Origin of the sequence: Streptomyces sp. NPDC005266 (assembly GCF_040607655.1) — a bacterium.
Classification (GTDB): domain Bacteria; phylum Actinomycetota; class Actinomycetes; order Streptomycetales; family Streptomycetaceae; genus Streptomyces.
On the sequence record NZ_JBEXHC010000005.1, the window covers coordinates 43,242 to 100,478 of the forward strand.

General features: G+C 71.8%; 47 protein-coding genes, 2 pseudogenes and 1 riboswitch. Of the genes and pseudogenes, 25 read left to right on the plus strand and 24 right to left on the minus strand.

Annotated features, from left to right (window positions below; translation table 11 throughout):
• Nucleotides 1-131 precede the first annotated feature (131 nt).
• Both ABZU99_RS11430 and ABZU99_RS11435 read right to left on the minus strand, forming a co-directional pair.
• Nucleotides 132-740, minus strand: coding sequence for a response regulator (locus ABZU99_RS11430; protein WP_355952308.1), 609 nt, complete (start codon nt 738-740; stop codon nt 132-134).
• Nucleotides 737-4,993, minus strand: coding sequence for a HAMP domain-containing protein (locus ABZU99_RS11435; RefSeq protein ID WP_356047437.1), 4,257 nt, complete (start codon nt 4,991-4,993; stop codon nt 737-739). The genes ABZU99_RS11430 and ABZU99_RS11435 overlap by 4 nt, the downstream gene beginning before the upstream one ends.
• 94 nt (nt 4,994-5,087) lie before the next feature.
• Here ABZU99_RS11435 and ABZU99_RS11440 point away from each other — a divergent pair, with 94 nt between their 5' ends.
• The gene (locus ABZU99_RS11440; RefSeq protein ID WP_356047436.1) at nt 5,088-6,965 is read left to right on the plus strand and encodes a SpoIIE family protein phosphatase; all 1,878 of its coding nucleotides are present in this window, start codon (nt 5,088-5,090) and stop codon (nt 6,963-6,965) included.
• Between the two features lie 53 nt (nt 6,966-7,018).
• Here the strand turns inward: ABZU99_RS11440 and ABZU99_RS11445 are convergent, their stop codons facing one another.
• The 6 genes from ABZU99_RS11445 to ABZU99_RS11470 form a co-directional block, all read right to left on the minus strand.
• Nucleotides 7,019-7,798 carry an enoyl-CoA hydratase/isomerase family protein gene (locus ABZU99_RS11445; protein ID WP_355952300.1) on the minus strand — a complete coding sequence of 260 codons (780 nt, stop codon included), beginning with the start codon at nt 7,796-7,798 and terminating at the stop codon, nt 7,019-7,021.
• 119 nt (nt 7,799-7,917) lie between these two features.
• Entirely contained in the window at nt 7,918-8,139 is a 222-nt protein-coding gene (locus tag ABZU99_RS11450) for a helix-turn-helix domain-containing protein (protein ID WP_009718933.1), read from the minus strand.
• Between the two features lie 418 nt (nt 8,140-8,557).
• Nucleotides 8,558-10,156 carry an ABC-F family ATP-binding cassette domain-containing protein gene (locus ABZU99_RS11455; RefSeq protein WP_356047435.1) on the minus strand — a complete coding sequence of 533 codons (1,599 nt, stop codon included), beginning with the start codon at nt 10,154-10,156 and terminating at the stop codon, nt 8,558-8,560.
• 150 nt (nt 10,157-10,306) lie between these two features.
• Nucleotides 10,307-11,743, minus strand: coding sequence for a hypothetical protein (locus ABZU99_RS11460; RefSeq protein WP_356047434.1), 1,437 nt, complete (start codon nt 11,741-11,743; stop codon nt 10,307-10,309).
• A gap of 224 nt (nt 11,744-11,967) precedes the next feature.
• The gene (locus ABZU99_RS11465) at nt 11,968-13,092 is read right to left on the minus strand and encodes an alpha/beta fold hydrolase (RefSeq protein WP_356047432.1); all 1,125 of its coding nucleotides are present in this window, start codon (nt 13,090-13,092) and stop codon (nt 11,968-11,970) included.
• 79 nt (nt 13,093-13,171) lie between these two features.
• The gene (locus ABZU99_RS11470; protein WP_356047431.1) at nt 13,172-13,855 is read right to left on the minus strand and encodes a class II aldolase/adducin family protein; all 684 of its coding nucleotides are present in this window, start codon (nt 13,853-13,855) and stop codon (nt 13,172-13,174) included.
• A 317-nt stretch (nt 13,856-14,172) separates the two neighbouring features.
• Here ABZU99_RS11470 and ABZU99_RS11475 point away from each other — a divergent pair, with 317 nt between their 5' ends.
• From ABZU99_RS11475 to cobC, 10 genes are all read left to right on the plus strand, one after another.
• Entirely contained in the window at nt 14,173-15,462 is a 1,290-nt protein-coding gene (locus tag ABZU99_RS11475; protein WP_356047430.1) for an inorganic phosphate transporter, read from the plus strand.
• A 13-nt stretch (nt 15,463-15,475) separates the two neighbouring features.
• Nucleotides 15,476-15,727, plus strand: a complete 252-nt coding sequence (locus ABZU99_RS11480; RefSeq protein WP_355952285.1) for a hypothetical protein — start codon at nt 15,476-15,478, stop codon at nt 15,725-15,727.
• Between the two features lie 172 nt (nt 15,728-15,899).
• A riboswitch (cobalamin riboswitch) is annotated at nt 15,900-16,051 on the plus strand.
• Between the two features lie 129 nt (nt 16,052-16,180).
• Nucleotides 16,181-17,197 (plus strand): cobalamin biosynthesis protein, encoded by a 1,017-nt coding sequence (locus ABZU99_RS11485; protein ID WP_356047427.1) that lies wholly within the window; start codon nt 16,181-16,183, stop codon nt 17,195-17,197.
• On the plus strand, nt 17,194-18,885 hold the full coding sequence (locus ABZU99_RS11490; protein ID WP_356047425.1) for a cobyric acid synthase: 1,692 nt from the start codon (nt 17,194-17,196) through the stop codon (nt 18,883-18,885). Before ABZU99_RS11485 ends, ABZU99_RS11490 begins: the two co-directional genes overlap by 4 nt.
• Nucleotides 18,885-21,059, plus strand: a complete 2,175-nt coding sequence (locus ABZU99_RS11495) for a putative cobaltochelatase (protein WP_356047423.1) — start codon at nt 18,885-18,887, stop codon at nt 21,057-21,059. Before ABZU99_RS11490 ends, ABZU99_RS11495 begins: the two co-directional genes overlap by 1 nt.
• Nucleotides 21,059-21,655, plus strand: coding sequence for a cob(I)yrinic acid a,c-diamide adenosyltransferase (gene cobO, locus ABZU99_RS11500; protein ID WP_355847316.1), 597 nt, complete (start codon nt 21,059-21,061; stop codon nt 21,653-21,655). Before ABZU99_RS11495 ends, cobO begins: the two co-directional genes overlap by 1 nt.
• Nucleotides 21,649-23,115, plus strand: a complete 1,467-nt coding sequence (locus tag ABZU99_RS11505; protein WP_356047421.1) for a cobyrinate a,c-diamide synthase — start codon at nt 21,649-21,651, stop codon at nt 23,113-23,115. The genes cobO and ABZU99_RS11505 overlap by 7 nt, the downstream gene beginning before the upstream one ends.
• 19 nt (nt 23,116-23,134) lie before the next feature.
• A complete protein-coding gene (locus ABZU99_RS11510; protein WP_356047419.1) occupies nt 23,135-23,674 on the plus strand; it encodes a cobalamin biosynthesis protein in 540 nt (179 codons plus the stop codon).
• A 69-nt stretch (nt 23,675-23,743) separates the two neighbouring features.
• Nucleotides 23,744-24,580: a sirohydrochlorin chelatase gene (locus ABZU99_RS11515; protein ID WP_355952274.1), complete on the plus strand. Its 837-nt coding sequence runs from the start codon at nt 23,744-23,746 to the stop codon at nt 24,578-24,580.
• A 70-nt stretch (nt 24,581-24,650) separates the two neighbouring features.
• On the plus strand, nt 24,651-25,685 hold the full coding sequence (gene cobC, locus ABZU99_RS11520; RefSeq protein ID WP_355952419.1) for an Rv2231c family pyridoxal phosphate-dependent protein CobC: 1,035 nt from the start codon (nt 24,651-24,653) through the stop codon (nt 25,683-25,685).
• A gap of 190 nt (nt 25,686-25,875) precedes the next feature.
• On the opposite strand, the gene ABZU99_RS11525 is transcribed toward cobC, so the two are convergent.
• Nucleotides 25,876-26,772, minus strand: a complete 897-nt coding sequence (locus ABZU99_RS11525; RefSeq protein ID WP_356047491.1) for an SCO1860 family LAETG-anchored protein — start codon at nt 26,770-26,772, stop codon at nt 25,876-25,878.
• Between the two features lie 303 nt (nt 26,773-27,075).
• Complete coding sequence (locus ABZU99_RS11530; RefSeq protein WP_355952271.1) at nt 27,076-28,185, minus strand: amidohydrolase family protein; 1,110 nt, start codon at nt 28,183-28,185, stop codon at nt 27,076-27,078.
• Nucleotides 28,186-28,753: 568 nt separating this feature from the next.
• On the opposite strand from ABZU99_RS11530, the gene ectA reads away from it, so the two are divergent.
• The 4 genes from ectA to thpD all read left to right on the plus strand — a co-directional run bounded on the left by ectA (nt 28,754) and on the right by thpD (nt 31,982).
• Nucleotides 28,754-29,299 carry a diaminobutyrate acetyltransferase gene (gene ectA / locus ABZU99_RS11535; protein WP_355952269.1) on the plus strand — a complete coding sequence of 182 codons (546 nt, stop codon included), beginning with the start codon at nt 28,754-28,756 and terminating at the stop codon, nt 29,297-29,299.
• Nucleotides 29,300-29,379: 80 nt separating this feature from the next.
• On the plus strand, nt 29,380-30,645 hold the full coding sequence (gene ectB, locus ABZU99_RS11540) for a diaminobutyrate--2-oxoglutarate transaminase (RefSeq protein ID WP_355952267.1): 1,266 nt from the start codon (nt 29,380-29,382) through the stop codon (nt 30,643-30,645).
• Nucleotides 30,646-30,685: 40 nt separating this feature from the next.
• Nucleotides 30,686-31,090: an ectoine synthase gene (locus ABZU99_RS11545; RefSeq protein ID WP_355952264.1), complete on the plus strand. Its 405-nt coding sequence runs from the start codon at nt 30,686-30,688 to the stop codon at nt 31,088-31,090.
• A gap of 4 nt (nt 31,091-31,094) precedes the next feature.
• The gene (gene thpD, locus ABZU99_RS11550; protein ID WP_356047416.1) at nt 31,095-31,982 is read left to right on the plus strand and encodes an ectoine hydroxylase; all 888 of its coding nucleotides are present in this window, start codon (nt 31,095-31,097) and stop codon (nt 31,980-31,982) included.
• Between the two features lie 128 nt (nt 31,983-32,110).
• On the opposite strand, the gene ABZU99_RS11555 is transcribed toward thpD, so the two are convergent.
• On the minus strand, nt 32,111-33,157 hold the full coding sequence (locus ABZU99_RS11555) for an aminotransferase class V-fold PLP-dependent enzyme (protein ID WP_356047414.1): 1,047 nt from the start codon (nt 33,155-33,157) through the stop codon (nt 32,111-32,113).
• 275 nt (nt 33,158-33,432) lie between these two features.
• Here ABZU99_RS11555 and ABZU99_RS11560 point away from each other — a divergent pair, with 275 nt between their 5' ends.
• From ABZU99_RS11560 to ABZU99_RS11570, 3 genes and pseudogenes are all read left to right on the plus strand, one after another.
• Nucleotides 33,433-34,203 carry an IclR family transcriptional regulator gene (locus ABZU99_RS11560; protein ID WP_356047412.1) on the plus strand — a complete coding sequence of 257 codons (771 nt, stop codon included), beginning with the start codon at nt 33,433-33,435 and terminating at the stop codon, nt 34,201-34,203.
• A 308-nt stretch (nt 34,204-34,511) separates the two neighbouring features.
• Nucleotides 34,512-34,718 (plus strand): annotated as a pseudogene (locus ABZU99_RS11565) (LuxR C-terminal-related transcriptional regulator); the annotation flags it as partial.
• A gap of 71 nt (nt 34,719-34,789) precedes the next feature.
• Nucleotides 34,790-35,770 carry an aldo/keto reductase gene (locus ABZU99_RS11570; protein ID WP_356047410.1) on the plus strand — a complete coding sequence of 327 codons (981 nt, stop codon included), beginning with the start codon at nt 34,790-34,792 and terminating at the stop codon, nt 35,768-35,770.
• A 75-nt stretch (nt 35,771-35,845) separates the two neighbouring features.
• On the opposite strand, the gene ABZU99_RS11575 is transcribed toward ABZU99_RS11570, so the two are convergent.
• Together ABZU99_RS11575 and ABZU99_RS11580 are read right to left on the minus strand one after the other, a co-directional pair.
• Nucleotides 35,846-37,066 carry a right-handed parallel beta-helix repeat-containing protein gene (locus ABZU99_RS11575; RefSeq protein WP_355939792.1) on the minus strand — a complete coding sequence of 407 codons (1,221 nt, stop codon included), beginning with the start codon at nt 37,064-37,066 and terminating at the stop codon, nt 35,846-35,848.
• Between the two features lie 207 nt (nt 37,067-37,273).
• On the minus strand, nt 37,274-37,849 hold the full coding sequence (locus tag ABZU99_RS11580; RefSeq protein WP_355939789.1) for a dihydrofolate reductase family protein: 576 nt from the start codon (nt 37,847-37,849) through the stop codon (nt 37,274-37,276).
• A gap of 110 nt (nt 37,850-37,959) precedes the next feature.
• Between ABZU99_RS11580 and ABZU99_RS11585 the strand changes: the two genes are divergently transcribed.
• Entirely contained in the window at nt 37,960-38,535 is a 576-nt protein-coding gene (locus tag ABZU99_RS11585; RefSeq protein ID WP_356047407.1) for a TetR family transcriptional regulator, read from the plus strand.
• Between the two features lie 43 nt (nt 38,536-38,578).
• Here ABZU99_RS11585 and ABZU99_RS11590 read toward each other — a convergent pair whose 3' ends face one another.
• Nucleotides 38,579-39,367, minus strand: coding sequence for a polysaccharide deacetylase family protein (locus tag ABZU99_RS11590; RefSeq protein WP_355939783.1), 789 nt, complete (start codon nt 39,365-39,367; stop codon nt 38,579-38,581).
• Nucleotides 39,368-39,829: 462 nt separating this feature from the next.
• On the opposite strand from ABZU99_RS11590, the gene ABZU99_RS11595 reads away from it, so the two are divergent.
• Both ABZU99_RS11595 and ABZU99_RS11600 read left to right on the plus strand, forming a co-directional pair.
• Nucleotides 39,830-40,639: an NAD(P)-dependent oxidoreductase gene (locus tag ABZU99_RS11595; RefSeq protein ID WP_356047405.1), complete on the plus strand. Its 810-nt coding sequence runs from the start codon at nt 39,830-39,832 to the stop codon at nt 40,637-40,639.
• Between the two features lie 510 nt (nt 40,640-41,149).
• Nucleotides 41,150-42,385 carry a glycosyltransferase gene (locus tag ABZU99_RS11600; protein WP_355939777.1) on the plus strand — a complete coding sequence of 412 codons (1,236 nt, stop codon included), beginning with the start codon at nt 41,150-41,152 and terminating at the stop codon, nt 42,383-42,385.
• A gap of 204 nt (nt 42,386-42,589) precedes the next feature.
• Here the strand turns inward: ABZU99_RS11600 and ABZU99_RS11605 are convergent, their stop codons facing one another.
• The 4 genes from ABZU99_RS11605 to ABZU99_RS11620 all read right to left on the minus strand — a co-directional run bounded on the left by ABZU99_RS11605 (nt 42,590) and on the right by ABZU99_RS11620 (nt 45,078).
• Nucleotides 42,590-42,901, minus strand: coding sequence for a DUF397 domain-containing protein (locus ABZU99_RS11605; RefSeq protein WP_355939774.1), 312 nt, complete (start codon nt 42,899-42,901; stop codon nt 42,590-42,592).
• A 107-nt stretch (nt 42,902-43,008) separates the two neighbouring features.
• Nucleotides 43,009-43,404 carry a hypothetical protein gene (locus tag ABZU99_RS11610; protein ID WP_355939771.1) on the minus strand — a complete coding sequence of 132 codons (396 nt, stop codon included), beginning with the start codon at nt 43,402-43,404 and terminating at the stop codon, nt 43,009-43,011.
• A gap of 61 nt (nt 43,405-43,465) precedes the next feature.
• Complete coding sequence (locus ABZU99_RS11615) at nt 43,466-44,290, minus strand: ABC transporter permease (RefSeq protein WP_355939768.1); 825 nt, start codon at nt 44,288-44,290, stop codon at nt 43,466-43,468.
• Nucleotides 44,287-45,078: an ATP-binding cassette domain-containing protein gene (locus ABZU99_RS11620; protein ID WP_356047489.1), complete on the minus strand. Its 792-nt coding sequence runs from the start codon at nt 45,076-45,078 to the stop codon at nt 44,287-44,289. Before ABZU99_RS11620 ends, ABZU99_RS11615 begins: the two co-directional genes overlap by 4 nt.
• A 47-nt stretch (nt 45,079-45,125) precedes the next feature.
• Here ABZU99_RS11620 and ABZU99_RS11625 point away from each other — a divergent pair.
• Nucleotides 45,126-45,245 (plus strand): annotated as a pseudogene (locus ABZU99_RS11625) (DNA-binding response regulator); the annotation flags it as partial.
• Between the two features lie 173 nt (nt 45,246-45,418).
• Here ABZU99_RS11625 and ABZU99_RS11630 read toward each other — a convergent pair.
• Entirely contained in the window at nt 45,419-46,006 is a 588-nt protein-coding gene (locus ABZU99_RS11630) for a TetR/AcrR family transcriptional regulator (RefSeq protein WP_355939755.1), read from the minus strand.
• Between the two features lie 107 nt (nt 46,007-46,113).
• On the opposite strand from ABZU99_RS11630, the gene ABZU99_RS11635 reads away from it, so the two are divergent.
• Nucleotides 46,114-47,124: a DMT family transporter gene (locus ABZU99_RS11635; RefSeq protein WP_355939752.1), complete on the plus strand. Its 1,011-nt coding sequence runs from the start codon at nt 46,114-46,116 to the stop codon at nt 47,122-47,124.
• Here the strand turns inward: ABZU99_RS11635 and ABZU99_RS11640 are convergent.
• Entirely contained in the window at nt 47,042-47,881 is an 840-nt protein-coding gene (locus tag ABZU99_RS11640; protein WP_356047402.1) for an alpha/beta hydrolase, read from the minus strand. The two genes, ABZU99_RS11635 and ABZU99_RS11640, sit on opposite strands and share 83 nt — an antisense overlap.
• Before the next feature lie 63 nt (nt 47,882-47,944).
• Nucleotides 47,945-48,787 carry a YwqG family protein gene (locus tag ABZU99_RS11645; protein WP_356047401.1) on the minus strand — a complete coding sequence of 281 codons (843 nt, stop codon included), beginning with the start codon at nt 48,785-48,787 and terminating at the stop codon, nt 47,945-47,947.
• 129 nt (nt 48,788-48,916) lie between these two features.
• On the opposite strand from ABZU99_RS11645, the gene ABZU99_RS11650 reads away from it, so the two are divergent.
• Nucleotides 48,917-50,122 (plus strand): TerD family protein, encoded by a 1,206-nt coding sequence (locus ABZU99_RS11650; protein WP_355939871.1) that lies wholly within the window; start codon nt 48,917-48,919, stop codon nt 50,120-50,122.
• A 436-nt stretch (nt 50,123-50,558) separates the two neighbouring features.
• Here ABZU99_RS11650 and ABZU99_RS11655 read toward each other — a convergent pair whose 3' ends face one another.
• The 3 genes from ABZU99_RS11655 to ABZU99_RS11665 all read right to left on the minus strand — a co-directional run bounded on the left by ABZU99_RS11655 (nt 50,559) and on the right by ABZU99_RS11665 (nt 54,931).
• A complete protein-coding gene (locus tag ABZU99_RS11655) occupies nt 50,559-51,584 on the minus strand; it encodes an MsnO8 family LLM class oxidoreductase (protein WP_356047400.1) in 1,026 nt (341 codons plus the stop codon).
• A gap of 47 nt (nt 51,585-51,631) precedes the next feature.
• Nucleotides 51,632-53,083, minus strand: a complete 1,452-nt coding sequence (locus ABZU99_RS11660) for an alkaline phosphatase PhoX (protein WP_355939740.1) — start codon at nt 53,081-53,083, stop codon at nt 51,632-51,634.
• 336 nt (nt 53,084-53,419) lie between these two features.
• The gene (locus ABZU99_RS11665; RefSeq protein WP_356047398.1) at nt 53,420-54,931 is read right to left on the minus strand and encodes a hypothetical protein; all 1,512 of its coding nucleotides are present in this window, start codon (nt 54,929-54,931) and stop codon (nt 53,420-53,422) included.
• A 369-nt stretch (nt 54,932-55,300) separates the two neighbouring features.
• Here ABZU99_RS11665 and ABZU99_RS11670 point away from each other — a divergent pair, with 369 nt between their 5' ends.
• The gene (locus tag ABZU99_RS11670; protein ID WP_356047396.1) at nt 55,301-57,130 is read left to right on the plus strand and encodes an endonuclease/exonuclease/phosphatase family protein; all 1,830 of its coding nucleotides are present in this window, start codon (nt 55,301-55,303) and stop codon (nt 57,128-57,130) included.
• Nucleotides 57,131-57,237: the final 107 nt, after the last annotated feature.

Here is a 57,237-nt window from a genome sequence, read left to right on the forward strand (position 1 = left end):
GCAACGCGGTCGGCCAGCTCCCCGGCCTCCTCGTCCTCGGCGTCGCGCAGCAGTACCTCGGTCCGGGCCAGTTGCTCGGCGACCGTCACCAGCCGGCCCGCCGCGGAAACGCCATGGCCCCGCACCCCCGCTCAGCCGGCGTCCTTCCGCATCCCCTCAACGGTGCGCTCCAGCTCGGCAACGCGGTCGGCCAGCTCCCCGGCCTCCTCGTCCTCGGCGTCGCGCAGCAGTACCTCGGTCCGGGCCAGTTGCTCGGCGACCGTCACCAGCCGGTCCGCCGCGGGGGCGCGGTCGCCGGCGAGCCGCTGCCGTAGCTGCTCGGCCTGGGCCTCCAGCTGGCGGTTCTTGCGGTGCAGCTCCAGGAAGACATTGACCTTCGTCCGCAGCAGCCAGGGGTCGAAGGGTTTGGTGAGGAAGTCGGCGGCGCCGATCGCATAGCCCCGGTAGGCGTAGTCGGAGTCGGCGTCGGTGCCGGTGAGCAGGATGATCGGGACGTCCTTGGTCTGGTCGAGCCGCTTGATGTTGGCGGCGGTCTCGAAGCCGTCCATGCCCGGCATCAGCACATCGAGCAGCACGACGGCGAAGTCCTGGCGCAGCATCGCCTTCAGCGCCTCCTCGCCGGAGCGGGCGCGGACGAGCTGCTGATCGAGCGGGCCGAGGACGGCTTCCAGCGCGATCAGGTTCTCCTCCATGTCGTCGACGATCAGGATTCCGGCCTTGTCGGTCGTGCTGACGCTCATGTCTCCCCCTGTCCGGTCTTCGGCGGCCCCGTCTCCGCGCCCTCCGGATCGAGCAGATCGACGATGGCGGACATCAGCCGGTCCACCTCCACCGGTTTGGGGACATAGCCGTCGGCACCGCTGTCGATCGCCTTTTCGCGGTCGCCGGGCATGGCCTTGGCAGTGAGGGCGATGATCGGCAGATCGGCGAGCCGGGGGGTGCCGCGGATGGCCCGGATCGTCTCGTAGCCGTCCATCTCGGGCATCATCACGTCCATCAGGACCAGGGACACATCCGGATTGCGGTGCAGCACCTCCAGGCCCTCGCGGCCGTTCTCGGCGTATTTCACGGACACGCCGACCCGGCCCAGCACATGGGTGAGCGCGAAGACGTTCCGGATGTCGTCGTCCACGATGAGGATGCGACGGCCCCCCATCACCCGGGCGGGGCGTCCGTGCTGCCACTCCTGGAGCCGGGCGCTCTCCGACCAGGCCTCGTCACCGCCGCCGTGGCCGCCGTCGGCGTCACCGCGACCACCCCCGGGGCCTTCCGGCGCCTTCTCCTTGGTGCCGAGGCCGATCACGCCGCCCGTATCGCCGAACACCCCACTGGGCGCGTGGTCGGCGGTGTCCGGCAGCGGCTCCTCCGGCGCGTGGAGCACCGCCGGGACGGTGGAGCCGGAGGCCCGGGGGTCGGCGGGGTCGGGCACCTGGACGACGCCTCGGAAGTGCGAGGGGATGTAGAGGGTGAAGCGGGAGCCGACGCCCAGTTCGCTCTCGGCGACGATCCGGCCGCCCAGCATTCCGGCGATCTCCCGGCTGATGGACAGCCCGAGACCGGTGCCGCCGTACTTGCGGCTGGTGGTGCCGTCGGACTGCTGGAACGCCTCGAAGATCACCGGCAGCTTCTCCGGGGGGATGCCGATGCCGGTGTCCGAGACGGAGAAGGCGACGACGGCCTCCGCGCCCCGCAGCGTCTCTTCCTCGAACCGCACTCCGGACGGCCGCTCGACGCGCAGGGTGACGCCGCCGGACGAGGTGAATTTCACCGCGTTGGAGAGCAGATTGCGCAGGATCTGCTGGAGCCGCTGCTCATCGGAGAACAGCTCGCGGGGGACGTCCTCGCCGACGGTGATCTCGAAGGACAGCCCCTGGTCGATGGCGAGCGGCCGGAAGGTGGCGTTCACATAGTCGAGCACCTTGACCAGCGGCAGCTTCTTCGGACGGACGTCCATCCGGCCGGCCTCGATCTTCGACAGATCCAGGATGTCGTTGATCAGCTGGAGCAGATCGGCGCCGGAGCGGTGGATGGTGTCGGCGAACTGCACCTCCTGGGAGGAGAGCCGGCCTTCGGCGTTGTCGGCGAGCAGCCGGGCCAGGATGAGCAGGGAGTTGAGCGGGGTGCGCAGCTCATGCGACATATTGGCCAGGAACTCGGACTTGTACTGCGAGGCGGTGGCCAGCAGCGCGGCCTTCTCCTCCAGCTCCGCGTTGGAGCGCTGCAGCTCGTTGGAGCGCTGGCGCAGCTCGGCGGTCAGCCGCTGGGACTCGGAGAGCAGCGACTCGGTGCGGGCGTTGGCGATGATCGTGTTGATCGAGACGCCGATGGTGTTGACGAACTGGTCGAGGAAGGCCAGGTGGACCTCGCTGAACCGGCTGAAGGAGGCCAGTTCGATCACTCCGAGCACCTGGTCCTCGAAGAGGATCGGCAGGATGACGACGCTGGCCGGGAGCGCGGAGCCGAGTCCGGAGTTGATGGTGATGTAGTCGGGCGGGACATCGGTGATCAGGATGCGCTTCTTCTCCAGGGCCGCCTGGGCGACCAGCCCGCGGCCGGCGGTGCCGGTCCGCGGCAGCGGTGCGTTGTCCTGGTCGGTGCCGTAGCCGGCGATCAGCTGGAGGCCCTCACCGGGCTGGGCGCCGGCCGCGCTGAGGAAGAACGCCCCGAACTGCGCGTTCACCAGCGGGGTCAGCTCGCGCAGGATCAGGTCGGCGACCTCGACGAGATCCCGGTGGCCCTGCATCAGGGAGGCGATGCGGGCCAGGTTGGACTCCAGCCAGTCCTTGGCCCGGGTGGTCTCGCGGAGGTTGGTGACCATCAGATTGACGTTGTTCTTCAGCTCGGCGACCTCGCCCTGGGCCTCGACCGAGATGGACCCCGACATATCGCCCTGGGCGACGGCGGAGGCGACCTCGGCGATGGCCCGCACCTGGGTGGTCAGATTGAGGGCGAGCTCATTGACGCCGGTGGTCAGCCGCTTCCAGGTGCCGTAGACCGCCTCGACCCGGGCCTGGCCGCCCAGCCGGCCCTCGCTGCCGACCTCCCGGGCGACGCGGGTCACCTCGGAGGAGAACGCGGAGAGCGTGTCGACCATCGTGTTGATGGTGGTCTTCAGCTCCAGGATCTCGCCGCGCGCGTCCACGTCGATCTTCTTGGACAGATCGCCCCGGGCGACGGCGGTGGCGACCTGCGCGATGTTGCGGACCTGGGAGGTCAGGTTGGACGCCATGAAGTTGACGTTGTCCGTCAGGTCCCTCCAGACCCCCGAGGCTCCCGGGACCTGGGCCCGGCCGCCGAGCATGCCCTCGGTGCCGACCTCGCGGGCCACCCGGGTCACCTCGTCCGCGAAGGCCCGCAGCTGCTCGACCATGGTATTGACGGTGTCCTTCAGCTCCAGGATCTCCCCGCGGGCGTCCACCGTGATCTTCTTGGACAGATCGCCGTCGGCGACCGCCGTGGTCACCTGGGCGATATTGCGCACCTGGGAGGTCAGGTTCAGGGCCATGGAGTTGACGTTCTGGGTAAGGTCCTTCCAGACCCCGGAGACCCCGCGCACCTGAGCCTGGCCGCCCAGGTTGCCCTCGGTGCCGACCTCGCGGGCCACCCGGGTCACCTCGTCGGCGAACGACGACAGCCGGTCGACCATGGTGTTGATCGTCGACTTCAGCTCCAGGATCTCGCCCTTCGCCTCCACCGTGATCGTCTTGCCCAGATCACCCTCCGCCACGGCCGTGGCGACCTGCGCGATGTTGCGGACCTGGGAGGTCAGGTTGTCCGCCATCAAGTTGACGTTCTCGGTGAGGTCCTTCCAGACCCCGGAGACCCCGCGCACCTGCGCCCGGCCGCCGAGCCGGCCCTCGGTGCCGACCTCGCGGGCCACCCGGGTCACCTCGTCCGCGAAGGCGGAGAGCTGGTCGACCATCGTGTTGATCGTCGACTTCAGCTGCAGGATCTCGCCGCGGGCGTCCACGGTGATCTTCTGCGAGAGATCGCCGTTGGCGACCGCCGTGGTGACCTGCGCGAGGTTGCGGACCTGGGACGTCAGGTTGGACGCCATGAAGTTGACGCTGTCCGTCAGGTCCTCCCAGACCCCGGAGACGCCGCGCACCTGCGCCCGGCCGCCCAGCTCGCCCTCGGTGCCCACCTCGCGGGCCACCCGGGTCACCTCGTCGGCGAAGGCGCAGAGCTGATCGACCATCGTGTTCACGGTCAGCTTCAGCTCCAGCAGTTCGCCGGTGGCCTCGACCGTGACCTGCTGGGTGAGGTCGCCGCGCGCGACCGCGGTGGTCACCCCGGCGATGTCCCGGACCTGCGCGGTCAGCCGCGCGGCCATGGTGTTGACGGCCTCGGTCACCACGCGCCAGTCGCCGGTCAGCCCCCGCACGGAGGCCCGGCCGCCCAGCCGGCCCTCGATGCCGACCTCACGGGCCACCCGGGTCAGCTCGCCGGTGAACAGGGACAGCTGGTCCACCGTACGGTTCACGCCCAGGCCCAGCCGGCGCAGATCGCCGCGGACCTGACGGTTGCCGTCGTGCAGATCCACCCGCCGGGTCAGATCGCCCGCCGCGACCGCGTCCAGCACCCGGGTGGCGTTGGAGACCGGCCCGACCAGGGCGTCCACCAGCTGATTGGCCGCGTCCACGCTGGTCGTCCACTCCCCCTGGCCCGGACTGGCCGTGAGCCGCTCGTCCAGTCTGCCGTGACGCGCGACCTCGCGGCGCACGCGCTGCAGCTCTCCGGCCAGATGCGCGTTGCGCGCGGCCAACTGGTTGAACACCCCGGCCATCTCGCCGGCCAGGCCCTCGCCCCCGCCGTCCATGCGGACCGTGAAGTCCCCGTCGCACAAGGCGTGCATCGCCGCCAGCAGGGAGCGCGACTCGGCCGGGTGACCGGCCTCCTCACCGCGCGCCGGGCCCGACGCCGGGGCGGGCTCCGGGGATTCCCCGGGCCGTGGGGCGCGGGCGGTGTCGGTGGGGATCGGGTCGAGTGCCATGGCGTCGCCCCTTGAAGATCACTTCATATGCCCCCGTCTGTCATAATATGGCACCTATATGGACTAATCCGCCCTTCATGCCCAGGAGCTGCACGTGGGAGTCCTGCTTCCCCTCTCGCGTGAGTCCGTCTCGCGGACGACGCTGCCCGGAAGCGTGCGCGCTCCCGGCGCCGCGCGTGCCTTCGTCCGTACGGCGCTGACGGCGCAGGGCGCGAGCGAGACGCTGGGGCTCGGCACGGTCAGCGACCGGCTGATCGATGACGCGACGCTGCTGGTGAGCGAGCTGGCCACCAACGCGGTGCTGCATGCGGGCACCCGGGTCGAGATCATCTGCCGGCTTCAGGGCGGGGAGGCCGATGACGCCACCGCCACGGAACGGCCGGCCGCCCTGGAAGGGCCGGCCGTCGTCAAGGAGCCGCCGCGCCGCCCGGGGATCGTCGTCGAGGTGACGGACCTCCATCCCGCCAGCGCGGTCCACGGCGGCCCCGAGGGCAAGGGCCAGGGCCGCGGCCGCGGCCTCCAGCTGATCGGCGCGCTCGCCGAGTCCTGGGGCGTGACGTACCACCGCACCCGTAAGACCGTCTGGTTCCGGCTGGCCGCCGAGGAGGAACCGGAGCTGCGTACCATCCCCGCCGGGGCGCTCGGCCATGAGCTGCGCTTCGCCGAGACCCTCGCCCCCGCCCCGCCGCGCGGCTCCCGCGACCCGACCGCCGAATGGGTCGACCGCGGCGGGCCGTCATTCCTCGCCGAGGCCAGCGAACTGCTCACCGGGCAGCTCGACGAGAACATGGTCGCCGCCCTCGCGGGACAGCTGCTGGTCCCCCGGCTGGCCGACTGGTGCGCGGTGTGGCTGAGCACCGACAGCGGCGGGCTGGAGCTCGCCCGCGTCTGGCACAACGACGAGCGCCGCATCGACGCGCTGCGCATGGTGCTGGAGGAGGGGCCGCCGCCGACCGGGCTCGAGATCGGGGGCACCCCGTGGCCCTGGCCCGAGATCGCGGACCCCCGGGGCACGGGCGGGTCCGCGGTCTGCTTCCCGCTCGTCGCCCACAGCCGCAGCCACGGTGTGCTCCTGCTCGGGCGGGCCGGTGCGACCCGGATGTCCGGGGGTGTGATGCGGCTCTCGGAGGATGTGGCGCGGCGGATGGCCCAGGCGGTGGCCACGGCCCGGCAGTACACCCGGCAGGCGACCATCAGCCGGGCGCTCCAGCGCCGCCAGCTGCCCATGTCGCTCGCCCGGATCCCGGGGGTCGACTCGGCGATCGTCTACGAGCCGCACGGCGAGGGCCAGACCGTCGGCGGCGACTTCTACGACCTGTTCCCGATGACCGCCCGGCGCTGGTGCTTCCTGCTCGGGGACGTCTGCGGCAGCGATCCGGAGGCCATGTCGGTCACCGGGCTCGCCCGGCATCTGGTGCGGCTGCTGGCCCGGGAGGGCCACGGCGTCGAGTCGGTCCTCAACCGGCTGAACCAGGCGCTGGTGGAGGAGGACGCGGAGGCGGCGGCGCTCGGCGGCGAGCAGGCCCGGCCCCGGTTTCTGAGCCTGCTCTACGGAGAGCTGGAGCCGGACCTGGCCAGGGGCGGGGCCGGGTGCACGCTGGCCAGCGCCGGCCATCCGCTGCCGCTCCTGCTGGCCGTCGACGGCTCGGTCTCGGCCGCGGCCACCCCCCAGCTCCTGCTCGGCATCGTGGACAGCCCCGGCTTCCACGCCGACACCTGTCACCTCGCGCCCGGCGAGACGCTGCTGTGCGTCACCGACGGGGTCACCGAGCGGCGGAACGGCAAGCGGGAGCTGGACGACGACGACGGCCTCGCCGACATCCTGCGCGGCTGCGTCGGGCTCGGCGCCCAGGCCGTCGCGGAGCGGGTGCGGCGCACCGCGCACGACTTCGGCACCGAGCCGATCGACGACGATCTCGCGGTGCTGGTGCTGGAGGCGGAGATGCGAGAGCCAACCCGTCCGGCGATGTGAGAAGACGTCCGAAGGGCGTCCGGGGACCCGGGGCACATCCCCCGGGACACCATTCAGTCGGCCAGGCCCGCGAGGTCGCGCAGGCGCCGGGCCTGGGCGGCGCGCTCGGCGGTCCGCTGCTCCTCGTACGTACGGTCCACGGCGCCTCGCAGCAGCGCCTTCGTCTCGATCACCGCGTCCCGGGGCGCGGCGAGAAGGGCCGCGGCCAGGTCCCGGGCCGCGGCGTCCAGCTCGGCGGCGGGGACGACGAGGTTGGCCAGGCCCGTCCGCTCGGCCTCATCGGCGTGGACGAGGCGCCCGGTCGCGCAGATCTCCAGCGCCCGGGCGTACCCCACCAGCCCGACCAGCGGATGCGTACCCGTGAGGTCGGGCACCAGACCGAGGCTGGTCTCGCGCATCGCGAACTGCACGTCGTCCGCGCACACCCGCAGATCGCAGGCGAGGGCGAGCTGGAAGCCGGCGCCGATGGCATGGCCCTGGACGGCGGCGATGGACACGATGTCGTTCCGCCGCCACCAGGTGAACGCCTCCTGGTACTCGGCTATGGCGGCGTCCAGCTCGCTGTCGGAGCCGCGCGCCAGATCGATGAAGGACGGCTCGCCGTCGAACCCCTCGGGCGCGAACGCCTGCCGGTCAAGGCCTGCCGAGAAGGACTTGCCCTCGGCGCGCAGCACGACGACGCGCACGCCGCCGGTCACCAGCCGTCCGGCCTCGGCCAGCGCCCGCCACAGCGCGGGCGACTGGGCGTTGCGCTTGGCCGGGTTGGTCAGGGTCACCGTGGCGACCGCGTCATCGATGGTGAGCTGAACGCCGTCCTTGTCGAGCAGGGTCACAGGAGCCTCCGCTGGGCTGCAGTCAGTACAAGTGACTGCACAGTAACCACCCGGCCGAACCGACGATCAGCCGGGTGGCACCGTCCCTGCCCGCCGATGACGACGGAGCGAGCGGGCGATCAGGCCGATGCGGCCTTCTTGCCTCGCGTCGCGCCACCGCGACCACGCAGGGAAACTCCCGATTCGCTGAGCATCCGGTGAACGAATCCATAGGAGCGGCCGGTCTCCTCGGCCAGCGCCCTGATGCTCGCACCGGAGTCGTACTTCTTCTTCAGGTCTGCCGCGAGCTTTTCGCGCGCGGCGCCGGTCACCCGGCTGCCCTTCTTCAGAGTCTCGGCCACCCGTGCCTCCTCATGGGAAGTGCGCTCTGGACTCTCATGATCACCCCTACACGCCGTCCTGGCCACCCATTCGGCAAGGTCTGTGGATGAAGGATTCCCTGAAATCGCGGCGCGACGGCCTTCGGAACCCAGGATTCCGGTGCGGTTCGCCCTGACAGTCTTTCGTATTCAGCGACGAAGAGGCAGGTCAGGGCATACGCGACAAGGACCGGCTCATCCTGGACCGGCGCACGGTACGCTCCGCGCGCCGGTCGCCCGCGACGCGCCGCGATACCAGCCGTTCTCACTCAGATGATGGATCACGCCTAGGCCGAATGATCTACAGGAAGTGGATCAGACGGGAAGAATCGGACGTCAGGCGCCTCGACGGGCGCTCCCAGGGGCGCTCCGACGGGGCGAGCCGGGGCCCGCCCGGGCGTCAGGCGAGCGCGACCAGATCCGCGTAGTCCTCGCCCCACAGGTCCTCGACCCCGTCCGGCAGCAAAATAATGCGCTCCGGCTGCAGGGCGTCGACCGCGCCCTCGTCGTGGGTCACCAGCACCACCGCACCGGTGAAGGTGCGCAGCGCGCCGAGGATCTCCTCACGGCTGGCCGGGTCGAGGTTGTTGGTCGGCTCGTCGAGGAGCAGCACATTGGCCGAGGAGACGACCAGGGTGGCCAGCGCGAGCCGGGTCTTCTCACCGCCGGAGAGCACTCCGGCGGGCTTGTCCACGTCGTCGCCGGAGAACAGGAAGGACCCGAGCGTCTTACGGATGTCGACGAGGTCGAGGTCCGGGGCGGCGGAGCGCATGTTCTCCAGGACGGTGCGGTCCGGGTCCAGCGTCTCGTGCTCCTGCGCGTAGTAGCCGAGCTTCAGCCCGTGGCCGGGGATCACCTGGCCGGTGTCCGGCTTCTCGACCCCCGCCAGCAGCCGCAGCAGGGTCGTCTTGCCGGCGCCGTTCAGGCCGAGGATGACGACGCGGGAGCCCTTGTCGACGGCCAGATTCACATCGGTGAAGATCTCCAGCGAACCGTAGGACTTCGACAGGCCCTCGGCAGTCAGCGGGGTCTTGCCGCACGGGGCCGGGTCCGGGAAGCGCAGCTTGGCCACCTTGTCGGACTGCCGTACGTCCTCAAGGCCCGCGAGCAGCTTCTCGGCGCGGCGGGCCATGTTCTGCGCGGCCACGGTCTTGGTGGCCTTGGCGCGCATCTTGTCGGCCTGGGAGTTGAGGGCCGCGGCCTTCTTCTCGGCGTTGGCGCGCTCGCGCTTGCGGCGCTTCTCATCGGCCTCGCGCTGGGCCTGGTAGAGCTTCCAGCCCATGTTGTAGACGTCGATCACCGAGCGGTTGGCGTCCAGGTAGAAGACCTTGTTGACAACCGTCTCGACGAGATCGACATCATGTGAGATCACGATGAAGCCGCCGCTGTAGGTCTTCAGGTAGTCGCGCAGCCAGATGATCGAGTCGGCGTCGAGGTGGTTCGTCGGCTCGTCCAGCAGCAGGACGTCGGAGTCCGAGAAGAGGATCCGGGCCAGCTCGACCCGGCGCCGCTGACCGCCGGAGAGCGTATGGAGCGGCTGGCCCAGCACCCGGTCGGGCAGGCCGAGGCTGGCGGCGATGGTCGCGGCCTCCGCCTCGGCGGCGTAACCGCCCTTGGTGAGGAACTCGGTCTCCAGGCGCTCGTACTTCTTCATCGCGCGCTCGCGGGTGGCGCCCTTGCCGTTGGCCATACGCTCCTCGTTCTCCCGCATCTTGCGGAGCACGGAATCGAGGTCGCGGGCGGACAGGACGCGGTCGCGGGCGAGGACATCGAGATCGCCGGTGCGCGGGTCCTGCGGAAGGTAGCCGACCTGGCCCGAGCGGGTGATCGTGCCGCCGGCCGGGATGCCCTCACCGGCCAGGCACTTGGTGAGGGTGGTCTTGCCCGCGCCATTGCGGCCGACCAGGCCGACGCGGTCGCCCTTGGCGATACGGAAGGAAGCGGACTCGATGAGGACACGGGCGCCGGCACGCAACTCGACGCCAGAGGCGGTGATCAAGGGGAATACTCCAGGGCAGGAAGGACGGCGGACGGGACGGGCGAGGTCGGGCCGACGCCGTCTAATGCACGAGGAGAATTGCCATGCGGCTAGTTTACCGGGGGCGGGCAAGTCGTTTTTCCCCGGTGCCTGGCCCGGTCCTCCCCGCTGTCAGACCCCGCCGGTGTGCACCTGGAAGGCCGCGCGGCGGACCGCCTTGGCGAGGGCCGGATCGGGGTGGGCGGCGGCCAGCGCCACCAGGACCTGCACGGTGCGGGGGTGGCCCACGCCCCGTACCTCCACCAGCAGCGCGGGCACGGTGCCCTGGACGGCGGACTCCAGGTGGCGGACGAGCAGCGCGCTCTCCCCGTGGTCGGAGATGGCGGCGGCGGTGTCCACCCACAGCCAGGTGGCCTCCTCGCGGGTGAGCGCGTCCAGCGCCTCCTCCGGGTCGGCGCCCTCGTGCTCGGCCAGCCAGATGAGGGCGTACGGGCGCAGGCACGATTCGTCCACGGCGGCCCGTACGGAGGGCTCGGCGGGCGCCCCGACCACGCGCAGCGCCTCGAAGGCCAGACCCCGCAGCAGCGCGTCGTCGCCGCGCGCCGCGTCGATGAGCTCGGTGACGGCGCTTCCCACGGGGCGGGCGGCCAGCCAGGCCCGGTACTCGGCACGGGCGGGGCCCGGGGTCAGGCCAGCGCAGCCGCGCAGCATGTCGGCGGCGGGCTGCTCGATGTTCCCGGCGGGGCTCTGGGCGGCGACGCAGATCTGCTCCAGCTTGACCCACACCGCCCAGTTGCCGAGCGCGGTGAGCACGGCCTCACGCCGGCCGCCCGCCGCGCCCCCGGGGCCGTCCTCGGTGCTGTCCCGCACGGTGAGCGCCCCCACGGAGGCGAGCGCGTCCAGGGCCCAGTCCAGGAGCCTCTCCAGGACCTCCTCGTCGTCCTCGGCGGTCCCGGGGGTGGCCGGGGCGCCGCCGACCGGCTCCAGGGCCTCCCCGGCGCCCTGGGGGACCTCACAGCGCTCGGTGCGCAGCTCCGCCACGCGCTGCCGCAACATGTCCAGCAGCACGGGGATCTGGACCGGGCCCGCCGACAGCTGGAGCAGCGAGAGCAGCTGCGGTACGGCCTCCACGACCTCGGCGACCGCCGAGGGCTCCGCCGTCTCCGGGGCGGGGCAGGCCAGGGACCACGCGTCGAGCAGCGCGACCCAGCCGCGCAGCACCGCGCTGTCGTCGCGGTCCCACGCGTGGAGCCGCCAGCCGGGGCGGGAGGTGCCGGCGTGGTACTCGACGAGGCCGACGAGGCGGGCCCGGTCCCAGTCGGCCCGTACCTCGCGCCGGCTCCGGCCCAGCGCGGCGGCGGCCCGCGCGGCGGCCTCGTCGGAGAGCGCGCCGGGCGCGCCGTGCTCGGTCGCCGCCCAGTGGGCGATCTCCACGGCACCGGCGAGTCCCGATCTGGCCTGCCGTGCCAGCTCCGCGGGGGGCGGGGTGCCCTCGGGCGGGCGGGGCGCCGGTCTGGAGCCGCGATTCGGCGCGGGCCGGCGGGCGGTGGCCAGCGGCCGGTTGCTGACGAGTCGGAGCCGGGAGTCGCGCGGAGTACGGGACGTCACGGGAGCAGTCTCGCCGTTGACGGCCCGAAAGCCCAATCGGCACCCGTCCGGCGGTCGCCGCCGGCGGATGCCGGTCGCTAGGCGGGCATCCGCGCGGAGCTGCCCGAGTCGCCGCGGCAGGCGCTGAGCGGATGCGGTGAAGTTCGCCGCTGATCCCTCGCCGTTCGGCCTGGCCGAGGGCTTGGACGCCGAGAAGGATCAGCACGTGACTTCGCCGTAACCGCTTAGAGGAGCGGCGTCAGAAAGCGCCGCAGAACCTCTTCGTACCCGTGCGGATCCGCGTTCCACATGGCGGCGTGCGGGGCCTGCCGGACGGTGTGAAGGGTGACCAGTTCGGACCTGCGTGCGGCGAGTTCGCGCGAGACGCTCCAGGGGGCGAGGGTGTCGTCGGGGCCGTGGAAGAGGAGCGTCGGCACGGCCAGCCGCTCGGGGTCGCAGGCCTCCGCGAGCGCGCTCTCGCCGAGCCCGCGCCCCTCGGCGGCCCGCATCACCAGCGGCAGCAGCGCGGCGGGGGTGCCGTGGGCCAGGGCGAGGGCGCGCAGGGTGGCCCGCCAGTCGAGCACCGGGGAGTCCAGCACGATGCCGCGGACGCGGTGCCGCAGCGCGGAGTTGGCGGCGGCGTGCAGGGCCATCGTGGCGCCGGTGGACCAGCCGTGCAGCACGATGTCCTGGGCTCCGTACCGCACCGCGTAGCGGATGGCCGCGTCCAGGTCGCGCCACTCGATGTCGCCGAGGTGGCCTATGCGGTCCTCGGGGCGGGGGGCGCCGGGGTCACCGCGGTAGGCGAGGTCGAGCACCGGGACCCGCAGCCGCCTCAGGAAGGGCATGACGACCATAGGGTGTTCACGGGTGGTGCCCAGGCCATGGGTGGTGATCACCCAGGTGGTGCGTTCCCCGGGGATGAACCACGCGGGCAGCGGGCCGAGTTCGCCGGGCACGTCGACGTCGGCGTGGTCGATGCCGAGGGTGTCCCGCGGATTGCCGTTGTGCACCTGCGGGGTGAGCCGGACCCGCGCGCCGGGTTCGAGGGCGCCGTGGGTGATCGCCTCCAGGCGGCGTACGACGCAGTCGGCGGGGTGCGGGACGTCCTCGATGACGGGGCCGACGACGGCGTGGCAGTCGCGGCCCGCGAGGCCGTAGGTGCCGGGGCGCAGCGAGGCGAGCGAGCGGGTCAGGGTGATCCGGCCGTCATCGGTCCCGTGCACGGTGAGCGGGGGTTCGTTCGGCAGCGGACGGTCGGGGGCCGGTTTGAGCGCAGCACCAATGGCGTACCGTCCGGCCGCCACTGCGGCCGCGCCGACACTCAGGAGGCTGGCGGCGGCCGCAGCCGCCGTTGTCCGCAGACGCATCCCTCCCAGTGTGAGCGGGAAGCCGCCCATCGGCCAGACGGGCGCATCCGGTCGGGCGGTCCGGCCCCGGCGGGGCGGCTCAGCGGGGTTGGCCGTAGCCGTGCAGCTTCTCGGCGGCGCGGGCCAGCTCGTCCGGCGGGATCAGGGCGGGGGCGCGGCCGGGGACGGCGGCGGCGGCGGTGAGCCAGACCCGGCACATCCATTCGAGCTGGGCGGTGCGGTCGTACGCCTGGTCCAGGGTCGCTCCGTGAACGACGGTGCCGTGGTTGCGCAGCAGACAGCCGCTGCGGTCGCGCAGCGCCTCGAGCATGGCGTCGGCCAGCTCGTCGGTGCCGTAGAGCGCGTATCCCGCGACCCGGACCGGCCCGCCGAGCGCGCCGGTCATGTAGTGGATCGCGGGGACCTCGTCGACCAGGGTGGAGACGGCCGTGGCGTGGACGGCGTGGGTGTGGACGACGGCCGCGGCGTCCGTGGTGCGGTAGACGGCCAGATGCATGGGAAGCTCACTGGTGGGCGCGAGCGTTCCGAGAACCTGCCGGCCGTCGAGGTCGACACCCACCGCGTCGCGCGGGCCGAGCCGGTCGTAGGGGACGCCGCTCGGGGTCACCAGGACGGTGTCGCCGACCCGGGCCGAGACATTGCCCGAGGTGCCCACGACGAGGCCGTCGGCGGTGGTTCTGCGGGCCGTGCGGACCACCTGGGCCCAGGCCTGCCGCAGGGGCCGGGTCAGCCGCGGCCGTCGCGGGGATGGCGACTGGGTCACACGCCCTCACCTCCGGGGCCGATCCTGCCAGGTGCCCGGGGCGAGGGGCAGGGCGGGGCCGGACCCTTTCACCCCTTGCGGAGCGCCTCTTGGGCCCGCCTTTCACCCTTGCGGAGCGCCTCTTGGGCCCGGGGGAAACGCCGTCGGGGAACGCCGCTCAAACCCCGTATGACGTACGAAAGTACGGCGGGAGTCGGGCCGACGCCGCACTCTCTCCGCCGCGTCACCGTCACGCCGGACTCAGTTCACCTTCCGTTCATCCAGTTTCCTTACGTTCACCGTGCTGATACCGACCTTCGAACTGATTGACCGGGTGTATGGAACACATCACGCTTCTCATCGGGATCGTGATCATCACGGCCTTGGTGTTCGACTTCACGAACGGCTTCCACGACACCGCCAACGCCATGGCCACCACCATCTCCACAGGAGCACTCGGTCCCCGGGTGGCAGTGGCGATGTCGGCGGTCCTCAACCTCATCGGCGCGTTCCTGTCCGTGGAGGTCGCCAAGACCATCTCCGGAGGGATCCTCGACGAGGATTCCGGCATCCGACCCGAAGTGATCTTCGCGGGTCTGGTCGGCGCCATCCTCTGGAACCTGGTGACCTGGCTCGCCGGGCTCCCCTCCAGCTCCTCGCACGCTCTCTTCGGCGGCCTCATCGGCGCCACCGTGGTATCCGTCGGCCTGGACGGGGTCAACGGCGACGCGATCGTCATGAAGGTGCTCATCCCGGCCGTCGCGGCGCCGATCGTGGCCGGACTCGCCACGATGGCCGCCACCCGGCTCACCTACCGGCTGGGCCGCGGCCGCTCCTCCGAGGACACCGCGAAGGGCTACCGGGCCGGCCAGATCGCCTCGGCCGCCCTGGTCTCCCTCGCCCACGGCACCAACGACGCCCAGAAGACGATGGGTGTGATCACCCTGGCGCTGGTCACCGGCGGCGTCGTCGCGCCGGACTCCGACCCGCCGCTGTGGGTCATCGTCTCCGCGGGCCTGGCCATCGCGCTCGGCACCTACCTGGGTGGCTGGCGCATCATCCGCACCATGGGCAAGGGCATCACCGACATCCAGCCGCCGCAGGGCTTCGCCGCCCAGACCGGTGCCGCGACGGTCATCCTCGCCTCCTCCCACATCGGCTTCGCGCTGTCCACCACCCAGGTCTGCTCCGGTGCCGTGATGGGCGCGGGGGTCGGCCGCAAGGGCTCGGTGGTGCGCTGGTCGACCGCGGGCCGCATGGTCATGGCGTGGGTGCTGACCCTGCCGGCCGCGGGTCTGATCGCCGGCGCCGCGGCGCTGCTGGCCGACCAGGGCAACGGGGGCGTCACGGCGGTCGCCGTGCTTGCCGTCCTGGCCTGCGGGGCGATCTGGGCGCTGTCGCGCCGCAAGCCCGTGGACCACACCAACGTCAACGAGGCCGGGCCCGCCGAGCCGGTGGGCGCCGTCACCGCCGCCCTCCAGTCCGTCGCCCCGCCGCCCGTAGGCGGCGCGCCCGCCGCCGACACCACCGGGGCCACCACCGCGAGCAGCGCCCCGGAGCCCACCGAAGCGCCCGCCACGGAAACCACCCCCACCCCCGCCGCCGCGGCGACCAGCACCACCAGCTAAAGGGAGCTACGCAATGAGCATCGACTGGGCGGCACTCGGCCAGGTCTTCGGCATCAGCCTCACGGTGACGGTCGGCATCGTCGGCGTCTTCACCCTGGGGATCGTCGGCACGTCCCGGAAGAGCCGGCCGCAGCCGCAGGACGGCACGGCCGTCGTGGTGGCGGTGCCGGGCGACGGCTCCACGGTCGCCCGCACCGGCGCGTACGCCTGCTTCGCGCTGTGCGCCTCGGTCGTGGCGTACGGCATCTATCTGATCGTCGCCTGAGGACCGCGCGTCCCCGACCGACCCCACCGACCGCCGGGCTGCGGCGCTGGTCAGCGCCGCAGCCCGGCGGTCGGTCCATGTGGGCCTCGGCACACTCTCGCATCGCGGGTCATAGGCGAGTTGACGGCCCTTCGCGGCCCATGGTGGACTTCCCGAGCCAAACGGCGGCAGGAGAGGAAGCCGGTGAGAATCCGGCGCGGTCCCGCCACTGTCACCGGGGAGCGCTCTCTCATCGCCTGTACGGGTCACGGCTCGTCCATATGGTTCGTCCGTATGCGGAGCTGGAAGGCCGGGAGAACCGCGGATCCGGGAGCCAGGAGACTCTCACCGCCGGTCACGTCGAGCCAGGGCGCGGACCCTGAGTGAGGACATACCGCCATGCCCGGCCCTGTCACGCCGCCAGCCCCACCTGTCCGTACGCCGCTGCGCCGAGGCGCGACGGCGGGCTGACGGATGCGTGCCGACCACGCCTCGTACGCGTGCGGCGCCGCCCTCGGCTTCCTCGGTGACCTCGCCCTGGGCGATCCGCGCCGCGGTCATCCGGTGGCCGCGTTCGGGCGCGCCGCCGCGGCCGCCGAGCGGCGGCTGTGGCGCGACCACCGCGGCCACGGAGCCCTGCACACCGCGGTGTGCGCGGGCGGCGCGGCCCTCGGTGCCGCGCTGCTGACGCGCACCGTACGGGCCCTCGCCGGGCCCCGTGCGCCGCAGATCGCGCTGACCGCCGCCGCCACCTGGGCCGTGCTGGGCGGTACGACGCTCCGGCGTGAGGCGCGGGCTGTCGGCGACGCGCTGGCCGCCGGAGACCTCCACACGGCCCGGGAGCGGCTGCCGCATCTGTGCGGACGCGACCCGCAGGCGCTGGACGGGCAGCAGATGGCCCGCGCGGTCGTCGAGTCGGTCGCCGAGAACACCTCCGACGCCGTCGTGGGCGCGCTGGTGTGGGGAGCCGTGGGCGGGGTACCGGGCCTCATCGGCTTCCGCGCAATCAACACCCTGGACGCCATGGTGGGTCACAAGTCGCCGCGCTACCGGCGGTTCGGATGGGCGGCGGCCCGCCTGGACGACGCCGCCGGCTGGCCCGGTGCGCGCCTCACCGCCGCCCTGGCCACCCTCGCCGGCCCCGACCCGCGCGGCGCGTGGCGCGCCTGGCGGCGGGACGGCCGGCGCCACCCGAGCCCCAACGCGGGCCCGGTGGAGGCGTCCTTCGCGGGCGCGCTCGGCGTACGGCTGGGCGGCACCCTCGCCTACGGCGGCCGGGTCGAGCACCGGCCGGTGCTCAACGCCGGTGGGCGGGCCGTCCAGACCGCCGACATCGACCGCGCGGTACGGCTGTCGCGCCGCGTCGGCGCGCTGGCGCTGCTGACGTCGATCGCGGCAAGGACCGTTGTGGGCAATCGTTCGGCGGGGCGGAACGGGTGGGCACAACCCATCCACCGGCCCGTACCCGGCAACGAAAGGGCAAGCCGATGACGGGGCCGGGCCACGGCCTACTGGTCGCGGGGACGACCTCCGACGCGGGCAAGAGCGTGGTGACGGCCGGGATCTGCCGGTGGCTCGCCCGCAAGGGCATCCGGGTGGCGCCCTTCAAGGCGCAGAACATGTCGCTCAACTCCTTCGTCACCCGGGACGGCGCGGAGATCGGGCGCGCGCAGGCGATGCAGGCCGCCGCCGCGCGCGTCGAGCCGAGCGCCCTGATGAACCCCGTCCTGCTGAAGCCGGGAAGCGACCGCAGCAGCCAAGTGGTGCTGCTGGGCAAGCCGGTGGGCGAGCTGAGCGCCCGCGGCTACCACAGCGAGCGGCGCGAGGCGCTGCTCGGGACCGTCACCGAGTGCCTGGCGGAGCTTCGGCGCACCCATGACGCGGTGATCTGCGAGGGCGCGGGCAGCCCGGCCGAGATCAATCTGCGCCGCACCGACATCGTCAACATGGGGCTCGCGCGGGCCGCCGGGCTGCCGGTCGTGGTGGTCGGCGACATCGACCGCGGCGGCGTCTTCGCGTCCTTCTTCGGCACGACCGCGCTGCTGTCGGCACAGGACCAGCGGCATATCGCCGGCTATATGGTCAACAAGTTCCGCGGCGATGTGACCCTGCTGAAGCCCGGTCTGGAGATGCTGCGCGGCCTGACCGGGCGGCCGACCGTCGGCGTGCTCCCGTTCGCCCATGGGCTGGGCATCGACGAGGAGGACGGGCTGCGCGTCTCGCTGCGCGGCGCGGTGCGCGAGAGCGTCGTCGCGCCCCCGTACGGCGCGGATGTGCTGCGGGTCGCGGTCGCCGCCGTACCCCTGATGTCCAACTTTACGGATGTGGACGCGCTGGCCGCCGAACCGGGCGTGATCGTACGCTTCGTGGACCGGCCGGAGGAGCTGGCCGACGCCGATCTGGTGGTGCTGCCGGGCACGCGCGGGACGGTACGGGCGCTGGAGTGGCTGCGCGAGCGCGGGCTCGCGGACGCGATCGCGCGCCGGGCCGCCGAGGGGCGGCCGGTGCTGGGCATCTGCGGCGGCTTCCAGGTGCTCGGCGAGCGCATCGAGGACGAGGTGGAGTCGAAGGCCGGGACGGTCGCGGGGCTGGGCCTGCTGCCGGTGCGGGTGCGGTTCGCGGCGGAGAAGACCCTGGCCCGGCCGGTGGGCGAGGCGCTCGGTGAGCGGGTGGAGGGCTACGAGATCCACCACGGGGTCGCCGAGCTGCGGGGCGGCGCCGAAGAACCCTTCCTGGACGGCTGCCGGGTGGGCTCGGTGTGGGGCACGCACTGGCACGGCTCGCTGGAGAGCGACGGCTTCCGGCGCGCCTTTCTGCGGCGGGTGGCCGCCGCGGCGGGCCGGGCGTTCGTACCGGCGCCGGACACCCGGTTCGGGGAGCTGCGCGAGGAGCAACTCGACCGGCTCGGCGATCTGATCGAGGAGCACGCGGACACGGACGCGCTGCTGCGGCTCATCGAGGACGGTCTGCCGGACGGACTGCCCTTTGTGCCACCGGGGGCGCCCCCGGCACCCGGGGAGACCTCCGCCGCCGCGGAGACGACAGGGCGCGAACCGCCGTCCTGTTCGCAGTCCCCGGGACACCCCCGCGACAGCGGGGACGACACCGACACCGTCGCGCGAAACGCCGACGAGGGCATCCCACGCCGAAGCGACTCACTCGAAAGGGGCACAAGCTGATGGCTTCAGCCACTTACCCGTTCACCGCGGTGGTCGGGATGGACGACATGCGGCTCGGCTTGCTGCTCAACGCGGTCTCACCCTCGATCGGCGGGGTACTGGTACGTGGCGAGAAAGGGACAGCCAAGAGCACAGCTGTCAGAGGGATCGCCTCACTCCTGCCGGAGATCGAGGTCGTCGCCGGGTGCCGGTTCTCCTGCGATCCGGCGGCGCCCGACCCGTCCTGCCCGGACGGGCCGCATGAGCCGCGGACCGGGGCCGTGCGCCCCGCGCGGATGGTCGAACTGCCCGTCGGTGCCTCCGAGGACCGGCTGGTCGGGGCGCTCGACATCGAGCGGGCGCTGTCGGACGGGGTCAAGGCATTCGAGCCGGGACTGCTGGCGGACGCGCACCGCGGGGTGCTCTACGTCGACGAGGTCAATCTGCTGCACGACCATCTCATCGACCTGCTGCTCGACGCGGCCGCCATGGGCGCCTCCTATGTGGAGCGCGAGGGCGTATCGGTCCGGCACGCGGCGCGCTTTCTGCTGGTGGGCACCATGAACCCCGAAGAGGGCGAGCTGCGGCCGCAGTTGCTGGACCGCTTCGGGCTGACGGTCGAGGTCTCGGCCTCCCGGGACACCGACGAGCGGGTCGAGGTGGTGCGGCGGCGGCTGGCGTACGACGAGGACCCGGATGGATTCGCGGGGCGCTGGGCGGCGGACGAGGGCGCCCTGCGGGAGCGCATCGCCGCGGCGCGCGCCCTGCTGCCCGAGGTGCGGCTGGGCGACCGTGCGCTGCGGCAGATCGCGGCGGTGTGCGCCGGGTTCGAGGTGGACGGGATGCGCGCGGACATCGTGACGGCCCGTACGGCGACGGCGCTGGCCGCGTGGGCCGGGCGCACCCGGGTGCGGACCGAGGACGTACGGGAGGCGGCGCTGCTCTCGCTCCCCCACCGGCGGCGGCGGGCCCCGTTCGACGCGCCGGGGCTGGACGAGGACAAGCTCGACGAGATCCTCAGGCAGTTCGAGGAGGACGAGCCCGACCCCGAGCCGGACCAGGACACCGGTTCCCGGAGTCCTGGCGATCCTGACGGGCCCGACGACGATCCGGGCGGGCCGGGCGGCCCCGAGGGGCCCGACGGCCCTGACGGACCGGGCGGGGGCCGGCCGCAGGACGGCGGGCAGGACCAGGCGCCGCCCCCGGCGCCCGAGCCGTCCGTCCCCGGGCAGCGGCCGGGCGAGGAGACACCCGCCGAGCCCGGACCCACCGACGCCACCCAGGAGTCCGAGGTGACCCAGGAGGCGGGCGCGGGGACGGGCGGAGGCGGCGGCGAGCGGGCGGCCGTGGGCGCCGCCGAGCCGTTCCGCACGCTCCGGCTCGACGTTCCGGGGCTGGGCGAGGGGGCGGCCGGGCGCCGCTCGCGCGCCCGCACCGCGCACGGCCGCACCACCGGTGCGCGCCGCCCTCGGGGGACGCTCTCCTCGCTGCATCTGACGGCGACCGTACGGGCCGCCGCCCCGCATCAGCACGCGCGCGGGCGGCGCGGCCCCGGTCTGCTGGTGCGCCGCGACGACCTGCGCGAGGCGGTGCGCGAGGGCCGGGAGGGCAATCTCGTGCTGTTCGTCGTGGACGCCTCGGGGTCGATGGCCGCCCGGCAGCGGATGAGCGCCATCAAGGGCGCGGTGCTCTCGCTGCTGCTCGACGCCTATCAGCGGCGGGACAAGGTCGGTCTGATCACCTTCCGGGGCTCGGCCGCGGAACTGGCCCTGCCGCCCACGTCGTCCGTGGACGCGGCCGCCGCACGGCTGGAGAAGCTGCCGACCGGCGGGCGTACGCCGCTGGCGGCCGGACTGCTGAAGGCCCGCGAGGTGCTGCGGGTGGAGCGGCTGCGCGACCCCTCGCGCCGCCCGCTGCTGGTCGTGGTGACCGACGGGCGGGCCACGGAGGCGAAGAAGACCGGCGGGTCCACAGCCGTCGCGCGGGCCGGGCTCGCGGCGCGGATGCTCGCGGGCGACGGGGTCGCCTCGGTGGTCGTCGACTGCGAGTCGGGGCCGGTGCGGCTGGGGCTGGCGGGCGCGCTCGCCCGCGAGTTGCGGGCCACGCCGGTGACGCTCGACGAGCTCCGGGCGGACAGCGTGACCGCGCTCGTCCGCGACGTACGGACCGTATCCCACACACGGAGGGCTGCCTGATGCCGCAAGGACAACCGACCGTCGTCCCCGACGACGGGCTGACCACCCGCCAGCGCCGCAACCGTCCGCTGGTGCTCGTCCACACCGGGGTGGGCAAGGGCAAGTCGACCGCCGCGTTCGGGCTGGCGCTGCGGGCGTGGAACCAGAACTGGCCGGTCGGTGTATTTCAGTTTGTGAAGTCCGCGAAATGGCGGGTCGGCGAGGAGCGTGCGCTGCGCGTCCTCGGCGACTCGGGCGAGGGGGGGACCGTCGCATGGCACAAGATGGGCGAGGGCTGGTCCTGGGTCCAGCGCGACATCGCTTCCAGCGAGGAGGCGGCGCGCGAGGGATGGGAGCAGGTCAAGCGCGATCTCGCGGCGGAGACATACCGGCTGTATGTGCTGGACGAGTTCGCGTATCCGATGCACTGGGGATGGGTGGACCCGGACGAGGTGGTGTCGGTGCTGCGGGACCGGCCGGGGACACAGCACGTCGTCATCACGGGGCGTAACGCGCCGGCGCAGCTGCTGGACTTCGCCGATCTGGTCACCGACATGTCCAAGGTCAAGCACCCGATGGACGCCGGTCAGAAGGGCCAGCGAGGCATCGAGTGGTGACGGTCCCGCGCCTGGTCGTCGCCGCTCCGGCCTCCGGCAGCGGCAAGACGACCGTGGCCGCGGGGCTGATGGCCGCCTTCGCGGAGCGCGGTCTGGATGTGTCCCCGCACAAGGTGGGGCCGGACTACATCGATCCTGGCTATCACGCGCTCGCCGTCGCGTCCTCGCGTGGTGGCCGGGGTGGGCGCACCCGTCCCGGCCGCAATCTGGACGCCTATCTCTGCGGTCCGGGCCGGATCGCTCCGCTGTTCCTCCATGGGGCGGCCGGCTGCGATCTGGCCCTGGTCGAGGGCGTGATGGGGTTGTTCGACGGGGCGGCCGGGCAGGGCGAGCTGGCGTCCACGGCGCATGTGGCCAAGCTGCTGCGCGCCCCTGTGGTGCTGGTCGTGGACGCGTCGTCTCAGTCCCGGTCGGTGGCGGCGCTGGTGCACGGCTTCGCGTCCTGGGACCCCCAGGTGCGGGTCGCGGGGGTGATCCTCAACAAGGTCGGCTCGGACCGCCACGAGACGATGCTGCGCGAGGCCCTGGAGGGGGCGGGGGTGCCGGTGTTCGGGGTGCTGCGCCGCACCGGGGACGTACGGGCCCCGAGCCGTCATCTGGGTCTGGTGCCGGTGGCCGAGCGCCATGCGGAGGCGGTCGATTCGGTGGCCGCGCTGGCGGCACGGGTGCGCGAGGGATGCGATCTGGACGGTCTGCTGGCGCTGGCCCGCAGCGCGCCGCCGCTGCCGGACGCGGCCTGGGATCCGGTGGCGGAGGTGCGCCGGGCGGCAGGCCCGGCGCCGGCCGGCGCCCCGGACCCGGCCACCGGCCCGGACCCGGCCACCGGCCCGGACCTGGACACGGAAGGGGCCCGGCCGGTGGTCGCCGTGGCGGGCGGGGCCGCGTTCACCTTCTCGTACGCGGAGCACAGCGAGCTGCTCACCGCCGCCGGCGCGCGGGTCGTCCCCTTCGATCCGCTGCGGGACGAGCGCCTCCCGGAGGGCACCGGCGGTCTGGTGATCGGCGGCGGCTTCCCGGAGGTGTACGCGCCCGAGCTGTCCGCGAACGAGCCGCTGCGCGCGGCGGTCGCCCGGCTCGCGGCGGCGGGCGCACCCATCGCCGCCGAGTGTGCCGGCCTGCTGTATCTGGCGCGCTCGCTCGACGGGCAGCCGATGTGCGGGGTGCTGGACGCCACGGCACATATGTCGGAACGTCTGACGCTCGGCTACCGTGAGGCGGTGGCCGTCTCCGACACCTCCCTCGCCGCCGCCGGGACGCGGGTGCGCGGCCATGAGTTCCACCGCACCACCATCGAGCCGGGCGCGGGGCCGGAGCCCGCCTGGGGGCTCGTCCACCCGGAGCGTCGCGTCGAAGGGTTCGCACAGGGAGAAGTGCATGCCTCGTATCTGCATGTGCACTGGGCCGCGGTTCCCGGGGCGGCGGTGCGGTTCGTCGCCGGATGCGCGCTCCCTGTCGGGTGAACCGGGGCGGTGAGCTGACGTGGATGTCATCGACCAGGCCGCGGCGGGCCCGCCACGGGTTCCTTCCGAGCTGCCGTTGCCGCCCGAGGCGCCCGGGCCGCTGTCCCTCGTCGTCGGGGTCGGCGCCGGGCGGGGTGTGGCCGCCGGCGAGGTGACCGGTCTCATCGAGGCGGTCCTGTCCTCGGCGGGCCTCCTCCCGGACCGGATCGCCGAGTTGGCGACGGTCGAGGCCAAGGCGGCCGAGCCCGGGCTGCTCGCCGCGGCCGAGCGGCTCGGGGTGCCGCTGCGCGGATACCCGGCGGGGGCGCTCGCCGCCGTCGAGGTGCCGAGCCCGTCCGCGGCGGCGCTGGCCGCCGCGGGGACGGCCGGTGTCGCCGAGGCCGCCGCGCTGCTGGCCGCCGGTCCCGGCGGCGAACTGCTCGTCCCCAAGCGGAAGTCCGCGCCGCCCGGGAGCCCGGCGAGGGCTACCTGCGCCGTCGCGCGCCGTCCGGAGGGGGGCAAAGCCGGGCATGGCGGGCAGCGAAGACCTGCCGTCGCCCGCCCCGACGCAGGTCAGTAACGTCTCGGGGCGAAAGCGCCCCCACCCCCCCCACGTGACATCCCGCACCACCTGCACCAAGGAGACCTCGTGACGACCCCGCCCGCGCTGCTCATCGCAGGCATCGGCACTCGAGACGAAAGGCGCGCCGCCGCCTTTCACGGCTTCGTACGGGAGTTGGGAGCACGCCATCCGGACCTGCCCGTGGCGGGCGGCCTCACCGGGCCCGGCCCTCATGCGCTGTCCGATGCGGTGTCCCGGCTCGTCGCGGAGGGGGTGACCCGCTTCGGCGTCGTACCGCTGACCCTGATCCCGGTCGAGCATCCCCGAGACGGCATCGCGGCCGCGCTGGCCCAGGAGGCGGAGCGGCATGCCAACGCCTCGTTCACCTGCGGCCGCCCGCTGGGCCCGCACCCCGCGCTGCTGAGGGTGCTGGAGCGGCGTCTGGACGAGGCGCTGGGCGACGGTCCGCGGCTGCCCTCGGACCGGGCTGAGACCACCGTGCTCCTGGTGGGCGGCGGTTCGCCGCTTCCCGAGGCCAACGCCGAGGTGCACCGGGCCGCCCGGCTGCTGTGGGAGGGCCGTGGCTTCGCGGGCGTGGAAGTGGCCTTCGCCTCGCTCGCCGCCCCGGATGTGGCGTCCGGTCTGGACCGCTGTGTGCGGCTGGGGGCACGGCGGGTAGTGGTGCTGCCGTATTTCCTGTTCGCGGGCGACCTGCTGGAGCGGGTGCGGCAGCAGGCGGAGGGCTGGGCGCTCGCGTACCCGAGGGTCGACGTGGTCTCCGCGGATGTCATAGGCCCGGCCCGGGAGTTGGCGGACCTCGTCATGGAGCACTACGGGGCGGTGGTCGACGCCGGCGCGCGGGCGGGGCTCCCCGCAGAGGCCCGTGCGCTCGCCCATCCCGAGGCCCACGCCGATGTCCGGTGACGTGCCGGGCGACGTGCCCGGTGATGTGCCCGGTGATGTGCCCGGTGACGAGGCCGGTGACGAGGCCGTCATGGGGTTCGATCTGCGGCACCACGGGGACGCGGAGGTGCGCGGCGCCGACGCCGGGCTGACGGACCTCGCCGTCAATGTCCGGGCCGGTACGCCGCCGGGCTGGCTCAAGGCCCGTATCGCCGCGTCCCTGGACGGGCTCGCCGCCTATCCGGACGGGCGGGTGGCGCGCGAAGCGGTGGCCGCGCGCCATGGGCTGCCGGTCGGCCGGGTGCTGCTGACGGCGGGGGCCGCGGAGGCGTTCGTGCTGATCGCACGCGCCCTTCCGGCCCGCCGCCCGGTGGTGGTGCACCCCCAGTTCACCGAGCCGGAGGCCGCTTTGCGGGACGCCGGGCACGCGGTGGAGCGGGTGGTGCTGGAGGATCGGGACGGCTTCCGGCTGGCCCTGGAGGCGGTGCCGGACGATGCCGACCTGGTGGTGATCGGCAACCCCACCAACCCCACTTCCGTGCTGCACCCCGCCGCCACACTGACCGCTCTCGCCAGGCCGGGGCGGACGCTGGTGGTGGACGAGGCGTTCATGGACGCCGTCCCGGGTGAGCACGAGTCGCTGGCGGCCCGTACCGATGTGCCGGGGCTCGTGGTCCTGCGCAGCCTCACCAAGACATGGGGCCTGGCGGGGCTGCGCATCGGCTATGTGCTGGCCGAGCCGGACACGATCGTGGAGCTGGAGCGGGTTCAGCCCCTGTGGCCGGTCTCCGCCCCGGCCCTGGCGGCGGCGGAGGCGTGCTGCGCGCCCCCGGCCCTGGCCGAGGCCGCCCGCGCCGCCGACCGCACGGCCGCCGACCGGGCCTATCTGGCCGACCGGCTGGCCGAGTTCGGGCAACTGCGGGTCTGCGGCCCGGCGGCCGGACCCTTTGTGCTGATCCGCCTCCCGCACGCGGCGGCGGTGCGCAGCCGGCTGCGCGAGCTGGGCTTCGCCGTCCGCCGCGGCGACACCTTCCCGGGCCTGGGCCCGGACTGGCTGCGCCTCGCCGTCCGCGACCGTCTCACGACGGACCGGTTCGTCGTCGCCCTGGCCAAGGCCCTCGCCTAGACCGAGGACTGACCGGCCCGGGCCCGGCCCTGCGCCGTAGGCGGCGCGGGGCCGGGTCCCCGTCGTAGGGGGCGCCGGTCCGGGCCCCCGCCGTAGGGGGCGCCGGTCCGGGCCCCCGCCGTAGGGGGCGCCGGTCCGGGCCCCCGCCGTAGGCGGCCCGGGGCCGGGCCGCCGGGGGACAGCGGACGGATCAGGCGTCGCCGCCGGTGGCGCGCCGACGGCGGGCCAGGACGACGGCGCCGCCGCCCAGGGCGAGCAGCAGGGCGCCGCCGCCGATCAGGTACGGCGTGGCCGAGCTGCCACCGGTTTCGGCGAGGTGCTCCGGCTTGGGCTCCGGCGTCGTCTGCGGGCCCACGCTGGGCTCGGGGGTGGGCTTGGCCACGGCGGCGACCGGGGACTCGCAGGTTGCCTGGGCGAGGGTGACCTGGCCCTCGACCTCGGAGACGTTCAGCTTGAGCGGGTTGACGGAGACCTTGAGGTTCAGGGCCGTGGCCGCTGCGGTGCGGGAGGTGGTCGACGTCCGGGACAGATCGAGCCGTACCTGGCCGAGGGAGGGCACGTCGACCGTGGTGGTGCCGCTCGTCTTCAGGGTGACCCGCTTGCCGAGCACGGTCACGGGGCCGAGCAGGTTGGAGTCGGCGGTCGGCCGCTTTCCGGCGGCGCACACGGCCTTGGAGGTCACCTGCTGGACCTTGATGAGCGGCACGGAGACCAGCCCCGGGACGTTGACCTGGGCGTTGACGAGGTTGGAGTAGCCCTCGGCCCGCTTCTTGTCGACGGTGGCGCGGGCGGTGGCCACATCGGCGCGCAGCACATTGAACGGCCGGCCACCGTCGACACCGTCCAGGGTCGCGGTGAGCGCGGTCTTGCTGGCGGTCGCGGGCGCCTTCACATCGTTGAGCGCGACCGCGAGCGGCGCGTTGACCGTCTTGTTGAGCAGGGAGACATCGAGATCGGTGCGGAGCACGACCGCGCCCGCCTTACCGGTGGTCTTGCCGGTGTCGGCCTGCGCGGTCCCCGCGGGCAGCACGCCCAGGACGGAGACGGCGGCAGCGGCGGTGGCGGCCGCCAGGCGGCGGGCGGGCATGGCGAAGAAGGTGTTACGGGAATGGGACACGTGAGTTGACCCCCACTGGAGACATGGAGCCGCCGGCGCCTGCCGCGGGGGACTCCACGGGCACCGACGGCCTCGACCCCGCCATATTTGCGCACCGAGGGTAAACAGGCAGACACACGATGCCCGTTCATCCCAAAGGGTGCTGTTCGCCGCTGAGTTCGAACCCCCGGCACCCCCGGCACCCCCGGCACCCCCGGCACCCCCGGCCCTTCCAGCACCCCTCGCCACACCCGCCCCGCCCGCGTCGGCAGGCCACCCACGCGGGCGGACGCGTCAGGCGACCACCCGTCCCCGCAGCACCACCCGCCGCGGCGCCGTCAGCACCCGTACGTCGGCTCGCGGATCCGCCTCATACGCCACGAGGTCGGCGGACGCCCCCTCGGTGAGCCCCGGCCGCCCGAGCCAGGCGCGCGCTCCCCAGGTCGCCGCCGACACCGCGTCCCGTACCGGGATGCCCGCCTTGACCAGTTCGGCGACCTCCTGGCCGACCAGCCCATGGGCGAGTGAGCCGCCCGCGTCGGTGCCGGTGAAGACGGGGATGCCCGCCTCGTAGGCGGCGCGCACCGTGTCGTACCGGCGGGCGTGCAGCCGCCGCATGTGGTCCGCCCAGCGCGGGAACTTCGTCTCGCCGCCCTTGGCCAGCCGGGGGAAGGTGGCGATGTTGACCAGGGTGGGGACGATGGCGACGCCTCGCTCCGCGAACAGCGGGATGGTCTCCTCGGTCAGCCCGGTCGCGTGCTCGATGCAGTCGATTCCCGCCTCCACCAGCGGCGCGAGCGTCTCCTCGGCGAAGCAGTGCGCCGTGACGCGCGCGCCGAGCCGGTGTGCCTCGGCGATGGCCGCCTCGACCGCGCCGCGCGGCCAGCAGGCCGCCAGATCGCCGGTCTCCCGGTCGATCCAGTCGCCGACGAGCTTGACCCAGCCGTCGCCGCGCCGCGCCTCGGCCGCGACGTAGGCGACCAGGTCCTCCGGCTCGATCTCATGCGCGTAGTTGCGGATGTAGCGCTTGGTGCGGGCGATGTGGCGGCCCGCCCGGATGATGCGGGGCAGATCCTCGCGGTCGTCGATCCATCGGGTGTCGGCGGGCGATCCGGCGTCCCGCAGCAGCAGCGCCCCGGCGTCGCGATCGGTCAGCGCCTGCTTCTCGCTCGTCGACTCGTCGACGGCGCCGTGGTGGTCGAGGCCGACGTGGCAGTGGGCGTCGACGAGTCCGGGCAGCACCCACCCCTCGATGAGCCGGATGTCCCGGGCCCCGGCCGGCCGCTTGAAGGTGATCTTTCCGTCGACCACCCACAGCTCGTCCCGGACACCCTCGGCAGCGTCCTCGGCGTCCGGCCCGACCAGGATCCGGCCCTTGATGTGCAGCACCGCGTCATCCCTCATGAAACGCACTGTACGAGACCGGCTACCAGGACGTTGCTCGCTGAGGGGTACGGAGAGAGGGGGTCGCGGGACGGGGCTGAGCGGCACACTCCGACCGCTTTCCCACCACCGTCGGCCCAAACCATCTCGCACCGGCACCGGACGCAGAGTAACCTCGCCATCACCGCCGGCAACCACCTGACCTCGCTGACGGTGGAGTTGCGGCCGGCGGATTCCCCGAGTTCCCGGTGCGCGATTGAATTCGGAACAGCTCCGAGCGACCCGAAGAGAAATTCTGGGCGCTTTCCCTTACACTACTTCTTGACTCTTCTGCCCGCTTCTATGATTCCTAAACATAAAATTTTTTCGAGCTTTGCGGGGCTCAATTCGACCCCGTCACGAGCGGGTTACGCACATGTGACCGACCCCACACGCAGATCGATTCGTCCCCTTAACTCCCCCGCAAACCAGTGCTTTTGGGCGATCGACCGGGTTCGCGCGCGCTCCCGCGTGATACCACATGCACCCCCTACCGCGTAACCCCTCCCCGCGATGCATTTTCTGATCCTGCTGGGTAAATTGAATTTGCATGACCGCCGCACAAGCAGACCTAGCCCGTAGAGAATTGGATTTGCCGGAGGGGCTCAGCCTCGACACACCGCGCGTCGAGGACGGAGCCGCGATCTGGCGAATCGCCCGCGACTCCAAGGCCCTGGACCTCAACTCCTCCTACAGCTACCTCCTGTGGTGCCGTGACTTCGCTGCCACCTCCGTGGTGGCGCGCGACGCCGCAGGGGAGCCGGTCGGCTTCGTCACCGGCTACATCCGCCCCGAGCGCCCCGAGACCCTCGTCGTCTGGCAGGTCGCCGTCGACGACGCATGGCGCGGCCGCGGACTGGCCGCCGGCCTGCTGGACGGGCTGACCGCGCGTGTCGCCGCCGAGAAGGGTGTCAGCGGCATCGAGACCACCATCACCCCGGACAACACCGCCTCGAACCGGCTCTTCACCTCGTTCGCCGAACGGCACGGAGCAGCCGTCGAGCGTGAGGTGCTCTTCCACGGCGGTCTGTTCCCCGACGGCGGGCACGAGCCCGAGGTGCTCTACCGCATCGGGCCCCTCGCGGACCTCCCCTGACGAACACCCTCCGTCATCACCCCCTTCACCCTCACCCCCTCGCCCTCACCCCCCTCGCACTCATCTCCCAGGAGAATGCTGTGACCATCACCCCGCCCGCCCTGAGCGTCTTCGAGGCCCTGGAGTCGGAGGTGCGCAGCTACTGCCGTGGCTGGCCCGCTGTCTTCGACCGTGCGCAGGGCAGCCACATGTACGACGAGGACGGCCACACCTACCTCGACTTCTTCGCCGGCGCCGGGTCGCTGAACTACGGCCACAACAACCCGGTCCTGAAACGGGCGCTGATCGACTACATCGAGCGCGACGGCGTCACGCACGGCCTGGACATGTCGACCACTGCCAAGCGCGCGTTCCTGGAGTCCTTCCAGAACAACATCCTGCGCCCGCGTGACCTGCCCTACAAGGTCATGTTCCCGGGCCCGACGGGCACCAACGCCGTCGAGTCCGCGCTGAAACTGGCCCGTAAGGTCAAGGGCCGCGAGGCCATCGTCTCCTTCACCAACGCTTTCCACGGCATGTCGCTGGGGTCGCTGGCCGTCACCGGCAACGCCTTCAAGCGCGCCGGCGCCGGCATCCCGCTGGTCCACGGCACCCCGATGCCGTTCGACAACTACTTCGACGGCACGGTCCCGGACTTCCTGTGGTTCGAGCGGCTGCTGGAGGACCAGGGCTCGGGCCTCAACAAACCCGCCGCCGTGATCGTCGAGACGGTCCAGGGCGAGGGCGGCATCAACGTCGCACGCCCCGAGTGGCTGCGCGCCCTGGCCGACCTGTGCGAGCGCCAGGACATGCTGCTGATCGTCGACGACATCCAGATGGGCTGCGGCCGCACCGGCGCCTTCTTCTCCTTCGAGGAGGCGGGCATCACCCCGGACATCGTGACCGTCTCCAAGTCCATCAGCGGCTACGGGCTGCCGATGTCCCTGTGCCTGTTCAAGGCCGAGCTGGACATCTGGGAGCCGGGTGAGCACAACGGCACCTTCCGCGGCAACAACCCCGCCTTCGTCACCGCCGCCGCGACCCTGGACACCTACTGGGCCGACGGCCAGATGGAGAAGCAGACCCTGGCCCGCGGCGAGCAGGTCGAGCAGGCGCTGAAGGCCATCTGCGAGGAGCACGGCCCCGGCGCCGAGTTCCGGGGCCGCGGCCTGGTCTGGGGTCTGCAGTTCGAGGACACCGACCGCGCCACGGCCGTGTGCCGCCGCGCCTTCGAGCTCGGTCTGCTCGTGGAGACCTCCGGCCCGGAGAGCGAGGTCGTCAAGCTGCTGCCCGCGCTGACCATCTCCCCCGAAGACCTGGACGAGGGTCTGCGGACCCTCGCCCGCGCGGTCCGCGAGACCGCTTGACGCTCAGTTACAGCACAGAAGAGAAAGGCAGCAACTCACCGTGATCGTCCGATCCTTCAAGGACATCGAGGGCACCGAACGGCATATCAAGGCCAAGACCGGGACGTGGGAGAGCAAGCGCATCGTCCTCGCCCGGGAGAAGGTGGGCTTCTCGCTGCACGAGACCATCCTCTACGCGGGCACCGAGACGTCGATGTGGTACGCCAACCACATCGAGGCGGTGCTGTGCGTGGAGGGTGAGGCCGAGCTCACCAACGACGAAACCGGTGAGAAGCACTGGATCACGCCCGGCACCATGTATCTGCTGGACGGGCACGAGAAGCACACGATGCGCCCCAAGACGGATTTCCGGTGCGTCTGTGTCTTCAACCCGCCGATCACCGGACGGGAGGACCATGATGAGAACGGGGTATACCCGCTGATCACCGAGGACGAGGAGGTCTGATCCGATGACCACGGTCACTGACCTGTACCCGACCCGTGGCGCCGTGGAGGTGGCCACCCCGCGCGTGGACCCCGTGGTGTGGTCCGAGCCGGGCGCCCCGGGGCCCATGCAGCCGTCCGAGCTGAGCGACTTCGATCGCGACGGCTTCCTGGCGATCGACCAGCTGATCACCCCGGACGAGGTCGCGGTCTACCGCGCCGAGCTGGACCGGCTGGTCAACGACCCGGACGTGCGTGCCGACGAGCGCTCGATCATCGAGCCGAAGTCGAGGGACGTACGGTCGGTGTTCGAGGTGCACCGGATCAGCGAGGTCTTCGCGAACCTGGTCCGCGACCCGCGCGTGGTGGGCCGTGCGCGCCAGATCCTGGGCTCGGACGTCTATGTCCACCAGAGCCGGATCAACGTCAAGCCGGGTTTCGGTGCCTCGGGCTTCTACTGGCACTCGGACTTCGAGACCTGGCACGCCGAGGACGGTCTGCCCAACATGCGGACCGTGTCGGTCTCGATCGCCCTGACCGAGAACCTCGACACCAACGGCGGGCTGATGATCATGCCGGGCTCGCACCGCACCTTCCTCGGCTGTGCGGGCGAGACGCCGAAGGACAACTACAAGAAGTCGCTGCAGATGCAGGACGCGGGCATCCCGTCCGACGAGGCGCTCACCGGGTTCGCGGACAAGCACGGCATCAAGCTGTTCACCGGCAAGGCCGGGTCGGCCACCTGGTTCGACTGCAACGCCATGCACGGGTCCGGCGACAACATCACGCCGTACTCGCGCAGCAACGTCTTCATCGTGTTCAACAGCGTGGAGAACACGGCGGTGGAGCCCTTCGCGGCACCAATCCGCCGGCCGGAGTTCATCGGAGCGCGGGACTTCACCCCCGTGCGGTGACAGCCGCACGGATGTGGCGTCCATGACCTGAGGGAAGCCGGGTGTCCCGGCTTCCCTCAGGTTTTTGCGTACGTCTACCCCTCAGGGCCTCGCGTACGTCCACCCCTCAGGGCCTCGCGTACGTCCGTCTAGTCCGCCAGCGCCGCCAGCAGCCGGTCCACCTCGGCCGCGGTGTTGTAAAGGTGGAAGGAGGCGCGCAGGTTTCCGGCGCGCGCCGATACGAAGACGTCCACCTCCGCCAGCCGGGACGCGGCCTCGCCCAGGCCCGGTACGGAGACGATCGCCGAGCCCGGGGCGTCGATGGCCCGGTGGCCGAGCCGCGCGACCCCGGCCCGGAAGCGGTCGGCGAGCGCGCGGTCGTGGGCGGCGATGGCCTCGAGGCCCAGCTCCTCGATCAGCGCGAGGGAGTGCCTGGCCGCGACGTACGAGTACAGGCTGGGGCTCTCGTCGAAGCGGCGGGCGGAGTGGGCGAGTTCGGCCACCGGTCCGTAGCAGCTGTCCCAGGGCTTCTCGCCCGCGACCCAGCCCGCGAAGACGGGCGTGAGCCCCCCGAGGTCCTCGGGCACGGTCAGGAAGGCGACACCGCGCGTGCACAGCAGCCACTTGAAGCCCACGCAGACGGTGTAGTCGGCCTCGGCCGCGCTCACCGGAAGCCAGCCGGCAGCCTGGCTGTAGTCCACGAGAGTCCGGGCGCCGTGGGCCCGGGCGGCCGCCCGGAGGGCGTCGAGATCGGCGATCCGGCCGTCGGCCGACTGGACCGCGCTCACGGCGACCAGCGCCGTACCGGGCCGTACCGCCTCGGCGATCTCCTCCAGCGGCACGGTGCGCAGCTTGAGGTCGCGGCGGACGGCGAAGGGGTTGACCAGGGAGCTGAAGTCGCCCTCGGCCGCGAGCACTTCGGCGCCGGGAGGCAGTGCGGCAGCGATCATTCCGGCGTACACGGCGACGGAGGCGCCCGCCGCGACCTGCCGCGCCGGTACGCCGACGAGCCGGGCGTAGGCGGCCCGGGCCTCCTCGACCGCCTCGAAGGCCTGGTCGATGAAGCGCCCTCCGGCAGCGGCGTCATCAAGGGCCGCTTTCACGGCGGCCACGGAGCGTGCGGGGATCAGACCGCTGGACGCGGTGTTGAGATAGGTCGTCTGTGGCGCGAACTCCGCGCCCGCGAGGCTCTCCATGCCCATCCACTATGGGACGCGGTCGCCACCGCGTCCATTGCGTATATCTGACGCGCACCCACAAGGGAACCTTATGCGTCCCCGCTGACCTGCGATGATTCCCACCCCGGGCGCGTAGTGCCGGTAAAGACCTCAGCCGATTGGCCCGCCGTTCGGCAAGCTGGCGTGGCTGCTGCTCGTCCCGCACATCGACCGGCGTTCGATATGCTGAACATTGTCCCGGATGGTGAATTCCGCTCGGGACTCCATGGCGGGTCGAACAGAGGGGTCAAGGCATGTCAGCTGCCGAGACAGGTGGGGCCCAGGTCAAATCGGCGGTCCGCACGGTCGAATTGCTGGAGTTCTTCGCCGGACGGCCCGGGATGCACAGCCTTGCCGCCGTACAGGAGGCCGTGGGTTACCCCAAGTCGAGCCTCTACATGCTGCTGCGCACCCTGGTGGAGCTCGGCTGGGTGGAGACGGACGCGACCGGCACCCGCTACGGCATCGGCGTACGCGCGCTGCTCGTCGGCACCTCGTACATCGACGGCGACGAGGTCGTGGCCGTCGCCCGGCCGACCCTGGACCGGCTCTCGGACGACACCACGGAGACCATCCACCTCGCCCGCCTCGACGGGACCAACGTGGTCTATCTCGCCACCCGTCAGTCCCAGCACTATCTGCGCCCCTTCACCCGCGTCGGCCGCCGGCTGCCCGCCCACTCCACCTCGCTGGGCAAGGCCCTGCTGGCCACCTACTCCGACGAGCAGGTGCGCAAGCTGCTGCCGGAGACGCTCAGCCGGTTGACCGAGCACACCATCACCGACCGCGAGAAGCTGATCGAGGAGCTGCACGTCATCCGCGAGCAGGGGTACGCGGTGGACCGCGAGGAGAACACGCTGGGGCTGCGCTGCTTCGGCATCGCCATCCCCTACCGCACCCCGGCCCGGGACGCCATCAGCTGCTCGGTGCCGGTGGCCCGGCTCACGCCCACCCATGAGCAGATGATCAAGGACGCCCTGTTCGACGCCCGCGACCGGCTCACCCTGGCGACACGGCGCCTGTGACCTTCGGGCCGCATCCGCCGCACGGCGGAGGCGGATCGTCGGGCGGGGCGAGTCGAGGCGCGCACCGCGCCGCGAGGCTGGGGTGCATGACACAGGCGCTCCTAGAGCAGATGGTGGATGAACCACAGCACCGAAGGCTGGTGTGCATGACACAGGCGCTCCCCTCCACCACGCCGCCGCCCGCTCCGCCCTCCCCGGTAAGCCCGCACGCCGCGACCGCGACCGCCCCGACCGCGTCCGCCGAGGCGCTGGCCGCCAGGCACTCCGAAAACACCTGCGGGGCGCACCGCGACGGGGCGGCCCGTACGCTGCGCGACCGGCTCTCCGAGCGGGAGGCGGACGTGCTGCGGCTGATGACCGCCGGGCTGTCCAACGCCGAGATCGCGGACCGGCTGACGGTGGCTCCGGCCACGGTCAAGACGCATGTGGCGGCGGTGCTCGCCAAGCTCGGCGTCCGGGACCGCACCCGGGCGGTGATCGCGGCCTACGAATACGGCTTTGTCTCCCCGGGCTGACATCCGCCCGCCGGGGTATCCACTGTGACGGGCCGAACGGGTCGGACGGTTCGAGCGAGAGGGACGGACACATGGAGTACACGCGGCTGGGCGGATCGGGCCTCAAGGTGTCGCGGATCTGCCTGGGAATGATGAGCTACGGCAGCCCTGAGCACCGCCCATGGCAGCTGGACATCGACGCGGCACGGCCGATCGTGCGGCGGGCGGCCGAGAGCGGGGTGACTTTCTTCGACACGGCCGACATGTACTCGGTGGGCCGGAGCGAGGAGGTCACCGGAGAGCTGCTGCGGGAGCTCTTTCCGAGCCGCGACGACTATGTCCTGGCCACGAAGGTCTACCACCCCATGGGCCAGGGCCCCAACGACCGCGGTCTGTCCCGTAAGCACATCATGGCGGGCATCGACGCCTCGCTGCGGCGGCTGGGCACCGACCATGTGGATCTGTACCAGATCCACCGCTGGGACCCGGAGACGCCGATCGAGGAGACCATGGAGGCGCTGCACGATGTGGTGCGGGCGGGCAAGGCCCGGTACATCGGCGCGTCCTCCATGTTCGCCTGGCAGTTCGCCAAGGCCCAGCACACGGCCGAAGCGCGGGGCTGGACCCGGTTCGTGTCGATGCAGAACCACTACAACCTGCTCTACCGGGAGGAGGAGCGGGAGATGAACCCGCTCTGCCTCGACCAGGGCGTGGGGGTCATCCCCTGGAGCCCGCTGGCGCGCGGGCTGCTCGCGGGCACCCGCGACCGGGACCGCACCGGGCCGACGATCCGCGCGAGCAACGACCCGCTGGTCGAGAAGTGGTACGCCGACGCCGAGTTCGCCATCGTGGACGAGACCCGGGCGGTCGCCGCGGAGCGCGGGGTGTCCCCGGCGCGGATCGCCCTCGCCTGGCTGCTGTCCCAGCCCGCGGTGACCGCGCCGATCGTGGGAGCCACGAAGATCGGCCACCTGGAGGACGCGGTCGCCGCGGTCGGGACGACCCTCGACGAGTCGGAGGTGGCCCGGCTGGAGGCCCCGTACCGCCCGCGCCCCATCATGGGTCACCGCTGACGGAATCCGCGTCAAGCCGGCTGACCCGCTGACGGAATCCGCGTCAAGCCGGCTGACCCGCTGACGGAATCCGGGTCAGTCCATGGTCGAGCCGAGGGCGGTGCCGTCCATGACCACGAGGAAGCTGGTGACCGGCAGCGAGCCGTCCTGCCGCCGGGAGCCGAGGGCCGTCGTGGGGTCCTTGGTGACCAGGGGCGGGGTGGCCGGGCCGCCGCGGGTCCAGTTGTCGCCGTGGGAGACGGCGAAGCGCCCCAGAGCGGCGCCGCGACGGCCGTTGGAGACGGCGAGGCTGTCCTGGAGCAGGGCGTGGGAACCCGAGAAGGAATAGCCCTCGTGGCGGTTGGCGAAGGCGGTGGTGCGCTGGAGCCGGATGGATCCGGTATTGCCGCCGGAGTCGAAGCCGTGCTTGCTGTTGTGCCAGGCGGCGGAGGACCGTACGAGATGGGCGGGCGAGGGGGCCGAGGGGCGGTCGGCGCCGAGCTGGAAGCCGCTGCCGTCGCCCTTGAAGTCGCGGATGCCCCAGCGGTTGACGCCATTTCCGTAGGCCCAGGAGTGCTCGATGGTGACGGGGCTCGCCCACATCCACACATCGAGGCCGTCGTCGCTGTTGTTGAAGAACCGGGAGCCGGTGATCACATTGCCGCTGCCGGAGCCATGGGTGATGGCTATGCCGTCGGCTCTCCGGCCGCCGGTGACATCGTCGTGATTGCCGTGGGAGTCCAGATTCTTGATGAGGTTGTCGCTGGTGTTGGCGCCGCGCAGGGTGAGGCCGGTGTCCCCGTTGCCGTGGGTGTTGAGGTTCTGGAAGACGTCTCTCGCGCACGAGGTGCAGACCAGGCCGCCGCCCGGGGCGTTGCGCAGCTCGATGCCGGAGACCGTCCAGTAGTCCGCGCTGAGCGAGACCAGGGAGGAGCCGGTGCGGAGCCGGGAGCCGTCGACTCTGACCTTCTCCGCCTCGTACGGCCGCAGTTCGACCCGCTCGCGCGGGGTGCCGTCGACGGAGCTGCGCAGCGTTCTGGACGGGTAGTACGTACCGCCGCGCACCTCGATGGTGGTGCCCGCCTTGGCGACCGAGAAGGCCTTTTCGAGGGTCCGGTACGGAGAGTCCAGAGTGCCCGAATCGCTGTCGTCGCCACGGGTGGCCACATACACGGTGGTGGGCACCGCGCTCGCACCCTGCGGGGACGCCGTCAGATACACCCCGGCCACGGCCGACGCCACAATGACCGCACTGCCGAGCGGCAGCGTGCGGTCCTTGCGCCGGCGGTGGCGGCCCCGCTTACGCCTCACCCTCATGGCAACTCCTGTTCTGCGTCGGGAGAACGGGCCGGGGGATCCAGGACCGGCCCGCTCCTTGCCGTAGTTGCCGCCAGTCCAGAGTAGGGTGCCGCGCTCCCGAGGATTCTTAGATTACGAAATTGGGATCGCCTCGCCATAGCTTCTGCCAACTCTTGATCATTTTGTGGCCGTTGAGGTTTGGGTGCGGCCGGTACGGGCACCTCGCTACGAGGCCCGCGCATAGGTCATGATCGAGACGCTCTCACCGATGAGGGTGTCGGTGAGCCTGAAGCGACGGGCCCCGAACTCGCCGCCGAACAACGGTATTCCGGAGCCGATAGCCACCGGGTTGACCTTCAGCACCAGTTCGTCGATCTCCGCTTCGAGGGTCCGCGCGAGCCGCGCCCCGCCGCAGAGGTAGATGTCCTTCCCCTCCTCCCGCTTGAGCTCGCGGACCCGGCCGACCGGATCCTCGCTGATGAGCGTGACCGCCGGATCGGGGCTGCCGCTCATGGTCCGCGAGACCACGTACTGCCGCAGCCGGGGGTACTGGTCGGTCAGCCCGACCCGGGCGCCGATCTCATAGGTGGACCGGCCCGAGATGACGGTGTCGAACCGTACGTTCGCCACCTCGGGGCCGACGCCGAACGCCTGCAGGCCGGGCGCCGGAAGGGTTTCCGGGAAGTGCTTGACGATGAGGTCCCGGTAGTCGTCGCCCAGCTGGAAGAAGTCGAACGAGCCGTCGGGTCCGGCGATGAAGCCGTCCAGGGTGACCGCCACGAAGTACACGAGCTTGCGCAAGCGATGCTCCTTCGTTCTCGTGTGTTCTCGAGTAATCACTCCGATTGGAGTACTTGGAACGTAGTACTCTGACCGTAGTGGTTGCAAGTGGCTTTTCTTCTGGAGGACGGATGACCCGCAATCCGGACCGGCGCGCGGCCCTGATCGACGCCGCCATCGAGGTACTGGCCCGGGAGGGCGCACGAGGGCTGACCTACCGCGCGGTGGACACCGAGGCAGGGGTGCCCGCCGGCACGACATCGAACTACTTCGCCAACCGGGACGACCTGCTCACCCAGGTCGCCCCTCGAGTCATGGAGCGGCTGACTCCCGACCCCGGCGCACTCGCCGGCACCATGAAGGCGCCCCGGACGCGGGCGCTGGAGGCCGAGCTGCTCCGGGGCACGATGGACCGCGTCTCACAGGACCGCAGCGGCTATCTGGCCCTGCTGGAGCTGCGCTTGGAGGCGACACGGCGGCCGGGCGTACGGACAGAGCTCACCAAGACCATGAGCGCGACGCTGGCGGACAACATCCGTTTCCATCTGGACGCGGGGCTTCCGGGCGACGAGACGACGGTCGTACTGCTCTATCTCGCGATGACCGGGCTGGTCATCGAACAGCTCACGCTGCCGGAGGCGTTGGCGCCGTTCACGGCGGACGGGTTGATCGAGGCGTTGGTGGCCCGAGCGCTTCCCGATGGCTGAACGGGGCCCGGCCGGGGGCGCGCACGACCCCGACCCAGCCCCCTCAGGGCCGGTAGACCTTGCCCGGCTCCGCCGTGGCCGGGGCCAGCAGCCGCGACACCGTCACCACCGTGTAGCCCCGCTTCTTCAGCTCGGCCAGAATCCCCGGCACCGCCGGCACCGTCCCGCGATAGATGTCGTGCAGCAGGATGATCCCGTCACGGTCCGTCTGCTCCAGCACTCGCTTCTTGATCAGCGCCGAGTCCGTCGTCCGGTAGTCCTTCGCCGTCACACTCCACAGCACCTGGGCGAGCCCCAGCTCTTTGCTGATCTTCGAGACCCGCTCATCCGTACGCCCCTGCGGCGGCCGCATCAGCAGCGGTTTGCGGCCGGTGAGCTTCTCGACGGCGTCCTGGACGCGGGAGAGCTGGGAGCGGACCTCGTCGGAGTCGGTCTTGGTGAGAATCTTGTGCGACCAGGTGTGATTGGCGAGCTCATGACCCTCGTCCGCGATGCGGCGCACCAGATCCGGGTGTTTCTCGATGTGGTTCTTGCCGAGCATGAAGAAGGTCGCGTGGACGTGCTCGCGTTTCAGGATGTCCAGCAGCCGGGGCGTGTTCTCGCTGGGGCCCGCGTCGAAGGTGAGGGCGACGCACTTGGCCTTGGCACAGTCAACCGTCCCGGCGCCCGCCCCGCCCTCCGATGTGTCCAGCGACACGTGCTTCGCGTCCGCCGTCGCGTGCTCTCTGGCGCTGCGGGGCGAGGTGGTGTCGTACTGGGCGCCGCAGCCGCTGAGGCCGAGCGTCAGAGATATGGCCGCCAGCAGCCCGGATATTCGTCCTATTCGCCCCATGAAAACCCCCGTTGACACGTTGTTCCCCATGTCCACCCCCGTGCCATGAACAAGTAAAACAGCGTGCAAATAGCAGCACATGCACGCTGTACTGGTCTCTATGCCGTCAACAGAAGCACAAATCCGTAAAGTTGACGGCATCGCGAGCACTATACATGGCACGTATACATCCGATGCATAGTCAGGTGACGGCGGACGGACGCGGCCCGGGGGCCATGGAGCCGTGAGCTGGGTGCCTGGGTGCGGGTGCCGGGGGCGGGGCCGGTGGGACGGGGTCCGGGGCGGCAACTCGGTGGGGTCTGCACCGAGTCCCGCATAGCCGACGCTGCGGCTCTCGCAGAAGCTGAGCGGCGGATCCCTCGACGGAGAGGCACCCTTGACGGTCCGTTTCGTCAGTCCTTTACCGTGATCAGGAATGTGATTCGCGTACATGAATAAAACCCGTACGGAGGAGATCCGCCCATGCCCGCTCCCCGCACCGTCCTCCTCACCGGCGCCGCCGGCGGCATGGGCACGATGATGCGTGAGCTTCTTCCCGGGTACGGCTACGCGTTGCGTCTGCTCGACATGGATCCCATCGAGGGCGAGCCGGACGCGATCACGGCGGACCTGGCCGACAAGGACGCGCTGCGCGAGGCCGTACGGGGCGTCGACGCGATCATCCATCTCGCGGGCATCTCACTGGAGGCCCCGTTCGAGGAGATCCTGCGGGCCAATGTCGAGGGCACGTACAACCTGTACGAGGCGGCGCGCGAGGCGGGGGTCGGGCGTATCGTCCTCGCCTCCAGCAACCACGCCGTGGGCTTCACGCCGCGCCCCGTCGGCGACGATCCGCTGATCCCCATTGACGTTCCGCGTCGCCCCGATACGTTCTATGGGCTGTCGAAGTCGTTCGGCGAGGACCTGGGCTCGTACTACTGGGACAAGCACGGCATCGAGACGGTGGCCATCCGTATCGGCTCCTGCTTCCCCGAGCCGAGGTCGGTGCGGATGCTGTCCATCTGGTTGAGTCCTGCCGATGGCGCCCGACTGCTGCACGCCGCCCTTACGGCAGAGGGTGTGGGGTACCGCGTCGTGTACGGCAGCTCGGCCAACACCCGCCTGTGGTGGGACCTTTCATCCGCTCGCGCGCTCGGGTACGAGCCGCAGGACGACTCCGAGCCGTACGCGGCGAGGCTGATCGCCGAACAGGGCGAGTTGGAGCCGGGGAGCGCCGACTACGAGTACCTGGGTGGCGGGTTCTGTACCGATCCGCCGATGTGGCGGCGCTGACGCCTCAGGGGCCGGCTGATGACCGTATGGGCACCGTTGACGGGGGCGAGGTGGCTTTGAGCATTGGGGCCGGGGGGTGGGGGCGCGGCGCCGCCACCAGCGGCCGGGTCGGCGGAATTTTGATTTTGCGGTGGGTTTGGGCCACTGAACGCCATGGCGTGGGCGTTAGGGCGACCAAACCCGCCGCTCCCGAGGAAGGTCACCTGCTGGAGGCGGCTCGCGTCACTGCTCGCGTCACTGCTCGCGTCACTGCTCGCGTCACTGCGTCAGGAGTTCCAGGACGGCGCGCGGCCGGGGAAGATCCTCCTGCCCGACGTACCGCCGTACGCGGCGGGCGCCGCTTCGCGGGAAGGCTGTCCGTCCACAGCGGAGGACCAAAAGGCAAAGGCAAGGAGATCCCACTCCTTGCCACTCTTAACTTATAGCGCACCGGGGGGCTTGCGGCAAGGCCCGGGTTGTACCGCAGAATCGGCGGCCGAAAGCCAGAACCTGCGGAACAGGGAGCCCGAAGTGCGCGTGTTGTTGACGACGTGGGGATCGCGCGGAGATGTCGAACCGCTGGCGGGACTGGCGGTGGGGTTGCGGGAACTCGGCGCGCAGGTGCGGGTGTGCGCGCCGCCGGACGAGGAGTTCGCGGCGCTGCTGGCGCGTGTCGGCGTGCCGCTGGTGCCGCTCGGCCCGACGGTGCGCTCGGTGGTCGCCGGAACGAAGCCGCCGACGGCGGAAGACGCGTTCCGGCTCGCTCCCGAGCTGGTCGCCGCGCGGTTCGACACGCTCACCGCGGCGGCCGAGGGATGTGACGCGCTGCTGGCAACCGGCCTGATGCCGGCCGGCGCACGGGACGTGGCCGAGAAACTGGGCATTCGCTACGTGTTCGCGTGCTTCCACATCTTCGGACTGCCGTCGCGGCACTTCTCTCCTGGGGTGCGGCCGGGCAAGCAATCCCCGCAGGACGAGACCGACAACCGGGTGCTGTGGGAGCAGGACGCCCAGAGGGTGAACGCGCTGTACGGCGAGGCGCTCAACAGCCATCGGGCGCCGATCGGCCTGCCACCGGTGGACAACGTCCGCGACTACGTCTTCACCGACCAGCCGTGGCTGGCGGCAGACGCGACGCTGTGTCCGTCGCAGGGCATGACGGACCTCGACATCGTGCAGACCGGGGCGTGGGTCCTGCCCGACGACCGTCCGCTCCCGGAAGGGCTGGAGGCGTTCCTGGACGCGAGCGCACCACCGGTGTACGTGGGCTTCGGAAGCATGGCCGCGCACGCCCCGAAGGACATCGCCCGGGTGGCCATTGAAGCGAGCCGCGCGCATGGCCGCCGTGTACTCCTTGCCCGCGGCTGGGCCGACCTGGCCCCGATCGACGACGTCGATGACTGCTTCGTCGTCGGCGAGGTCAACCAGCAGGCACTGTTCCGCCGCGTCGCCGCCGTCGTGCACCACGGCGGCGCGGGCACCACGACGACAGCGGCCCGGGCAGGCGCGCCTCAGGTGGTGGTCCCCCAGATCGCGGACCAGCCGTACTGGGCCGCCCGAGTGGCCGAGCTGGGCATCGGCTCGGCTCACGACGGCCGGACGCCGACCTTCGACTCCCTGTCCGCCGCGCTGACAACGGCCCTGACGCCCGAGACCCGCGCACGAGCGAGGGCCGTGGCCGGCACAATCCGCACCGACGGGGCGAGCGTGGCCGCGAAACTGCTACTGGACGCAGTCAGCCAGGAAAGGCCGCCCGTGTCCGCGTGAACCACGCGGAATCGTCGAGTCAGGCACCGACGGGACAGCACCGGCTTCCGGGATGGCAGCCGGCGTCCTGAACGTGGCCCACGGTGAACCGCTGCACGTCCATCACGAGCAGGGCGGTGTTGTTCACGTGCCGAGCCTTTCGCGTCGCAGTCCAGCCTGGCGGGGTTGGGCGGGCCAGGCTGGACTATTGGGTGAGGCGTGCGCTCAGTCGTTCGCGGCGAACCCTACGAACGCGGCCCACTCGTCCGACGTGAAGGTGAGGATCGGGCCGGTGGTGTCCTTGCTGTCCCGTACGTGGACGGTGTCGGGGCAGGCGGCGATTTCGACGCAATCGCCGCCCTGGGCGCCGCTGTAGCTGCTCTTACACCAGTCCATGGCCACCTCGACACACTGGCCGCCTTCAGCGCCGCTGTAGCTGCTCTTACGCCAGTCCAAGGCGACCTCGACGCAATCGCCGCCCTCGCCGCCGCTGTAGCTGCTCGTGAACCACACCAACTGGCCTATGCCCTTGCTCATAGCTCCCACAGCAACTTCTCAATGACGGGTCCAGCCAAGGTGAGCCCAAAAGCCGCCACGGGATGATCTTGGACGCTGAAGGCTCGGCATAGCCTGAGGTAGAGCCGTCATACGCGCTGGTAGAGCGCATTTTGTGACGGGTGTCCGTCACGCTCGCTGCCTGGCGCGATGGGCTGTGCGTCGGCGCCACGCTCGTGATCGACAGCCTGGGAGCAGTAAATCAGGTCGCTGCGCCGCGTGGCTCCCGCGAAGGTGATGTGGCCGCACTCAGGGCAGGTCAGCAACCGGACCATGCCCTCGTCGCCAATCCACTCTGCCTCGCCGAGCATCAGCCCGAGCTCGAAGGCATGGTCGGCGCGATTGCGGTCCCGGTACGCCTGGGCCCGGCATACGTCGTCGCAGTACCAGCGCCGCGCCGAGGCGCCCCTAGGCAGCCGGGCCCGCACGAGTCGCAGAAGCGGATGCGGGCCACGCCTCGTCGACCGCCGCGGCGTCGTGGTCATTTATGAGAGTCCGTCATCAAGGCTGCGACGAGCTACCGCGATTTCGCCCCTGGGGGCACACTCACACGTCGCGGCGCCTCACGACGAGAACGGCGAGTGCGACCGTGATCAGCGGCCAGAGCGTGTACACGAGCCAGGAGCCAGAGACTGTGGCGGTGTAGCCCAGGGATCCGGGCTCCGGCCCCCAGGTTTGGATCAGGCGGTTCCAGGCGGCCGACACCAGCGCGTGTTTGATGTCCGCCGACCAGCGGCTGCTCTCCGAGAACATGGGGGGCAGCATCATCAGGGTGAAGATGCTGGTGACCATGGTCCCGGCGGTATGCCGGAGCAAAACACCGAGACCCAGACCGACCAGGGCGCAGACCGGCGCCAGCAGCGCGGAGGCCACCAGCGCCCGGAGCACCCCGGGGTGGGTGATCGGAAGGTCGGCATGGTGCCCGTTCAGGATGGCCTGGGAGATCAGGAAGGAACCGGTGGAGGCGGTCGTGCCGACCGCGGTCCACAGTGCGGCGGTGACGGCTGCCTTGGCCAGCACGATCGAGCCGCGGGCCGGGACGGCCACGGTGGTGGTGCGGATCAGCCCGCTGCTGTATTCGCTCACGACGGTGAGGGCGCCCATGCTGCTGGCGACGAGGATCAGCGTCCAGTAGCCGGCCGGCGGATAGGCGTCGTAGGGCCGGAAGTCAGCGGGGCCGGAGGGCGCGGCTTTGTCCGCCAGCGTGGCCACGGCGGTGGACCCGATGACGAACAGGAGGGTGAGTGCGATCGTCCACGGTGTGGACCGCAGGGACCGTGTCTTGATCCACTCGGCGGCGAGCAGGTCGCGGAAGCGGGCGGGCGGCGCGGTGACGGGGGTGGTCCGGGGGGCGGAGGTGAGCGTGGTCATCGGGGCTGTCCTGCCAGGTATTCGGTGCTGTCGGCGGTGAGTTCCATGAAGGCCGCCTCCAGTGAGGCGGTGCGGGTGGTCAGCTCGTTCAGCTGGATACCGTTGTCGAAGGCGAGCGCCCCGATCCGGTCGGCCGGGAGCCCGGTCACGGCGAGTTTCTCTACGCCGGTCGAGCCCTCCGGCTCGACCGAGGCGCCCGCCGCGGTCAGCACGGCTGCCAGCTCGGCGGCCTGCGGTGTCCCCACCACAACGCTGCTACGGGTGCTGCGGGCCGCGAAGTCCCGTACCGACTCGGCGGCTATGAGGCGGCCCCGGCCGATGACGACCAGATGGTCGGCGGTGTTCTCCATCTCCGACATCAGGTGGCTGGAGAGGAAGACCGTGCGCCCCTCGGCGGCCAGGCGCCGGAAGAGCCGGCGTACCCAGAGCACACCCTCCGGATCCATGCCGTTGATCGGCTCGTCGAACATGAGCACGGGCGGGTCGCCGAGCAAGGCGGTGGCGATGCCGAGGCGCTGCTTCATGCCGAGGGAGAATCCGCCGATGCGGCGGTTTGCCACCTCAGCCAGCCCCACCTCATGAAGCACCTCGCCCACCCGGCGCCGCGGGATGCTGTTGCTGCGGGCCAGAGCGGACAGGTGGGCCGCAGCGCTGCGTCCGCCGTGAACCTGTCCGGCGTCGAGGAGGGCACCGACGTGCCGCAGTCCGCGCGGGTGGCGGTGGAAGGGGACGCCGCTGACGGTGGCGGCGCCGGTGGTGGGCGCGTCCAGGCCGAGGATCATCCGCAGGGTGGTGGACTTGCCGGCTCCGTTGGGGCCGAGGAATCCGGTGTTTCATCACGGTGGCCACCGCCAAGTCGCACGTGTCACGGCTGCTCACCAAACTGGGCGCCCGGGACCGGGTCCAGCTCGTCATCACCGCCTATGAGATGGGGCTCGTCACCTTGTCTCGCTGAAGTATGGGGGTCATGCCGCTGGGACCTGCGGTCCCCCAACACGCTGAAGTCGACGTCGAGGTGGGTGCCGTAGTCCTCCGGGGTGACCCCTATCTCAGGGGGCACCGGCTCCTGTCCGTCCTTCACTCTGGAGTGGGACGACCCGGGGTTGGACCGGAAACCCGACTTCGACTTCATGGGCCCGGATTTCCACCCCTGACCTCGGCGGCCCGCTCCAGAGCACTGTGAGCCAGCCTGCGGGAGACGGCGATCGGGTCGGGGGCGGCCGACAGGCCGTAGAGCACGGTGGCGCCCTCGTGCAGCAGGAGCAGCTCGTCGGCCAGCTCATCCGGCTCCGCGACGCCCGCCTCCTCGCACAGTTCCCGCAGGTAGCCGCGCAGCCAGCGCTTCTGGTCGGCGATCACCTGCCGGGCCGGATGCCCGGCATCCGGCAGCTCGGCGGCGGCGTTGACGAAGCCGCAGCCGCGCGGGTTCTCGCGGCGCATCCACCCGGCGAGCGCGTCGAAGGTGGCCAGGACGCGGTCCGCCGGGGGCGACTTGTCGACTTCGGCGGTCAGCCACGCCCGCCACCGCTGGTCGCGCTCGCGCAGATACGCGGCGATCAGGGCTTCCTTCGAGCCGAAGCGCTCGTAGAGCGTCTTCTTGGTGACCCCGGCGCGCTTGGCGATCAGGTCCACGCCGACCGCGTTGATCCCCTGCCCGTAGAACAGCTCGGCGGCGGCGTCGAGGACGCGGCGTGCCGCGGGCGTGAGGGTTTCCATGGCCCGATCGCCTCCCGGGCTTGACGGGTAAACCGATCTGTTTAGTCTAGTACCCAGGAGAGTAAACAGACCGGTATACCCATCGCCCACCGGAACGAGGACATCCCATGCCTGTCAGTGCGGTCACCTCCATCGGGCTCGTCGTGATGTGGAGCTCCGGCTTCATCGGGGCCGAGCTCGGCACCCGGCAGGCCCCCGCGGACACCCTGCTGATGTGGCGCTTCCTCGTGGCCGCCGTCCTCCTGTACGGCGCCTGGCTGCTGCTGCGACGGCGCAGGCTGTCCCCGCGCGCCATGGCCGAGCAGGCGGCGATCGGCGCGCTCTCGCAGGGCGGCTACCTGGGCGGGATCGTGTGGGCCGTCGGGCTCGGCGTACCGTCCGGCACCGCCGCGCTGATCGCCGCGTTGCAGCCGCTCGCGGCGGGCGCGCTGGCCGGGCGGCTGCTCGGGGAGACGGTCAGCCCGCGCCAGTGGGCCGGGCTCGCGATCGGGCTGGGCGGGGTCGCGCTCGTCGTACGGGACGATCTGTCGGCAGGGCCGGACGCGGCACCGGGGTGGGCATACGGGCTGCCGTTCGCGGCCATGGCGGCGCTGCTGGGCGCGAGCTTCCTCGAACGGCGGGCGCGGGCGCCGCTCGCGCCCGTGGACGCCGTCCCCCTCCACTGCGTCACCAGCGCCCTGCTGTTCACCGCGATCGCCGTGGTGGGCGGCCATGCCGCGCCTCCGACGGGCGGTGCCTTCTGGGCGGCGGTGGCCTGGACCGTTCTGTTGTCCACGGTGGGGGGCTACGGCTTCTACTGGCTCAGCCTGCGGCGCAGCGGCGTCACCCGCACCAGCGCGCTGATCTATCTGACCCCGCCGACCACCGTGGTGTGGGCGTACGCGATGTTCGGCGACGCGCCGGGGGCGGTGGCCCTGGTCGGCATGGCGGTCTGTGTGCTCGGGGTGACGGCCGCCGCCCACCGATCCGACCGGCCTGTTCAGCCGGCCGATGGCTCCGCGAAGGATCTGCCCCCGGACGGGCAGATCGACTGGCCTATCCCAGGAACGCCGCGGTCGTCGCCACGAACCGGTCGGCATCGTCAAGCCACGGGACGTGCCCGGCCCCGGGCTGAATGACCAGCTCGGCGTGGGGAAACAGCCCGGAGAACTCGGCCATCGCGGGAGGAGGAGAATTCAGATCGGCCTCCCCGGCGAGCAGGAGCACCGGCGAGGCGAACCGCGCGAGTGCCGCGCGGGTGGCGTCCGGGTCGAAGGCGCCGTCGGCGCCGAAGACAGCAGCGGCCTCGTCGTTCCTCTGCTCATCGCCGGCAGCCTGATGGGCCTGAGCCGCCTCGTCCCAGCGACCGTAGGAGAACGGGGCGATGGCCTGCCAGCTGTCGTCGGTCGCCTTGCCCTGCACAATCGCTTCCAGGGCCGCGAACGCCGCCGGGAACCACGGCTCGTCCCGGCGGAGCCGGGCCGTCTCGAGCCGGACGTCTGCGGTGACCGTGATACCGACGGCCCTGACGCTCGGCGTGATCAGCGCGAGCTTGCCGACGCGCTCCGGATGGCGGCCCGCGTACAGCACCGCCGGATTCGCGCCGGCGGAATGCGCGAGCAGGTCCATGCGGTCGAGGCCCAGATGCTCGCGCAGGGCGTCCACGTCATCGACGAGCCGGTCGCAGCGGTAGGAGCCGGCCTCCTCCGGTATCGCCGACTGACCGGTGCCCCGAAGATCCAGCATGATCAACTGCCGGTGCGCGGACAGCCCGCCGAGGTCCCCGAGGTATGCCGAGTCCTGCATCGGCCCACCGGGCAGGCAGACCACCGGCGGGCCGTCTCCGAACACGTGGTAGGCAAGCTTGGTTCCGTCGTGCGCGGAGAAGGTAGGCATGGCCGAGACCCTGTCAGCGGCGTGCGGGCAGGGCAACTGGGTTTCTGACCTGCGTGAGGGACGTCAGCCGCACTGCCAGGTGAACATGGCCGCCTCGAAGCGGCCCGCGGCAAGGTCGTCCGGGCGGATCAGCCAGTACAAGGCTCCCGCGTCGCCCCACATCATGTCCGCGTCCTCGTCCGAGTCGAACTGCGCGAGCAGCACCCAGCGCTGCGCCTCCTCCTCGATACGCGGATCCCGCCACGGCACATCACCGCCCAGCGCGCCGTGGGCCACCTCGATCTCCACGGCGTCCTGAACGCACTGCGCATGGCCGCCGATCTGATGCGCGGCGCCGCTCTGGTGGTCCCAAAGTGCCCCCTCGAACGCGTCCGGGAGGTCGGACGGACCGAACGCGGCCTGCTTCAGCGCGAGCGACGCGAAGTCGGGGGCGCTCGGCTCCATCCGGACGGTCAGCGGCACCGCCGGGTACGGGGTGAGACCGGCCGGCGCGGGCCGCTCGGGCGCCTCGGCGGACTCGGGCGGCAGGTGGATGACGCGGGCACCCGCCCAGGTGTCCGGGTCGGCGGTGTCGACCAGGGCGTCGTCGTCCTCGTCGCCGTAGTAGAAGAAGGCCAGCCAGCCGTCCGTGGGGAGCGGTATGTCGAGTTCGCCGGTGGGCAGCGCGGCGCAGTCGACCGCCGCCACGAAGCCCAGCGGTCCGTGGCCCTCCCATACCGGCCACTCCGTGCCCCCGGGCAGCCGGGGCAGCCCGCCGAGCCGGCCGACGACCGGATCGCCGGCGTGGGCCCTCCGCAGGTGGGCCGCCGGGCGCAGCAGACCGGCCCAGCGGTCGGCGAGGTCGGCGGGCAGATGGGCGTGGGCCAGGGTGCGCAGCGCGTCAGGGGCGGGCGTGGCGATCGTCATGCGCGCCATGATGGCGGGCGCCACTGACAACGGCGGCAGGGACCACCGTGGTGGTGACGACCGCGGCAGGCAAGGAGTGGGTCAAGGAACCGTAAAGCGGGGCCGTTCGTTACCCCGGGCATGACCGCAATGACTCCCGGCTCGAACATCCCCCTCTCCGTCACGCGCGTGGCGGTCGACGTCACCGCGCCCGTGCGGCTCGACGTATCGGGCCTGCTGCTCACCGCCGACGGCAAAGTCCGCTCGGATGACGACTTCGTCTTCTACAACCAGCCCACCGCGCCCGGGGTGACCCACCGCGCCGGGGCCGGAGGCGCGGGTGACACGATCACCGTCGACACCGCCGCCGTCCCCGCCGAGATCGACAAGATCGTGGTGACAGCGAGTCTGGACACGCCCGGTGCGACCTTCGCGGGCACGGAGCCGACCGCCACCGTGCGCGGCGCGGATGACGGTGCCGTGATCGCGACCTTCACCCCGCCCCGGCTCGGCCCGGAGACCGCGCTGGTGGTCGTGGAGGTCTACCGGCGCAATGGGGTATGGAAGGTCCGCGCGGTCGGGCAGGGGTATGCGAACGGGCTGGCGGGCATCGCCACCGACTTCGGCGTCTCGGTCGAGGAGCCCGCCGCGCCGGCCGCGCACGCCACCCAGACGCCGCCCCCGCCGAGCGGCCCGCCCGCCGGTTTCCAGCCCCCGCCGCCGATGCCGGCCGCCCCGCCGCCCGCTCCTCCGGCCGCCGCGCCGGCCCCCTCCACCGGCAAGATCAACCTCGACAAGGGCCGGGTCAGCCTCCAGAAGAACCAGACGGTCTCCCTGGTCAAGGGCGGCCGCCCGCTGCTCACCTCCGTCAAGATGGGCCTCGGCTGGGAGCCCGCCTTCCGGGGCGCCGACATCGACCTCGACGCGTCCGTGATCGCCTACAGCGTCGACCGCAAGAAGATCGACGCCTGCTTCTTCGGCAAGCTCGCCATCCTCAACGGCACCATCCAGCACTCCGGCGACAACCTCACCGGCGAGGGCGGTGGCGACGACGAGACCATCACCGTCCACCTCGGCGGCCTCCCGCCCGAGGTCACCGGCCTGGTCTTCACCGTCAACTCCTTCTCCGGCCAGAAGTTCACCGACGTGGCCAAGGCCTACTGCCGCCTGGTCGACGCCGGGACGGGCGAGGAGCTGGTCCGCTTCGACATCACCCACGCCGAGCCGCGCACGGGCGTCATGATGGCGAAACTGATCAAGCAGTTCTCGGGTGAGTGGGAGATGACGGCCCTGGGCGAGTACGTGGACTCGCGCACGGTGCGAGGCATGGTCAAGCCGGGCGGAAAGGCCCTCTGAGCCCTCAGCCGTCCCGCTGAGCGGATGCGGTGAAGTTCGCCGCTGATCCCTCGCCGTTCGGCCTGGCCGAGGGCTTGGACGCCGAGAAGGATCAGCACTTGACTTCACCGTGACCGCTGAGGTCGAGCCCCAGGCGACAGGAAGCCACACCGACGGTCCGTTGACCGCAATGGAGCGGCAGGCGGCTGCCGATGTCTCGTCGGCAGCCGCGCAGCGGCAGAGCGAGCGGGACCATCTCGCGGAGCTGACCGCCGAGCACGAGGTCCGGCACGGGGCGCTGAGCCGTGCGGAAGTCAGCGCGGCACAAGGCTCTTCCGCGTCCGGAACCGCCCCCGGGCCCGGTGGGCCGCACAGTCGGATGATGAACCGCGAAGCACGGACTTCGGCATCGAGACTGCCGTCATCCGGGTCAGCCAGGCCGGGACGGACGCGCCGATCACATGACCGCGGGCACCCCCGACAGCCCGGCCACCCGGGCCAGCCGCCGGTAGGAGTCCAGCAGGGCATCGCGGTCGTACGTACTCGTGGTGACCAGCACTTCATCGGCGCCGCTGCGCTCGATCAGGGAGTCGAGCGCGGCGGCGACCTCGTCCTCCGTGCCGTGCAACTGGCCCCGCAGGCCGCGCTCGTAGAAGCCGCGCTCCTTCTCGGTCATCGCGCGGGCCTCGATCTCCTCCGCCGGGCCGAGCGGCGGGAAGGCGCCGTGGGTGCGGGAGTGGGCCATCGCCCAGGCTTCGGGGATGAGGAGTCGCCGGGCTTCCTCCGTCGTCCCGGCGACTGCCACGTTTCCGGAGACGGCGACGTACGGGGCCGACGACCAGGCCGAAGGGCGGAAGCCCGCCCGGTAGCGCTCGATCGCGCGCAGCATCTGGTCCCGGCCGCGGAGATCGCCGATCACGAGGGACAGCCCGGCGGCTGCCGCGACGTCGGCGCCCGCGCCCGTGGCGAGGACGAAGGCGGGGGGCCGCAGGCCCTCCGCCGGGTGGGCGTGGACCTGAGGGTGGGCGCGTTGCTCGCCGGTGAACCAGCCGAGCAGCTCGGCCAGTTGGGCGCCGAAGTCCTGGGCGGCGTCCTTGTCGGCGCCGAGCGCGCGCCGGATGCCGTCGGTGAAGCCGACCGAGCGGCCGAGGCCCATGTCGATCCGGCCCGGGAAGAGGGATTCGAGCACCCCGAACTGCTCGGCCACCACCAGCGGACGGTGGTTCGGCAGCATCACGCCGCCCGTGCCCACCCGGATGCGTACGGTGGCGGCGGCCACGGCGGCGGCGAGCACCGTGGGCGCCGAACCGGCCACTCCGGGCACGCTGTGGTGCTCGGAGACCCAGAACCGGTGGTAGCCGAGGGCCTCGGCCTGCTGGGCGAACCATACGGTGTCACGCAGCGCCTGTGACCCCTCCCGGCCCTGGCGGGTGCGGGAGCGGTCCAGGACCGAGAAGCGGGTGGTGCGCGGGCGTGAGGTCACCCTCACCTCAACAAAGCCGGGCCGGGAGGATTCCCGGCCCGGCTTCGTCAGCGCTGGCGGCGCCAGGGGCCGGTGATCGCGAGCATGATGCCCGGCTCCTGGATGTTGGCGAAGAGGGTCTTCCCGTCGGGCGAGAAGACGACGCCGGTGAACTCGCTGAACTCCGGCTGGTCCGCGGTGCCCATGTTCAGCTCGTTGCGCGCGATCGGGTACGTCCGGCCGTCGTCGGTCGCCCCGAAGAGGTGCTGGATGCCCTCGCCGTCCTCGGCGATGACCAGACCGCCGTACGGCGAGACGGTGATGTTGTCCGGGCCGTCGAAGGCGCCGTCCTTCGACGGGTCGGGGTTCACGCCGAACAGCACCTTCAGGGTGAGGGTGCGCCGCTTGGGGTCGTAGAACCAGACCTGGCCGTCGTGCTGGACCGGGCTCTCCTCACGGGCGAACGAGGAGACGATGTACGCGCCGCCGTCCGCCCACCACATGCCCTCGAGCTTACGGGCCCGGGTGATCTGGCCGGCGGCGAACTGCTTGCGCACCGGCACCGATGTGGCGTCGCGGTCCGGCACCGTCTCCCAGTCCACGCCGTAGACCGTGCCGGTCCTGGTGGCGCGGGAGAGGTCGTCGACGAAGTTGCCGCCGGAGTCGTAGCACTTGGGCGCCTGGAGCACACCCGCGTCGTCGGCCAGCGTGCCCAGCTTGCCGCGCCCGTGCTCGAAGCCGTGCGGCGGAACCCAGCGGTAGAAGAGGCCGTTCGGGCCGGAGGCGTCCTCGGTGAGGTAGAGGTGGCCGCGTTTGGGGTCGACCACGACGGCCTCGTGGGCGTACCGGCCCAGGGCCTTGATGGGCTTCGGATTCCGGTTGGCCTTGCGGTCGTGCGGGTCGACCTCGAAGACGTAGCCGTGGTCCTTGGTCATGCCGTGCTGGCCGGCCTTGTCCTCGGTCTCCTCGCAGGTCAGCCAGGTGCCCCAGGGGGTGCGGCCGCCCGCGCAGTTGGTGGAGGTGCCCGCGATGCCGACCCACTCGCTGACGTGGTCGCCGTGCTTGGAGACCTCGACCACGGTGCAACCGCCGGAGGCCGCCGGGTCGTAGACCAGGCCCTCGGTCAGCGGCACCGGATGCGGCCAGTCGGAGCGGGGGCCCTTCAGCTCGTGGTTGTTGACCAGGAGCGTCGTGCCGCGCGTGCCCTCGAAGGTGGCGGTGCCGTCGTGGTTGGACGGGGTGGACTCGCCCGACTCCAGCGTCGTCTCACCGGTACGGGTGATGATCTTGTAGCTGAACCCCTCGGGCAGGGCCAGGACGCCCTTCGGGTCGGCGACGAGCGGGCCGTAGCCGAGCCGCGCACCGCCCTGGCCGGCGACGTCGGTCTGGCCGGTCTCACCGGCGGCGAGCGCGCCGGGCGCGGTGGCGAGCACACCGGCGCTGCCGACCAGGGCGACCCCGGCCACCCCGGCCCCGGTGTACGCGGAACGCTTGGCGAAGTCTCTTCGGGTGAGCGGCATGTCATCTCCTGAGCGGCGGGGACGGTCCTCCGGACTGCGGGCACAGATTCGCGTCCCCGGCCGAACAGCAGTTGAACGAGACGCGACATCGACGGGCCAATGGGCCGTCCGCCCACGACCGTCGGGCGCGCCTGACGTCATCGGGCTTGCCGTGCCGGGGCTCCGCCCCCTGCCCCCGCTCCTCAGTCGGGGCTCCGCCCCGGGCCCCGGACGCCCCTCGGCCGTGTCCTCGAACGCCGGACGGGCTGGATCCTGCCCGGCCGGGCTCGATCGGTCTCCCGGCGCCCCAGGAGCGGGGCAGGGGCGGAACCCCGGCGAGGTTCCGGGCTCACGGCGTCAGGCCCGTGAGCGGGCCTTGAAGGCCGCCTTGCGGGCCTCCTTCGCCGCCTTCTTGTCCGGGTGCAGCCGGCCCATCGCCTCCAGGACCTCCGCGGTCGCCGGGTGGTCCACCCGCCAGGCCGAGTCGAAGAAGCTCCCGGTCTGGTCGACCAGCCCCCGCACCAGATCCCGCAGTTCCTCGGAGTCGCCCTCGCTGGCGAGCTGTGCCGCGAGCGTGTCCACGGTGAGCCAGAAGACCATCTCCTCCGAGGGCTCCGGGATGCCCGCCACCCCGTGTTCGGCCAGCCAGACCCGGGCGAGCCCGCCCAGGTACCGGTCGTCCAGCACCTCGCGCAGGGCGGGCTCGGCCGCCCCGCCGACCAGGGAGAGCGTCTGCTGACAGGTGAGGCGGCGCAGCGGCGCGTCCTCGTCGTCCCCGCGCGCCGCGGCCAGCAGTTCGCGGGCGGCCTCCTCGGGCGTACGGCGCGCGAGCCACTGTTCGGCCTCGGCGTGCGCGGCGGGCTCGGGGTGGCCGGGCAAGGCGTCCAGCAGGACGTCGGCGCCCCGGTCGGCCAGATCGCCGACGGCCGGGGCGTCGATACCCGCCTCGACCATGCGGGACCGTACGGCGTAGACGCCGAGCGGGGTGAGCCGGACCATGCCGTAGCGGGTGACGTCCTCCTCGTCGTCGATCGGCCGGGCGGCCTCGGGGCCGTTGATCCGGCCCTCGCCGTCGACCTCCTCGATGAGCGCCTCGTCCACCGGCTGGTAGTCGATGAGACCGGTCGGCGCGAGCAGCCGGAACTGGTCGTCCAGCCGCACCATCGCCTCGGAGACCTCCTCCAGGATGTCGTCGGTGGGCTCCTCCATGTCATCCGGGATGATCATGGAGGCGACGAGCGCGGGCAGCGGCACGGAGCCGACGGCCGCCTCCTCGTCCAGGGCGGTCAGCAGATACAGATTGCCCAGCACCCCGTCGAGGAACTCGGCCTCTTCCTCCGGGTTCCAGTCGATCGCGTCGAGGTCGAGCTCACCGCCCTCGCTGATCCGGTCCACGATGTCGCCGAGGTCGGGCGCGGCGGCGTCGGCGAGCACCGTCGCGAATCCGTCGAGCCAGATGTCCAGGATGTCCTGGGGGCTTCCCTTGGTGATCAGGGCGAGCTCCTCCCCGCTGACCGCGCGGGCGGACGGCTCGTTGTCGTGCTCGTCCTCCCCGCCCGACCCGGATGCGTCGGAGACCTCGGTTCCCTCGGGCTCCTCGATCTCGACCAGCCCCGTGTCGACGGCCAGCTGCCACGCCTGTGCCGTGTACTCCGGCCCGTCCTCGTCCTCCGCGAGCCCCAGCAGCTCGACCGCCGCCCGCAGATCGTCCGCCGGCAGCACCCCGCCCGACCCCACCGGCTTTCCCGGCTCGACCCAGCGGGCGAGCCGCACCGCGCGGGCGAGGAGCGGCGCGGCGAGCGCGTCCCGCGCGAGTTCCGCGTCGGTGCGCAGCCGCACGGGCGGCATGGTGGGGCGGTCTTCGGGCATGGGCGGGGTCATCTCCTCGGAGGTGCGGACAGCGCGGGCACGGCTGCGTACGCAGGGCCCGGCCAAGGGTGCGTCTCGCGGACCATGCGGGCCGGGCTCGCGGGGGCTGATCCGTAAGACGCCCCCCAGCGTAGACGGAACACGGCGGCACTTTCGTCCCGATGTGGCCCCACGGAGCGCCAACCGGTGAATTCGGCCATGGACGGCCAGGTCGGCCCGGGAGGCCAGATCGTTCAGGGGTTCCCCGTTCATCCGTCCGACCCGTGGCATACATGGTTCCGCCCTTGACAACTGCCGTGGCAAAGCAAGAGATTGACGCGCGTAGAGGCCCACTTTCCCTCTGTTCACTCCTTTCCGGAGGCCACCACCATGTCCCCTCGCGCCCTGCGCGGACCCGTCGCCGTCACCGCCGTCGCCGCCTCGGCCCTCGCGGCCGGGCTGCTCGTCGCGCCGTCGTCCTCGGCTGCCGCCGCCGAGATCCGCATCCACGACATCCAGGGCAGCACCCGAATATCCCCGTTGGCCGGAAAGCAGGTGACAGACGTCCCCGGCACGGTCACGGCGATACGTGCCTTCGGCTCGTCGCGCGGCTTCTGGATCCAGGACGCCAAGCCCGACCGGGACCCGGCCACCAGCGAGGCGGTCTTCGTCTTCACCGGTTCCACCACGCCCTCGGTGACCGTCGGGGACTCGGTCCTGGTCTCCGGGACGGTGTCCGAGTACTACCCGGGCGGCGCCGGCGCCGGTCTGCAGTCGCTGACCGAGATCTCCAAGGCGACCTGGACGGTCCAGTCCTCCGGCAACGGGCTGCCCGCCACCTTCAGGCTCAACCCCTCCACCGTCCCCGATCGCTACGCGCCGGACGCCGGAGGCGGCTCCATCGAGGGGCTGACGCTGCACCCCCGCTCGTACGCGCTCGACCGGTACGAGTCCCTGGAGGGCATGCGGGTCTCGGTCACGGACGCGCCCGTGGTCGGCGCGACCACCCCGTACAAGGAGCTGTGGGTCACCGCCGAGCCCCGCCACAAGCGCACCGCGCGCGGCGGCGCCCTCTACGACACCTACCGCGACCCGAACGCGGGGCGGGTGAAGGTCGTCTCCCTCCTCCCGTACGCCCAGCGCCCCTTCCCCGTCGCGGACGTCGGCGACGAGCTGACCGGCACCACCGAAGGCCCGCTGGACTACGACAACTTCGGCGGCTACACGCTCGCGGCCACCGCGCTCGGCGATCTCGCCGACCACGGCCTGGAGCGGGAGCGGACGCGCAAGCAGCGGTCCGACGAACTCTCCATCGCCACCTACAACGTGGAGAACCTCTCCCCCAAGACCGCCCAGTCGAAGTTCGACCGGCTCGCCTCGGGCCTGGTGAACAACCTCGCCTCGCCCGACATCGTCGCGCTGGAGGAGGTCCAGGACGACAACGGCGCGACCAATGACGCGGTCGTGAGCGCCGGCGCCACGCTCAAGAAGCTCACCGACGCCATCGCGGCGGCCGGAGGTCCCTCGTACGAGTGGCGCCAGATCGATCCGGTGGACGACCAGGACGGCGGACAGCCGGGCGGCAACATCCGGGTCGCCTTCCTCTACAACCCCGAGCGGGTCTCCTTCACCGACATCCCGGGCGGCGACTCCACCACGCCGGTGACGGTCGAGGCGAAGGGCGGCAAGGCCGGCCTGTCGGCCTCCCCCGGTCGTATCGACCCTGCGAACGGCGTCTGGAAGGACAGCCGCAAGCCGCTGGTCGGGCAGTTCTCCTTCCGTGGCCGTCCGGTCTTCGTGGTCGCCAACCACTTCAACTCCAAGGGCGGCGACCAGAGCCTCGACAGCCGCTTCCAGCCCCCGGCCCGCTCCTCGGAGACCCAGCGCACCGGCCAGGCCACGGCGGTGAACACCTTCGTCAAGCAGCTCCTGGCCACCGACCCGAAGGCCGCGGTCGTCGTCGCGGGCGATCTCAACGACTACCAGTTCTCGCCCGCGCTGGCCGACCTCACCAAGGGCGGGGTGCTGACCGACCTGGTCACCCGGGAGCCGCGCGCCGAACGCTACGGGTATGTCTACAACGGCAACTCGCAGGTGCTGGACCACATCCTCACCAGCCGCGCCCTGCGCCGACCCGACTACGACATCGTCCACATCAACGCCGAGTTCTCCGACCAGTCAAGCGACCACGACCCGCAGGTGGTGCGGGTGCGCCCATGATCCGGGTGCGCCCCTGATGAAGGTGCGCCCGTGATCCGGGTGCGCCCCTGATGAAGGTGCGCCCCTGATGAGGGTGCGGCCCCTGATGAGGGTGCGGCCCCTGATGA

Bases quoted from the DNA above. Each gene is read 5' to 3' on its own strand.
- ABZU99_RS11430 (WP_355952308.1), bottom strand. From the start codon at position 740: ATGAGCGTCAGCACGACCGACAAGGCCGGAATCCTGATCGTCGACGAC.
- ABZU99_RS11435 (WP_356047437.1), bottom strand. From the start codon at position 4,993: ATGGCACTCGACCCGATCCCCACCGACACCGCCCGCGCCCCACGGCCC.
- ABZU99_RS11465 (WP_356047432.1), bottom strand. From the start codon at position 13,092: ATGCGTCTGCGGACAACGGCGGCTGCGGCCGCCGCCAGCCTCCTGAGT.
- ABZU99_RS11475 (WP_356047430.1), top strand. From the start codon at position 14,173: ATGGAACACATCACGCTTCTCATCGGGATCGTGATCATCACGGCCTTG.
- ABZU99_RS11480 (WP_355952285.1), top strand. From the start codon at position 15,476: ATGAGCATCGACTGGGCGGCACTCGGCCAGGTCTTCGGCATCAGCCTC.
- ABZU99_RS11485 (WP_356047427.1), top strand. From the start codon at position 16,181: ATGCGTGCCGACCACGCCTCGTACGCGTGCGGCGCCGCCCTCGGCTTC.
- ABZU99_RS11490 (WP_356047425.1), top strand. From the start codon at position 17,194: ATGACGGGGCCGGGCCACGGCCTACTGGTCGCGGGGACGACCTCCGAC.
- ABZU99_RS11495 (WP_356047423.1), top strand. From the start codon at position 18,885: ATGGCTTCAGCCACTTACCCGTTCACCGCGGTGGTCGGGATGGACGAC.
- cobO (WP_355847316.1), top strand. From the start codon at position 21,059: ATGCCGCAAGGACAACCGACCGTCGTCCCCGACGACGGGCTGACCACC.
- cobC (WP_355952419.1), top strand. From the start codon at position 24,651: ATGGGGTTCGATCTGCGGCACCACGGGGACGCGGAGGTGCGCGGCGCC.
- ABZU99_RS11525 (WP_356047491.1), bottom strand. From the start codon at position 26,772: ATGCCCGCCCGCCGCCTGGCGGCCGCCACCGCCGCTGCCGCCGTCTCC.
- ABZU99_RS11530 (WP_355952271.1), bottom strand. From the start codon at position 28,185: ATGAGGGATGACGCGGTGCTGCACATCAAGGGCCGGATCCTGGTCGGG.
- ectA (WP_355952269.1), top strand. From the start codon at position 28,754: ATGACCGCCGCACAAGCAGACCTAGCCCGTAGAGAATTGGATTTGCCG.
- thpD (WP_356047416.1), top strand. From the start codon at position 31,095: ATGACCACGGTCACTGACCTGTACCCGACCCGTGGCGCCGTGGAGGTG.
- ABZU99_RS11555 (WP_356047414.1), bottom strand. From the start codon at position 33,157: ATGGAGAGCCTCGCGGGCGCGGAGTTCGCGCCACAGACGACCTATCTC.
- ABZU99_RS11560 (WP_356047412.1), top strand. From the start codon at position 33,433: ATGTCAGCTGCCGAGACAGGTGGGGCCCAGGTCAAATCGGCGGTCCGC.
- ABZU99_RS11570 (WP_356047410.1), top strand. From the start codon at position 34,790: ATGGAGTACACGCGGCTGGGCGGATCGGGCCTCAAGGTGTCGCGGATC.
- ABZU99_RS11575 (WP_355939792.1), bottom strand. From the start codon at position 37,066: ATGAGGGTGAGGCGTAAGCGGGGCCGCCACCGCCGGCGCAAGGACCGC.
- ABZU99_RS11585 (WP_356047407.1), top strand. From the start codon at position 37,960: ATGACCCGCAATCCGGACCGGCGCGCGGCCCTGATCGACGCCGCCATC.
- ABZU99_RS11590 (WP_355939783.1), bottom strand. From the start codon at position 39,367: ATGGGGCGAATAGGACGAATATCCGGGCTGCTGGCGGCCATATCTCTG.
- ABZU99_RS11595 (WP_356047405.1), top strand. From the start codon at position 39,830: ATGCCCGCTCCCCGCACCGTCCTCCTCACCGGCGCCGCCGGCGGCATG.
- ABZU99_RS11605 (WP_355939774.1), bottom strand. From the start codon at position 42,901: ATGAGCAAGGGCATAGGCCAGTTGGTGTGGTTCACGAGCAGCTACAGC.
- ABZU99_RS11610 (WP_355939771.1), bottom strand. From the start codon at position 43,404: ATGACCACGACGCCGCGGCGGTCGACGAGGCGTGGCCCGCATCCGCTT.
- ABZU99_RS11615 (WP_355939768.1), bottom strand. From the start codon at position 44,290: ATGACCACGCTCACCTCCGCCCCCCGGACCACCCCCGTCACCGCGCCG.
- ABZU99_RS11630 (WP_355939755.1), bottom strand. From the start codon at position 46,006: ATGGAAACCCTCACGCCCGCGGCACGCCGCGTCCTCGACGCCGCCGCC.
- ABZU99_RS11635 (WP_355939752.1), top strand. From the start codon at position 46,114: ATGCCTGTCAGTGCGGTCACCTCCATCGGGCTCGTCGTGATGTGGAGC.
- ABZU99_RS11640 (WP_356047402.1), bottom strand. From the start codon at position 47,881: ATGCCTACCTTCTCCGCGCACGACGGAACCAAGCTTGCCTACCACGTG.
- ABZU99_RS11645 (WP_356047401.1), bottom strand. From the start codon at position 48,787: ATGACGATCGCCACGCCCGCCCCTGACGCGCTGCGCACCCTGGCCCAC.
- ABZU99_RS11650 (WP_355939871.1), top strand. From the start codon at position 48,917: ATGACTCCCGGCTCGAACATCCCCCTCTCCGTCACGCGCGTGGCGGTC.
- ABZU99_RS11660 (WP_355939740.1), bottom strand. From the start codon at position 53,083: ATGCCGCTCACCCGAAGAGACTTCGCCAAGCGTTCCGCGTACACCGGG.
- ABZU99_RS11665 (WP_356047398.1), bottom strand. From the start codon at position 54,931: ATGCCCGAAGACCGCCCCACCATGCCGCCCGTGCGGCTGCGCACCGAC.
- ABZU99_RS11670 (WP_356047396.1), top strand. From the start codon at position 55,301: ATGTCCCCTCGCGCCCTGCGCGGACCCGTCGCCGTCACCGCCGTCGCC.